The sequence below is a fragment of the Magnetospirillum sp. WYHS-4 genome, assembly GCA_039908345.1.
Lineage (GTDB): Bacteria > Pseudomonadota > Alphaproteobacteria > Rhodospirillales > GLO-3 > JAMOBD01.
The window spans coordinates 55,334-113,004 of record JAMOBD010000001.1 but is presented as its reverse complement, the minus strand read 5'-3'; the positions used below and the strand labels follow the sequence as shown (position 1 = coordinate 113,004).

At 64.1% G+C, this 57,671-nt stretch carries 49 protein-coding genes (2 of these 49 running past the window's edge); 1 reads left to right on the top strand and 48 read right to left on the bottom strand.

Going from position 1 to position 57,671, the window contains the following annotated elements:
* The 11 genes from H7841_00540 to H7841_00490 form a co-directional block, all read right to left on the bottom strand.
* On the bottom strand, positions 1-1,138 hold the 5' portion of the coding sequence (locus H7841_00540; GenBank protein MEO5335370.1) for a glycosyltransferase family 39 protein. The gene continues 761 nt to the left of window position 1, outside the view; only the first 1,138 of its 1,899 coding nucleotides appear in the window; the start codon lies at positions 1,136-1,138; its stop codon lies beyond the left edge, outside the window.
* Positions 1,135-2,064, bottom strand: coding sequence for a glycosyltransferase family 2 protein (locus H7841_00535; GenBank protein MEO5335369.1), 930 nt, complete (start codon positions 2,062-2,064; stop codon positions 1,135-1,137). Before H7841_00535 ends, H7841_00540 begins: the two co-directional genes overlap by 4 nt.
* On the bottom strand, positions 2,054-3,910 hold the full coding sequence (gene asnB, locus H7841_00530) for an asparagine synthase (glutamine-hydrolyzing) (GenBank protein ID MEO5335368.1): 1,857 nt from the start codon (positions 3,908-3,910) through the stop codon (positions 2,054-2,056). The genes H7841_00535 and asnB overlap by 11 nt, the downstream gene beginning before the upstream one ends.
* 2 nt (positions 3,911-3,912) lie before the next feature.
* Positions 3,913-5,529 carry a heparinase II/III-family protein gene (locus H7841_00525; GenBank protein ID MEO5335367.1) on the bottom strand — a complete coding sequence of 539 codons (1,617 nt, stop codon included), beginning with the start codon at positions 5,527-5,529 and terminating at the stop codon, positions 3,913-3,915.
* Entirely contained in the window at positions 5,526-7,097 is a 1,572-nt protein-coding gene (locus tag H7841_00520; protein ID MEO5335366.1) for a hypothetical protein, read from the bottom strand. The genes H7841_00525 and H7841_00520 overlap by 4 nt, the downstream gene beginning before the upstream one ends.
* A 19-nt stretch (positions 7,098-7,116) precedes the next feature.
* Positions 7,117-8,571 carry a B12-binding domain-containing radical SAM protein gene (locus tag H7841_00515; GenBank protein MEO5335365.1) on the bottom strand — a complete coding sequence of 485 codons (1,455 nt, stop codon included), beginning with the start codon at positions 8,569-8,571 and terminating at the stop codon, positions 7,117-7,119.
* 82 nt (positions 8,572-8,653) lie between these two features.
* Complete coding sequence (locus tag H7841_00510; protein ID MEO5335364.1) at positions 8,654-10,897, bottom strand: hypothetical protein; 2,244 nt, start codon at positions 10,895-10,897, stop codon at positions 8,654-8,656.
* Positions 10,898-11,848, bottom strand: a complete 951-nt coding sequence (locus H7841_00505; GenBank protein MEO5335363.1) for a phosphoglycerate dehydrogenase — start codon at positions 11,846-11,848, stop codon at positions 10,898-10,900.
* Positions 11,845-12,915 (bottom strand): 3-dehydroquinate synthase, encoded by a 1,071-nt coding sequence (locus tag H7841_00500; protein ID MEO5335362.1) that lies wholly within the window; start codon positions 12,913-12,915, stop codon positions 11,845-11,847. The genes H7841_00505 and H7841_00500 overlap by 4 nt, the downstream gene beginning before the upstream one ends.
* Positions 12,908-13,612, bottom strand: a complete 705-nt coding sequence (locus H7841_00495) for an SDR family oxidoreductase (GenBank protein MEO5335361.1) — start codon at positions 13,610-13,612, stop codon at positions 12,908-12,910. Before H7841_00495 ends, H7841_00500 begins: the two co-directional genes overlap by 8 nt.
* 1 nt (position 13,613) lies before the next feature.
* Positions 13,614-14,378, bottom strand: coding sequence for a 3-deoxy-manno-octulosonate cytidylyltransferase (locus tag H7841_00490; GenBank protein MEO5335360.1), 765 nt, complete (start codon positions 14,376-14,378; stop codon positions 13,614-13,616).
* Positions 14,379-14,475: 97 nt separating this feature from the next.
* Here H7841_00490 and H7841_00485 point away from each other — a divergent pair, with 97 nt between their 5' ends.
* Entirely contained in the window at positions 14,476-15,405 is a 930-nt protein-coding gene (locus H7841_00485) for a class I SAM-dependent methyltransferase (GenBank protein MEO5335359.1), read from the top strand.
* On the opposite strand, the gene H7841_00480 is transcribed toward H7841_00485, so the two are convergent.
* The 37 genes from H7841_00480 to H7841_00300 form a co-directional block, all read right to left on the bottom strand.
* A complete protein-coding gene (locus H7841_00480; protein MEO5335358.1) occupies positions 15,383-16,612 on the bottom strand; it encodes a hypothetical protein in 1,230 nt (409 codons plus the stop codon). The two genes, H7841_00485 and H7841_00480, sit on opposite strands and share 23 nt — an antisense overlap.
* Entirely contained in the window at positions 16,609-17,775 is a 1,167-nt protein-coding gene (locus H7841_00475; GenBank protein ID MEO5335357.1) for a hypothetical protein, read from the bottom strand. Before H7841_00475 ends, H7841_00480 begins: the two co-directional genes overlap by 4 nt.
* A 103-nt stretch (positions 17,776-17,878) precedes the next feature.
* Positions 17,879-19,744: an HAD-IIIC family phosphatase gene (locus tag H7841_00470; GenBank protein MEO5335356.1), complete on the bottom strand. Its 1,866-nt coding sequence runs from the start codon at positions 19,742-19,744 to the stop codon at positions 17,879-17,881.
* Positions 19,741-20,397 (bottom strand): SDR family oxidoreductase, encoded by a 657-nt coding sequence (locus tag H7841_00465; GenBank protein ID MEO5335355.1) that lies wholly within the window; start codon positions 20,395-20,397, stop codon positions 19,741-19,743. Before H7841_00465 ends, H7841_00470 begins: the two co-directional genes overlap by 4 nt.
* Positions 20,390-20,821, bottom strand: a complete 432-nt coding sequence (locus H7841_00460; protein MEO5335354.1) for a hypothetical protein — start codon at positions 20,819-20,821, stop codon at positions 20,390-20,392. The genes H7841_00465 and H7841_00460 overlap by 8 nt, the downstream gene beginning before the upstream one ends.
* Entirely contained in the window at positions 20,818-21,057 is a 240-nt protein-coding gene (locus H7841_00455; protein MEO5335353.1) for an acyl carrier protein, read from the bottom strand. Before H7841_00455 ends, H7841_00460 begins: the two co-directional genes overlap by 4 nt.
* 19 nt (positions 21,058-21,076) lie before the next feature.
* Positions 21,077-22,261, bottom strand: a complete 1,185-nt coding sequence (locus H7841_00450) for a 4Fe-4S binding protein (GenBank protein MEO5335352.1) — start codon at positions 22,259-22,261, stop codon at positions 21,077-21,079.
* Between the two features lie 2 nt (positions 22,262-22,263).
* Positions 22,264-23,088, bottom strand: a complete 825-nt coding sequence (locus tag H7841_00445; GenBank protein ID MEO5335351.1) for a hypothetical protein — start codon at positions 23,086-23,088, stop codon at positions 22,264-22,266.
* Between the two features lie 295 nt (positions 23,089-23,383).
* The gene (locus H7841_00440) at positions 23,384-24,262 is read right to left on the bottom strand and encodes a class I SAM-dependent methyltransferase (protein ID MEO5335350.1); all 879 of its coding nucleotides are present in this window, start codon (positions 24,260-24,262) and stop codon (positions 23,384-23,386) included.
* Between the two features lie 18 nt (positions 24,263-24,280).
* Entirely contained in the window at positions 24,281-24,454 is a 174-nt protein-coding gene (locus tag H7841_00435; GenBank protein ID MEO5335349.1) for a DUF5989 family protein, read from the bottom strand.
* 11 nt (positions 24,455-24,465) lie between these two features.
* Positions 24,466-25,614, bottom strand: a complete 1,149-nt coding sequence (locus H7841_00430) for a hypothetical protein (protein ID MEO5335348.1) — start codon at positions 25,612-25,614, stop codon at positions 24,466-24,468.
* A gap of 124 nt (positions 25,615-25,738) precedes the next feature.
* Positions 25,739-26,782 carry a Gfo/Idh/MocA family oxidoreductase gene (locus H7841_00425; GenBank protein ID MEO5335347.1) on the bottom strand — a complete coding sequence of 348 codons (1,044 nt, stop codon included), beginning with the start codon at positions 26,780-26,782 and terminating at the stop codon, positions 25,739-25,741.
* Entirely contained in the window at positions 26,779-27,702 is a 924-nt protein-coding gene (locus tag H7841_00420; protein ID MEO5335346.1) for a class I SAM-dependent methyltransferase, read from the bottom strand. The genes H7841_00425 and H7841_00420 overlap by 4 nt, the downstream gene beginning before the upstream one ends.
* Positions 27,699-28,796: a Gfo/Idh/MocA family oxidoreductase gene (locus H7841_00415; GenBank protein ID MEO5335345.1), complete on the bottom strand. Its 1,098-nt coding sequence runs from the start codon at positions 28,794-28,796 to the stop codon at positions 27,699-27,701. Before H7841_00415 ends, H7841_00420 begins: the two co-directional genes overlap by 4 nt.
* Positions 28,793-29,884: a histidinol-phosphate aminotransferase family protein gene (locus H7841_00410; GenBank protein MEO5335344.1), complete on the bottom strand. Its 1,092-nt coding sequence runs from the start codon at positions 29,882-29,884 to the stop codon at positions 28,793-28,795. The genes H7841_00415 and H7841_00410 overlap by 4 nt, the downstream gene beginning before the upstream one ends.
* Positions 29,885-29,886: 2 nt before the next feature.
* On the bottom strand, positions 29,887-31,683 hold the full coding sequence (locus H7841_00405; protein ID MEO5335343.1) for a B12-binding domain-containing radical SAM protein: 1,797 nt from the start codon (positions 31,681-31,683) through the stop codon (positions 29,887-29,889).
* A 91-nt stretch (positions 31,684-31,774) separates the two neighbouring features.
* Entirely contained in the window at positions 31,775-33,586 is a 1,812-nt protein-coding gene (locus H7841_00400) for an ABC transporter ATP-binding protein/permease (protein MEO5335342.1), read from the bottom strand.
* Positions 33,583-34,494 (bottom strand): sulfotransferase, encoded by a 912-nt coding sequence (locus H7841_00395; GenBank protein MEO5335341.1) that lies wholly within the window; start codon positions 34,492-34,494, stop codon positions 33,583-33,585. Before H7841_00395 ends, H7841_00400 begins: the two co-directional genes overlap by 4 nt.
* Positions 34,491-35,807: an SGNH/GDSL hydrolase family protein gene (locus tag H7841_00390; protein MEO5335340.1), complete on the bottom strand. Its 1,317-nt coding sequence runs from the start codon at positions 35,805-35,807 to the stop codon at positions 34,491-34,493. Before H7841_00390 ends, H7841_00395 begins: the two co-directional genes overlap by 4 nt.
* Before the next feature lie 14 nt (positions 35,808-35,821).
* The gene (locus tag H7841_00385) at positions 35,822-36,880 is read right to left on the bottom strand and encodes a class I SAM-dependent methyltransferase (GenBank protein ID MEO5335339.1); all 1,059 of its coding nucleotides are present in this window, start codon (positions 36,878-36,880) and stop codon (positions 35,822-35,824) included.
* On the bottom strand, positions 36,880-39,021 hold the full coding sequence (locus tag H7841_00380) for a hypothetical protein (GenBank protein ID MEO5335338.1): 2,142 nt from the start codon (positions 39,019-39,021) through the stop codon (positions 36,880-36,882). The genes H7841_00385 and H7841_00380 overlap by 1 nt, the downstream gene beginning before the upstream one ends.
* Positions 38,994-40,133 (bottom strand): SPASM domain-containing protein, encoded by a 1,140-nt coding sequence (locus H7841_00375; GenBank protein MEO5335337.1) that lies wholly within the window; start codon positions 40,131-40,133, stop codon positions 38,994-38,996. Before H7841_00375 ends, H7841_00380 begins: the two co-directional genes overlap by 28 nt.
* A 15-nt stretch (positions 40,134-40,148) precedes the next feature.
* Positions 40,149-41,177: an N-acetylneuraminate synthase family protein gene (locus H7841_00370; GenBank protein ID MEO5335336.1), complete on the bottom strand. Its 1,029-nt coding sequence runs from the start codon at positions 41,175-41,177 to the stop codon at positions 40,149-40,151.
* A gap of 4 nt (positions 41,178-41,181) precedes the next feature.
* Positions 41,182-42,267, bottom strand: a complete 1,086-nt coding sequence (locus H7841_00365) for a radical SAM protein (protein ID MEO5335335.1) — start codon at positions 42,265-42,267, stop codon at positions 41,182-41,184.
* 126 nt (positions 42,268-42,393) lie between these two features.
* Positions 42,394-43,188, bottom strand: coding sequence for a hypothetical protein (locus H7841_00360; GenBank protein MEO5335334.1), 795 nt, complete (start codon positions 43,186-43,188; stop codon positions 42,394-42,396).
* A complete protein-coding gene (locus H7841_00355) occupies positions 43,185-44,081 on the bottom strand; it encodes an AAC(3) family N-acetyltransferase (GenBank protein MEO5335333.1) in 897 nt (298 codons plus the stop codon). The genes H7841_00360 and H7841_00355 overlap by 4 nt, the downstream gene beginning before the upstream one ends.
* Entirely contained in the window at positions 44,078-45,703 is a 1,626-nt protein-coding gene (locus H7841_00350) for an HAD-IIIC family phosphatase (protein MEO5335332.1), read from the bottom strand. Before H7841_00350 ends, H7841_00355 begins: the two co-directional genes overlap by 4 nt.
* Positions 45,700-46,785, bottom strand: coding sequence for a hypothetical protein (locus H7841_00345; GenBank protein ID MEO5335331.1), 1,086 nt, complete (start codon positions 46,783-46,785; stop codon positions 45,700-45,702). The genes H7841_00350 and H7841_00345 overlap by 4 nt, the downstream gene beginning before the upstream one ends.
* Positions 46,782-47,018: an acyl carrier protein gene (locus H7841_00340; protein MEO5335330.1), complete on the bottom strand. Its 237-nt coding sequence runs from the start codon at positions 47,016-47,018 to the stop codon at positions 46,782-46,784. Before H7841_00340 ends, H7841_00345 begins: the two co-directional genes overlap by 4 nt.
* Positions 47,019-47,043: 25 nt before the next feature.
* Positions 47,044-48,387: a DUF4910 domain-containing protein gene (locus H7841_00335; protein MEO5335329.1), complete on the bottom strand. Its 1,344-nt coding sequence runs from the start codon at positions 48,385-48,387 to the stop codon at positions 47,044-47,046.
* Positions 48,388-48,392: 5 nt separating this feature from the next.
* Positions 48,393-49,346 carry a class I SAM-dependent methyltransferase gene (locus tag H7841_00330; GenBank protein ID MEO5335328.1) on the bottom strand — a complete coding sequence of 318 codons (954 nt, stop codon included), beginning with the start codon at positions 49,344-49,346 and terminating at the stop codon, positions 48,393-48,395.
* Complete coding sequence (locus H7841_00325; protein MEO5335327.1) at positions 49,343-50,770, bottom strand: glycosyltransferase; 1,428 nt, start codon at positions 50,768-50,770, stop codon at positions 49,343-49,345. The genes H7841_00330 and H7841_00325 overlap by 4 nt, the downstream gene beginning before the upstream one ends.
* Positions 50,763-52,673, bottom strand: a complete 1,911-nt coding sequence (locus tag H7841_00320) for a hypothetical protein (protein ID MEO5335326.1) — start codon at positions 52,671-52,673, stop codon at positions 50,763-50,765. The genes H7841_00325 and H7841_00320 overlap by 8 nt, the downstream gene beginning before the upstream one ends.
* Entirely contained in the window at positions 52,673-54,739 is a 2,067-nt protein-coding gene (locus H7841_00315) for a radical SAM protein (protein ID MEO5335325.1), read from the bottom strand. Before H7841_00315 ends, H7841_00320 begins: the two co-directional genes overlap by 1 nt.
* A gap of 108 nt (positions 54,740-54,847) precedes the next feature.
* Positions 54,848-56,578 carry an LIC12162 family protein gene (locus H7841_00310; protein MEO5335324.1) on the bottom strand — a complete coding sequence of 577 codons (1,731 nt, stop codon included), beginning with the start codon at positions 56,576-56,578 and terminating at the stop codon, positions 54,848-54,850.
* Positions 56,575-57,291 (bottom strand): WbqC family protein, encoded by a 717-nt coding sequence (locus H7841_00305; GenBank protein ID MEO5335323.1) that lies wholly within the window; start codon positions 57,289-57,291, stop codon positions 56,575-56,577. The genes H7841_00310 and H7841_00305 overlap by 4 nt, the downstream gene beginning before the upstream one ends.
* Positions 57,288-57,671 carry the 3' portion of a GNAT family N-acetyltransferase gene (locus H7841_00300; protein MEO5335322.1) on the bottom strand. Its footprint extends 87 nt past the window's final position, so 384 of the gene's 471 nt are visible here — the last part of the coding sequence; its start codon lies off the right edge, out of view; the stop codon is at positions 57,288-57,290. The genes H7841_00305 and H7841_00300 overlap by 4 nt, the downstream gene beginning before the upstream one ends.

Here is a 57,671-nt window from a genome sequence, read left to right as displayed (position 1 = left end):
GCGGGCCCAGTCCCGTCCTTCCGGACTCGAAGACCGGCTTGCCGGCCAGGGTGGCGACGAAGGGATAGGCCAGCATCCAGGCCAAGTTGTTGGGAACCGCCCGTTCCTCCTCGCGGATGAAGCGCCATAGTTCCGCCTGGTGATCGGCGTCCCAGGACCCGGGAATCCTGTAGTCCACCAATCCGTAGAGAATCGGGAACAGCGGATCGCCCGAATGCCACCAGTTCCAGCCGTACCACTGTCCGCCGGCAAACAGGGCAGCCAGCCCGAAGACGATCCCGTGGCTGAGCCAGTGGCGCTGGAACAGGATCACGAGTCCGCAGGCCAGGCCGAACTGCAGGCCGGTCAGCTTGCTGCCCATGTAGAATCCCACCGCGATCCCCGCGAGGGCCGCCCACCGGGTATCTCCGGTTGCCCTGGCCTCCGCCACCGCCAGCGCGGCAACAAGGACGAACAGGGCGTTGCGCACCTCGACCTGGCCGGTTCCGGCTCCGTAAACCACGGCGGGAAGCGTCAGGAAGGCCAGCGTGGCCGCAAGGCTCCAGCGACGGTCCAGCCAGCGGCGGGCAACGGCGTACAACAGGGCTGACGCTCCCCAGCCGGAAGCCATGGTCCACAGCGTCAGGGCCTTCTCTCCGCCCAGTCCCAGGGCCGGAACGTAGGTCATGTGGACCAGCATGGGGATGGCGCCGTCCATGGCGCGGGGGACGAAGAACAGACGGCCGGCGGCCAGGAATCGCTTGGGCAGGTCGAAATGGTAGGCCATGGTATCGGCGTCGGCCGGCGGCGAAAGCCCCTCCAGGATGTCGAATCCCAATGCGACCGCGAGGCCGGCGGCCAACAGCCAACCCCAGGGCCCGAAAGCGGTCGGGTCGGATCGGACGGAGGGCAGGTCCCGCAGGAACCAAAGTCCCGCCGTGCCGGCCAGAAGAAGAAGGGCCAGGGGCACCGGCGAAAAAAAGCCGACGGCCCCCAGGAAGAACACCAGCCAGCCCAGGCTTCCCAGCCCCAGGGCAAAGGCCCAGCCCAGCCATTCGTCCCGCTCCAGCGCCGACGCGACACCGGACAGGCGCAGCAATGCCGCACCTAGACCAAGGCAGGCCAGAAGCTCCAGCGCGACGACCAGTCCCGCGATCATGCCACCCCCAGAAGGCGGGCTATGGGCCCCGCCAGGTCCCGGAACTGGTAGAGGTAGGCGCCGGCGACACCGAAGACCCAGGCCCAAAGGAGAGGCCCGGCGACCGGGACCAGCAACGCCCAAGGCAGGGTCAGGGCGATCCGCAGCGCGGAAAGGGGTGCCCCGCGCCGCCGGTAGGCGTCGAAAGCTTCCTTGTGCACCGCCAGGATGCGGAACCAATGGGACGCCAGGCGCCGCCGATGCCGTTCCGCCACTCGCAAGGTGCAGCCGAGGCGGCGTTCGATGTTGCTGGTGATGCTGCCCGGCATCACATGGTAGCGGGTCAAAGCCTCGGGGAGCACGACGAAGCGGGCCCCCGGCTGTGCCAGGACCTTGAGCCAGAGATCGAAATCCTGGGCCGTGGGCAGGGTCTCGTCGAACCCGCCCGCGGCGAGCAAGGCGTCGCGCCTCGCCACCACCGTCGAGGTGGCGAGGTATCCATGGCGATAAAGGGCATCCCAGGGATCGTCGGTCCGGAAGCGCCGCGTGCAGTCGACCGGGGTTTCCGAGCCGTCCTGCCGCAGGAAGCTGGTGGCGGCCAGGGTCAGGCCTTCGCCTTCGATAGCCGCCAGGGTTCGTTCCAGCTTCTCCGGCAGCCATTCGTCGTCGGCGTCCAGGAAGGCGATCCAGGGGGCCGAGGCCTCGGCCAAGCCGCGATTGCGGGCGGCCCCCGGCCCCTTCTTCTCCTGGCGCACGACCGTCAGCGCGATGTCGCCCAGGACGGGCCGTGCCGCCTCCGCCGCGGCGGCAGACGGGTCGGCGGTACCGTCCACCACCACGATCACTTCGCGGGGCCGCCGTGTCTGTGCGGCGATGCTGGCCAGGGCCCGCCCGAGTGTGGCCTCCGCCTTGAAGGCCGGCATGACCACGGTGACGTCAGAAAGCATCCAGTCCCTCCCCGGGGGCTTCCGGCAAGGTGGCCTCGGCATGCAGGCGGACCGTCAGTTCCAGCATGAGAAGACTATAGAGCCGAAAAGCGTGGCGATGCGAATCGGCCAGCAGGGCCTCGATGCCCTCGCGGGTCCACCAACCCCGTTCGAGGGTCGCGGGGCGGGTCAGGATGCGTCGGCAATGGCGATCCAGGCCCGAGTCCATCCAAGCCGGAACCGGGGACGCGAAGCCTCGCTTCGGAGCGGAAATCAGGGCCTCGGGCAGGAACCTGGCCGCGATGGCCCGTTCCAGGGCCTTCTGGCGATTGCCGGCGGTGCGGACTTCGGGCCGGACCGCCAGGGCCGCCTCCACGAAACGGTGGTCGAGGAAGGGCACCCGGCCTTCGACACCCGCCGCCATCGATGTGCGGTCCAGGAGTAGCAGCAGATCTTCAGGCAGGTAGCTGCCCAGATCGCCGATCAGGGCGCGGGTCTGGCGGGGGCCGGCGGCCTCGGCGACCAGACGGCGCTGAACAGGCTCCGGACCGATTTGGCGGTTGCCGATCAGGCGGCGGACCGGTTCCGGGAAGTAAGTCGTATGGTCGAACAGGTAACCGCCCGGATCGGCCTCGAACTTGGCGGCGCGGGCCAGTTTCCAGCCTGCGAAGGGGGAGACGGCCCCAACCGTGCGCTCCACCAGCCGCCTTGGGGACGCCGGCAGGGTCAGGTAGCGATCCTCGATCGGCCGGAGGAAATAGCGGCCGTAGCCGGCGAACAGCTCGTCGCCACCGGTTCCGTTGAGGGCCACCTTGTAATGTCGGCCCAGGGCCTCCGAAACGAGCTGGTTGGGCAGCAGGGCGGCATCGTTGAGCGGCTCGTCGCAATGCCAGGCCAGGCGCGGCAGGTGCCGCGCCACTTCCGCCGCCGGCAGGTCGACCACCGTGTGGCTGGTTCCGTAACGCTCCGCCACCAGGGCCGCCAAGGGACTCTCATCGACCGGACTGCCTTCGAAACGAACGGTGAAGGTATTGACCGGACGATCCGACAGTTCGGCCGCCAGGGCGACCACCAAGCCCGAGTCGAGGCCGCCCGACAACAAGGCCGCTACCGGAACATCGCTGCGCAATTGCAGCCGCACACTGTCGCGGAGGAGGTCGATCAGCGCGTCGGCGTTGGGCTCGACGGCGGCGGGAGCGGGGCGCCAATAGCGTTCCAGCCGGGTCCGGCCTTCGGCATCCACTTCCAGGAGACAGCCGGGCGGCAGCTTGTTGACGCCCCGGAACAAGGTTGCGGGGGCCGGCACGTAGCCCTGGCCCAGATAGGCGGACACCGCTGTCTCGTCGATGACGGGGGCGATCAGGCCGGACGCGAACAGCGCCTTGATCTCCGAAGCGAAAAGGATGCCTCCCCCCGCCTCGGCCCAATAGAGGGGCTTGATTCCCAGGCGGTCGCGCACCAAGGTCAGGCGATGGGGATCTCGCTCGTAGAGAGCCAAGCCGTACATGCCGTTCAGGCGCTGGACGAACCCGGTGCCGAAACGGGAAGCGAGCGGCAGGACGACCTCCATATCGCCGGAGGTGCGCCAGGGATAGCCGGGGCATTCGGTCCGCAGTTCCAGGTAATTGTAGATCTCGCCATTGCCCATCAGGACCCGGCGTCCGCCGTCTTCCACCAGAGGTTGGTCGCCGGTCGCCAAGTCGATGATCGCCAGACGGGCGAAACCGGCTTGGTAGCGCCGGTCATGGGAAACGAAACGACCCGTGCCGTCGGGGCCGCGATGGCGCATCGCCGCCAGCATGGCCTCCAGGTTCGCCTCCCGTACCGTCGCCTGGGCGGGCAGAAACAAGCCGGCGATGCCGCACATGGCTACAACACCTCCAGGATGATCTTGCCCGACCAGGGCAGAGGTGCCGTGGTCTCGGCGATCAACAGGGTGGCTGGTTCGCCCACGCCATAGGCGGTCCAGCGGGTGACCGGCTCGGTTTTCCAGGCGGCTTCGCCACAAGTCAGACGCAAGGTCATTTCCTTGCCCTTAAGAAGGAGGGTGGTACCCTGCCCCTCGACCGCCAACGGCGTGACCAGCCGGCGCGAGATTTCGCGCCGCCCCCGCCCCTCCAAGGTATCGCTCAAGAAAAAGGCCTTGTCGTGGAAAGCCCATCGGCGGGTCGACGCGCCCATGCCGTTAAAACGCTTGAATCCGGAATGCCGGAGGACGACCGTATCACCCTCCCGCCGCAGCTCGGGCGGTAGGCCGCCCACCCGGCGGCGGAAGGTCGCGTCGTAATAAGGGCGGTTGGGCGGGTAGGGGTCCCAGCCATCCACCAGCAAGGTGTTGTGGACGCTAGCAGAACGATAGCGCGCCGCCTCGCCGGTTTCGCCATAGGCGCCGCGGCCCGGATCGACGAAGACCGGTTCGGTCCCGAAATGGAGTTCGAAGCTTCCCAGGTCCTGGTGCCCGTGGCCGGGCATCGGGGACCACCCCTCGGCCGCCGCGTGCCAAAGGCCGGCCCAGGGCCCGAAGTCGGCCCGCAGCCAGCCATCGGCGGCCAAGGCGGTCGAATCGCCGGGTTCGGCCCGCTCGAGGTTCCGGAACAGGCGATCCGGTCGAATGTCGGGTGAAATGTCGCCGACCAAGGCAATGCCGCCGGGCAGCCGCAGGTGGGGGACGACCGACCAGGCCTTCCGCGCGGCCTCGCCCAGGAAAGCCGCCTCGGGCCTGCCTGTGGCGGCATCGGCCACTTCCTGGAGGCGTCGGGCAAGCAGGACGTGATAGTGGCTGGACCCCTCGCGCAGCACGCCGGAGGGGCGGAATATCCGTTTTGCTTCTTCAACGACTATCCGGGCTCCCACCTCGGTGCAGCGGGGCAGGCCCAGGCCCAGACCCAACAGGAACAGGCCGCGGCCGTTGTTGAACAGGTGGTTGGAGGTGTGATGTTCGCCGAAATATTCGAGACGGGCGGCAATGGCCGGCCCGTGGGCGGCCAGGACTTCCTCGCCGCCGGGCAAGCCGTGGCGGCGGGCGAAGGCCAGCAGCGCGACGGCCCGTTCCGCCGCCGTGTACGGATGCCAGGGCCAGCCGTCCGGCCGGGTTCCGAAGCGTTCCCGCCAGGCCCGCCAGACCGCGTGGACCCAAGCCGGATCGGTGGCGTCGTTCAGCCAGGCGAAGCGGTGGACCGCCAGTTCCGTTTCCAGATCGCCATAGGTCCGTTCGAACAGCCGTGCCGTCTGGCCCGGTTCCAGGCGTATGCGCTCGCCCGGCAGGTCAAGATCGAGGGTCCCGGACGGGTCGCCGGACTGGATTTGCGGAAACGAAACCGCGGGAGTTTCGAGTCCGAGGGGCAGCAGCCCCTCCAGGTAAGGCGGCCGGTGCGGAACGAAGGTTGGCTCGCCCGGCCAGCGGCCCAGGGCCCGGCCCAGCAGCCAAGTCGCGAGGACAGGATCGTCCCGCAACTGCCGAACCTTGCGGATCAGGGCATCGATCATCCGAAAAGGGCCTCGCGCCAGATCGCCGGATCGGGGGCTGCGAAGACCCGGCTGCGCTCGAGAACGGGGCCGGGGGCGGCCGCGGCCAGCACGGCCTCCAGGTCCGTGGCGGTGGCGGCGGGAACGGTGAGACCCGCTGGCATGACGTCGAGGACCGGCCGTTCGGCCGGCAGAAAACGAACGGTCGGCAGGCCCACCAAGACGGCCTCCAGGCCCACCGTGGTGGCGCAATAGACGACGGCCGCCACGCCCTCCAGGTCGGAAAGACGGACGGCGCTGCGTTCCAGCCCTGGTTCCGGCGCGAAGGCGTAGGGCGTCATCGGATGGTCCTTGACCAGGAAGCGCCATCCCTTGCGGGCCAGCGGCCGGAGAGCGTCCACGATCTCGGCCGCAAGAGCCGAGTCGAAGGGCAGGGCGACGAAGACCGGGGCCGCCGGATCGAAGCGTGGCATCCGGCCCGCCGCATAGCGTAGCGCGCCGGCGACGCCGACGACATCTTCCGGGACATGGTAACCCACCAACCGTTCGCGGTAGGCCTCGCCGACGCAGAGAATGCGGTCCGGAAGGCCGGCCGTGCCCGCCGGGTCCGAATCGGGACCCTGGTTCCATTCGCGCCAGCCGACAGTCGCGTGCTGGTATCCGAGGGTCGCCACGCCCTGGCGGCGGCAGGCCCGGACGAAGGCCCGTTCCCAGGAATGGTGTTCCCAGGGCCAGGCGACCCGGTACGGCTTGGCCGCGGCGAGGAACCGTTCCTGGCAATGGATCTGCCAGGCGATCATGGCCGGGCCGCCGGTGCCGCCTTCCAGCGCGGCGGCGCGTCGGATCAGCCAGGCCAGAGGGCCGCCGGGACGAGTCCGCCAACGCCTTCGCCACAGCGCGAGGGCCGTCCACGGCGAGCCGAATCCATGCAGGGAGACCGTACGGCCGCCTTCGCCCAGCCGGCGGGCCTGATCGGGGCCACAGTCCACGTGCAGTACCCGATGCAGTTCCGGCATCTCACGCATCAGGGACCCGAAATAGGCGTCGTCCCCCTCGGGGGTGCTGGCCGGATGGCCATAGACAAGCAGCCAAACCTTTCCCGGAGGCGGCATGGAACGGCGAAAGGCCAAGGCGGCTCGCGCCATCCGCAGGCCGACCCGCAGGCGGGCGAGCAGTCCGCGCGAGGCGAGCCAAGCCTCGGCTGCCGCCAAGGGCGGGGGTGGGCCCGCTTCCACGCCGGGCAAGGCCGCCAGATGGCGGAACAGCCAGGGATCGGGGCAGACCACCAGGACCCGCCGCCCGCCCATCGCCCAACCGGCGACCAACCGCGACCAGGCCAGCATCAGGCCCAGGTCCGAAACGTTGGCCGCCGCCGTCGGGGCATGGGCGAGGACGGCATCCCCGCCTTCCGCGAGAGAGCGGCCCAGGGCCAGCCAGTCGGGGGCGACGGCATCGAACGCCTCCTCGAGCAGCCGGGGCAAGCCTTCCAGCCGCCGGGCCGGATCGAGTTCCGGAACGAGGGTTCCGATCGCCGCCCAGGCATCCCATGTTTCCCCCGGTGCCGAGGAACGGCGGAGCATCACGGGCATGGCGAAAGGGATCTTCCGTTCAGGCGCCGCGCATGCCGTGCACGGCGGTGCGGCGGGGTTCGTCGGCGGTCCGGCGCCGGAACATGCCGACGAACATGCGAAACGCGTTGAAATAGTGTTCCAGATCTTCCAGGGACCGGATGCGCTTCAGGTGCGTCCACCACAGTCTCGGGCGCATGTAGAACCGCAGGTGCGCATAGCGCAGCATCTTCTCGACTTCCTCGGGGCTTTCGTAGCCGTGGGGAATGTAATGGGCCTTCATGTGGCCGCGGTATTCGACCACCTTGCCTTCCTTGAGCGCCATTTCGTAAAGCTCGGTGCCCTTTTCCGGGAAGGTGGGCAGGAACTGGGCCAGCGTGCAGTCCAGTTCGATGGCGAAGTCGACCGTCTTCCTCGCCAGTTCCGGCGTCTCGCCGGGCAGGGCCAGCATGAAGGAGCCGCGGGTCGCCATGCCGGCTTCGTGGGTCCATTTGGCGGCGCGCCGGCTGTCGTCCAGGGAAATGCGCTTGTTGAGACCGTCCAGCAGGGTCTGGTCGCCGGACTCGAAGCCGTAGAACACCGACCAGCATCCCGCCTTGGCGGCCATGTCCAGGATATCCTTGGTGGTCCGGCGCGGCCAGCCGTAGGCCGACCAGGTCAGGTCCATGCCCCGGACGCCTTCGCAGAACTCGCGCACCCAGCGATGGTTGATGAGAAAGATGTCGTCCCAGAAGGCGACTTCCCGGATGCCGTTGGGAATGATGGTTTCCTGGATCTCGCGGATCACGTATTCGGGCGAGTGGCGGCGGTACTTGAAGGCGGCGTTGCCGGCCTCGAAGCAGAACGAGCAGTTGCCGTAGGGGCAGCCGCGCGAGGTAATCATCGAGGTGACCGGCGAACGCTTGAAGGACAGCGGCAGCAGCCGGTAGGCGCCGTGGTCGAGCACATCACGGGCCGGAAAGGCGATGGTGTCGAGATCCTGGATCAGGGGCCTTCCTTCGTTGCGCACGATGCGGCGCTCGGCATCCCGGTAGGCCATGCCCTTGACCTCGTTCATCGGCATCTTGCCTTCGAAGGCCTTGACCATGTCGAGGATGGTGAATTCGCCTTCGCCGATGCAGATGGCGTCCAGTTCGGGCACGTCCTCCAGCACCTGCTCCTTGAAGGAATTGCAGTGCACGCCGCCCATGACGATGGGCAGCTCGAAGCGCTTGCGCAGGTAACGCACCAGGTCGTAGCTATGGGGCGCCGACGGGGTCATGGTGCTGATTCCGATGACATCCGGCCCGTATTGCCGGATGCGCTCCACCACCTCGTCGTAGCTCATGGAAAAGGTCGACAGGTCGATCAGATTTCCGTCGTGTCCCTCGCGGCGCAACTGGCCGATCATGTAGAGCACGCCGAGCGGCGGCAGGTTGCCGTATTTCACGCTCGACTTCGAACCGTAGCCTTCCCGCATCAGATCGTAGGGTGCGGTGAGGAATAGGACTTTCATCGGTGCTCTTTCCCCGGCTCCAAGCCGACTACCGCCGGGCCCCGGCGCTTCCGTATGCGGCTTCCACATACCCCTAGGCGGATCATCTTGACAAACCCTTTCCGTCGTCGACCCTGTCCGCCAGCCACCGCTTCCGCAAGACCTCGGCCAGTGTCGGCCTATGATAGCGCAACCGTATATGAGTGGCCCCGACCGGAACGGCAAGGGCGGTTTGAACCCCGTTGGCAGGTGCGATGGGCAGCGCGTGTCCATCGGCCACCGCCGAAAAGTAGGGCTGGAACAGGGCATTGACCACGACGATGCCTCCCGTCGGGGCGGCGACATCGAGATCGTAGCCGTTCGGCACCGCGCGGACGGAACGCACTTCCGGAGAACCAACTTCCGCCGACCCGAGGATTTCGGCGTCAGCCTTCCGGATCACCAATCGCCGGTCCAGGGCTTCATTTCCTACCGCCCGCAGAAAATCGCCTTCCGGAAGATCGTCTGCGACCACCGTCAGTCCGGAGACTGACCAAGCCCGGGGCAACGAGCGAGGCAGTTCGTAAACGTAGATCTTGCCATAGGCAGGAATGCGATGGCCCAAAGCCATGGCGCGCCGCCAGGCGATCTCGAGGCGCCGCAGGGCTCCCGGCCGGTTGCCGTAGGTATCGTCCGACTCCAGTCCAGCGCCGGAGGGAACGCCCGTTGGCCCGTCGACCAGCCTTAACCCTCCCCCTTCCAACGGAACCGGACTGAAAATGAATTGGACATTGGCGGCTCCGAGCAAATTCAGATCCAGTTGTTGGTCGATCCGATAGGTCTTGTGCGCGGAATCCCAATAGTCAGGCGACATGAACGCCGTGGGCGCAATGCCACGGGGGTTGACCCCCTCCAGCCAATAATCCCGGTAGGACCGGAAGGGAAAATTTGTGAAGCCGTCGAAAACCTCCTGTCCGTAAAAGGCGAAAGCCACATTGGGCTCGATGATGAGACTCTTGTTCCGCAAGACGATTGCCCGATGGAGTCCCGCCGGTTTCCAGGCCGCCTGACGCAGGTTCTCGACCGTCCAATAGGCACTCTGGCCTCCTACCGTCAGGAATTGCCAGGTCGCGAAAACCTTGTACCAGGCCAGAACCCCCAGCGGTATGGCGAAGCCTAGGGCGGCCAAGACGCGAATCGCTCTTCGCCGCTCCGGCACCGCCCAGCGGTCCGCCAAGCTATCTGCCGCCTTGGCGGCCACCACCATGCCCACCGGGACCATTGCCAGGATGAAATAGCTGTAGGTCACGCCTCGCACGCTTTCGAGGCCCAACCATTCCCAGGGAAGTTCCAGGAAGCCCACGACGAATAGAAAAGGCAGCGCGAAAGCTCCTAGGATCCGCCAGAGACCACGATCCCCCAAGGCCAGCATCGTGAGAACCGCAAAGGCCCAGGCCGCCGTGGCCGGTACCATCCCCAGCCCGGTGAATGCCGGAGAAAAGAAGGCGCCGAGATAGATCTCGACGGCATTCACCAGGACGGCGGCCGGGTCGGGATAGCCGGCGTCCCAGGGCGTGGCCTTGGAAACCACCAAGGCCATCCGCAACATGCCGAGCAGCGATTCGGCCCAATTTGCGGCGATGGCCGCCAGCACCACGAACGTCGCCCCCACCGCCTTCCAGGACCAGCGACCGGCGAGCAGGGAAATCATTGCCAAGCTGGCCACCAGGGGAAGCACGCCTTGGGTCGGGATGGTCACCAAGGCGGAAAACAGGGAAACCCCCACCACCCCCGGCCAATAATGAGGACGGTCTTGGCGGAACAGCACTGCGTGGACGACGAGAGGAATCACCGCCCAGCCGAAGGATGAGCCGAAGGTGCAGATGACAAGGCGGGAGTGGGCAACGGTGAACAAGGCGCCGGCGGCCAACGCGACCGGAATGCGGACTCCTATGCCGTGACGGCACAGAAGGTAGGTTCCCGTCATTCCCGTCGCGGCAACGATGACCTTGTGCCCGGCGATGGCCAGCCACAGCGGGAGAACCGAAAATAACAAACGGTCCAGGGAAACCCGTTCGCCCCCGATCAGGAATCCGGCCTGGGCGTCGGCTCCCCCGCCCAGCCCATGGATGTATTGGCTGCCATCCCAGGATTCCGTCAGGAAATGCAGATAGGTGACGATCAGATCGCCTTCGTCGTCCATATAAATGAACGACCGCGGTCCGAGAATCACGTATTCCAGAACGAAAAGGCCGCACCAGAGCGGTATGGCCCACTGCGGGCGGGCCAACCTTTCCAGCCGGTCGAGACGGCGCCAAACAGCCGCGAAGGCAAGCGCGACAAGCAGGATCGCCAGGGCGATCGACATTCAGGACAGCCCCGGTTCCGGGATACGGTTGTCGTCCAGGCCGGCGATGGCGGCGCGCCCCATGGCGAGCACGGCTTCCTCCGCGCTGCCGCCGATATGGGGCAGGGCCAGCATGGTGGGCAGGCGCAGGAGTTCGTGGTCCTCGGGCGGCTCGACCGCGAAGACGTCGAAGGCGGCGCCGGCCAGCCGGCCTTCCTTCAGCATCGCCTTCAACGCGACTTCGTCGACCAAGCCGCCGCGCGCCATGTTGATCAGCAGCGCGTCCTTCTTCATCAGGGCCAGCCGTCCTGCGGTCAGGATGTCGCGGGTGGAATCGTCCAAGGGCAGGTGCAAGGTCACCACGTCCGATTCCTTCAACAGCTCCTCCAGCGAGACCGGAAGGACGCCATGGTCCCGGTAGAAGTCCGGGAAGTCCAGGATGTCGTGGGCCAGCACCCGGCAGCCGAAGGCCTTCAGCAGCATCGCCAGATCCTTGCCGACGAAGCCGCAGCCGACGATGCCCACGGTCTTTTCCGACAACTGGCGGCCCATCAACTGGCGCCAGGTGCCTTCGCGCACTTCGCGGTTGCCCTGGGGCACGTGGCGCAGAAGGGCAATGGCGGCGGAGATCACCAGCTCGGAGACGGAACGCCGGTTCACCCCCTTGGTCCAGCCCAGCCGGATGCCGCGTTTCCGCATGGCCTCCAGGTCGATCATGTCGATGCCGACCCCGTACTTGGACAGCACCTCCAAGCCGGGCAAGCCGGCGAAGACCGCATCGTCCATCTTCTCCAGCGCCGTGACGACCTTGGGATGGCCCTTCAAGAAGGCGACCAGCGCCTCGCCCTTCAAGGACAGGCCATCGTCGTTGAAGGTCACGTTGGCATAGCGCTCCAGCAGTTCCGCCCGCAGCACGGGGTGGCGGGAAAAGGAGCGGGAGGCGACGGCGACCTTGGTCGTGGTGTCCTTCATGAGCGGCGTACCTTGGTCAGGAATTCCTCGCAGAACGCGGCGAAAGCGGCGTCCGTGGGATAGGCGCCCTTGAAGATGCGGCCATCCCGGCCGGGAAGGATCAGGGTGGCGGAGCCGGAACCGACGTTCTTCTTGTCCTTGGCCAGGGCCTTGAGGAAGGGTTCCAGCGGCACCGGATGGGACTCGTAGCCCCGGTAGTTGGCCTTCAGCGGCGGGCGCATGCGGACCCATTGCTCTTCCGTGCCCACGCCCAGGCGGGGGGCGATCCAGTTGGCGAGGTCCATGCCGATGGTCACCGCGATGCCGTGCGGGATGGCGAAGCCGGTCGCCGCCTCGATGGCATGGCCGAAGGAATGGCCGTAGTTGAAGACCTGGCGCGGGCCCTGGTCGAATTCGTCCTCCTCGATGTAGCTCCGCTTGATCTCCAGGGCGCGGCGGATGGTCCGCACCATGGTTTCCTTGTCCGTGAACAGGCGGGCGTAGTCGGCGGCGATGCCGTCGAAATCGGCAGGGCCGGCGATGGCGTGCACCTTCAGCATCTCGCCGACGCCGGAGCGGACGTCGCGTTCGTCCAGGGTATCCAGGAAGGCGGTGGCCAGATGGATGCGCCGGGGTGGGGTGAAGGTGCCGAGGATGTTCTTGGCGTCGCCGCAGTTGATCGAACTCTTCGAGCCGATGCAGGAATCGGCCTGGGCCAGCAGGGTGGTGGGATAGAAGACCCAGTCGACGCCGCGCAGCATGGTGGCGGCCAGGAAGCAGACGATGTCCTGGACGATGCCGCCGCCGATGGCGACCAGCTCGTGGTCGCGGCGCAACCCTCCGCCCACCAGGTGCTGGACATAGGCGGGGAATTTCTCCAGCGACTTGTTTTCCTCCAGGGCGTCCACCAGCAGGACCGACGTCGATCCCAGCACGGCCCGCATGCGGGATTCGTAGAGGCCGGCCACCTTGCGGTCGATGACGAAATGGGCATTGGCGGGAACGGCCGCGGTCAGGCGCTCCAAGGCGTCTTCCTGGAAATGGACGGTGTAGGGCCCCTTGTGCGACGAAACGGTCAGGTCAGACACGGCTGAAGCCTCCGTCGATGGCGATGTTCTGGCCGCTGACATAGGTGTTTTCCGGCCCCGCCAGCCAGGCCACCAGGGCCGCCACCTCCTCGGGCCGGCCCAGCCGGCGGGCCGGCACGCGGGCCGCCAATTCGATCATGCCCTTCTCGCCCAGAGTGTTGCGGGTCAATTCGGTGTCGATGAAGCCCGGGGCCACGCAGTTGGCCAGCACGCCCCATTCGGCGGCCTCGGCGGCGAGCGCCGCGGTCATGCCGTCCAGGGCGAACTTGCTGGCGGCGTAGGGTCCGCGCTGTTCCTTGGCGATCTTGCCCCAGATGGACGAGACATTGACGATCCGCCCCCAGCCTTCGGCGCGCATGTGGGGCAGCACCGCCCGGCACAGCAGGAAGGGCGCGGTGACGTTGACCTGTTGGATGCGGGCGAAGTCGGCGGGGTCGATCTCGGCGAAGGGGGATATCTTGTTGATGCCGGCGTTGTTGACCAGCACGTCGATTCCCATCCCGGCCACCCGGTCGGCGAAGGCCTGGGCGGCGGCGGGGTCCGAAAGGTCCACGGCTTCGTAGGTACAGCCGGCCGGCACCGAACCGCCCGGCCGGGTGCCGGTGCCGATGACCTTGAGGCCGTCCTTTGCCAGCCGCTGGGCGATGGCCCGCCCGATGCCGCGCGTCGCGCCGGTGACCAGGGCGAGGCGCGTCATCTCAATACTTCCCCCAGAGCGGATCGTCCTGCATGGCCGCCTCGACGATGCCGATGTCTTGCGGGCTGTCGACCGAGTAGCTCGGCCGGAAGGGGTAGGGGGCGATGTGCTGGTGGTGGCCGTTGTCGTAGAGCCGGTTGCTGTCGCAGGCCTCCTTCTTCTCCAGCGGGCTTTCCGGCAACCGCGTGAACAGCTTCAGGAAGGACCAGCGGAAGGCGAAGATGCCGTAGATGCGCTTGGCGCCCAGGTCCGGCGAGAAGCTCTTGCAGTAGGGGATGGGGCTGCGCGAGGTGTAGAGCACCTTGCCCTCCAGGTCGTGGATGATCTTCAGCGCGTCGGGGTTGCGGTACTGGGCCTCGTCCACGATGTCCATGGCCAGCATGGTGCCCTTGACCTCGGGCCGCTCCAGGAAGGGCTTGACGGTCGCCTCGATCATGTCCGGGTGCATCATCGGCTCGTCGCCCTGGACGTTGAGCACGATGTCGTCGTCGGCCACCGGGATGCCGCATTTTTCCGCCGCCTCGGCGACCCGGTCGAGCGCCCGGGTATGCTTGTCGGACGTCATGATGACCGGGAAGCCCTTGGATTCGGCAAAGGCCCGGATTTCCTCGTCGCAGGTGCAGATGGCCAGGTGGTCGAACTTCGAATACATCCGGGCGCGGAGGAAGCAATGTTCCAGCATCGGCCGGCCCAGGATGGGATGCAGCGGCTTGCCGGGGAAGCGGCTGGCGGCCATGCGGGCGGGAACGAAACCGAGAATATTCACGGACGGTACCCTTCCTTCTTCATGTTGCGGCAACGGACATTCCTCCTATACTCCTGCCGACCCGGTTCCACGAAGCACGAAAGGCTCGCCTCTCACCATGAATCCGATCGACGGCCACCGGTATCCGGCGCTGGATCGCCTTGTGGGGGCGGTTCTCGCCGTCTGGCCCGAGCACGCGGGGTTCCTTGGCAATAGCTTCGGGGAAGAGGACGCCTCCGGCTTGGCCTGGGCGGAGACGGTCGCCGGGCTCATCGGGCGGCTGGCCGGCGACGATTTGCCGCGGGCTTGCGGAGATTACCGCTGGACCTGCCAGCGGCTTCTGGAAGAGGAACTTCACTTCCGCCGCAACGGCACCTACCGGCTGACGACCTTCGCCGAGGCCGAGTACGCGGTTTACGCCGATGCCGACTTCATGGGACGCTACGTCAACGGACTGCTGCTGTCGCATCTGTTCTGGGCCAACCACAGGAGGGTCCTGAGGTTTTACGACGAACGATTCCTACCGGGCAAGGGCGACGGCTTCCGTCACCTTGAAGTCGGCCCCGGTCACGGTTTGCTGCTTTATCTGGCAGCGCGTCGACAGGCTTGCTCCCGTGCGGCGGGTTGGGATGTCAGCGCCACCAGCGCCCGCCATGCCCGCGCCTGCCTGGACCGCCTGGGAGTTTCCGCGGACGTCGCCGTCGAGCGGCGCGACCTGTTCTCCGTCCATGCCGATGGCGGAACCTTCGACAGCATCGTCGCCAGCGAGGTCCTGGAGCATCTCGAGCGCCCTGCCGAGGCCTTGGCGGCCTTGCGGGCACTGCTGGCACCGGGCGGGCGGCTGTTCGTCAACATGCCGGTGAACAGCCCCGCACCCGATCATATCCACCTTCTGCGCCGGCCCGAGGAAGTCTTCGACCTGGTCGGCATGAACGGGTTCCGGGTCCTGGAAACGGCAGTGTTCCCGGCCACCGGCTACGACGAGGCAAGGGCCCGGCGTCAGGAAGTCACCATGTCCTGCGTCGTCATAGCCACCCCCGGCCCTTGAGGAAGATCTCCAGGACCTCTCCCAGGTCCCCGAGCGAATTGGGGAACAGCAGGATCGTCGCGCAGACGAAATGGAAACAGAGCACCGTCGCCAAGGCGCGAGTCGCCGGATGGGCCTCGAAGGCTTTCCGACCCGCCCGTCCCAGGCGGGCCTTGAGAAGGCGGCCATAGAGCTCGGTGCCGATGATCGCCATCCCGTGCAACAACCCGAAGACCACGAAGTTGATGGTCGTTCCGTGCCAGACGCCGACCACCACGAAAGTGGCGATGACGGCGGCGGCCAGAGCCGGGCCGTCCTTGCCCGGCGGACTGGCGGCGACCAGGCGCTTCGACAAGGGATTGAAAATGTAGGCCTTGATCCAGGCGCCGAAGGACATGTGCCAGCGGCCCCAGAAATCCTTGATATTGCGCGCCAGATAGGGGCGATCGAAGTTCTCCGGCAGGGTGGCGGCGCCGCACAGCCGGCCGATGGAGATCATCAAGTCGGTGTAGCCCGAAAAGCTCAGATAGAGATAGACCGGATAGGCATAGAACACCGTCGCCGCATCCAGCCAAGTAGCCTCCGGGGCCTTCAGCAACGCGATGTCGGAAGCCTTCAAGAACACGGGAGCCAGCAGAAAGGCCTTGATCAGGCCGTTGACCGCCCGATGGGCCGCTGCCAAAGCCTCGGCGGCGGCCGGACGGCCGACGGCGGCCATGCCGACGACGAAGGCGTCGTAGCGCTGGATGGGCCCGGAAAGCAGGGTCCAGAACGCCAGAACGTAGGACAGGTAGGAAGCGAGCCCGAACGGCAGGTGCCCCAGGTAGGGCGCCTCGATGACCAGATGCAGGACCCGGAACAGCATGTAGGAAAGGCCGACGACGGCCACCGGATGGTCCATGAACGGCAGGCCGCCCAGGATCTCGTAGCGGCGCAAGACCACGAAGGCGGCGACCTGGACCGCGATCACAACACTTGCCATGGGCAGGCCGGCCCGGTCCTTCCGCCCCCACAGGTGGCGCGCTGCCAGATAAGGCGGAACCAGGAATCCAGCCAGGGAGATCACGTCCCAGGGCTTCAGCCAAGTGGCGAGAATCGCCAGGCTGGCGGCCAGAAAAACGGAGGAAAACAGGTGCCGCCAGCGGGACCAGGCCAGCAACACCATGCCCAGCGCCATGAAAGCGAAAGGGGCACTATCCGCGCCGATGGGATCAAGGCAGGGAATCATGGCTGCGGCACCACCTTCATCTCGTCGCGCAACCAGTTCGCCACGGCCTGGGCCACCACTGCGTGGGCCTGGGGATTCAGATGGCCATCGTCGGGAAAGGTCAGGGGCTCGACGCGCGAAGCCCTGAGGGCAGGCAGCAGGTCGAGCACCGGCACGTTGCGCTCGCGCAAAGCGGCCACCAGGGCATGGAGCGGGCGCTGGGGATCGAGATCCTGGCCAGATAGCCCCGCCTTTTCCAGGAAATACGGAAAATGTTCGGGGTAAAGCTGGTGATAACCTGGGAAGATAACGATGCCGAAGGGAACCTTCAGGTTGCCGTCGACCCAGTCGCGCAATGCAGCGGCGAAATCCGCCGTCGACACCGCCCAGGCCGCCGCGGGGTTATTGTGGGAATAAGGCCGCAGCAGGTCGATGTCGTGGTTGAAGACGGTCTTCAGATCGGCTCGCAACCCCGCTCGCAGCGTCCAGTCCCGCAATCCCGACACGCTCATGATCCCGGCCTTGAACCAACCGTAGGCTGCGGAATTCCTTATCAGAAGGGCCCGGACCCACTTGATACCGCGAGGTACCTCGTGCCACATGACCTGGAAGCCGCCGATCAATTTGTCCGAGGCCGTCACGGACGATGGCTTCGTCCTGCTGGGCAGGGGGGCATCCAGAAGGGGCCGGTGGGGCTCGAAATCGGTCATCCCGTTGTACATGGAAAGGCCGATTAGAACCGCCCGGGGGCGGTATCCCTCCGCCGCTAGCCAGCGCACGACAACAGCCTGGTGGGAGGTGTTGTGGCCTTCCGATGCCAGGTTGGCGGAGAGATAGCCGTGCTTCCGAAGGCGATGGACGTAGACATCCTCGTCCGCCACGTAGCCCCCGAAGGTATTAGAATCGCCCCCTATCCAAAGACCCGCCAATTCGGCCGTGCGGTCCTTTTCCTTGCCGCGCATGCCTAAGAGGTTGGTGTAGTTGACGACATCCCAATTGAAGGGGTTGTAGCGCCTTATCGCCAGGTTCGGTTTGTTGTAGTGACGGAAGAGGGGATGGTTGACATACATGTCCTGCTGCAACGCCTTGTAATCCGGAAAGATCACCTGACGGAACAGCAACTCGACGCCCAGCAGGACGAACGCGATCGCCATCAGGCCCTTTAATAAGGAAAGGGTCCGCATCAGAATCTCTGGTAGGCGACCACGATCACCTCGACGGATTGCAGGGACAGGGCCAGGAAGACCAGGACCTTAACGACCAGCCAAGCCAGGGAGGCGACGTCCTTCATCCGCGGGCCGTCCGCATGGGCGGGGCAAAGGGGGCATAATCGGCCACGGCCAAGCGCCAGACGGTCGCCCCCCGCTCCCCGGCGCCTGCCGCCGCGAAGCCCAGCTTGGCGTAATGGTCCCTGACCAGGTCATTGCGCCCGCTGGGGATGTAGCGTCCCACCAGCGCCGCCACGCCCCGTTCCGCCGCCGCCCGCACGATTTCGTCCAGGACCGCGTTCTCCACTTGGCGCCCCAGCACCCGGCAACTCATCAGCCAAGTGTCGATTTCCCAGTCGGCCCCGGCGGGGCGGCAGACGACCACCCCGATCATGCCGTTGTCGCCGAAGATGTCGGCCAGGCGCACTTGCAGGGTGAAGCAGGACGGATCGGCTTCCAGGCGTGCCACCTCGGCTTCGGTATAGCGCCTGGTGGTCAGGTTGAACTGGTTGGACTTGTTGATGAGTTGGGCGATGCGCGCCCGTCCCAGGGCGTCGAAGGGTGCGAAGTGGATGGTCATGTCCAGCGAACGCAGGTAGCCGGTCAGATCGGTGCTGCTCGCTTCCAATTGTGCCCGCCGGGCGTTGTCCCGATACTGGGCGGTGCGCTTGCGGTCGTCGTCGGAAAGGGCCACTGCCTCGAAATATCCGGCGGCCATCAAGGTGCGGGCATAGAGCGCCGGGTCGGGCGGCAGTTCGGGCACAGCCACTTCCAGCAGTTCCCGGCGCACGACGGCCCGTTCGGCAGGGTTGTCGTCAACAAAGACCAGGGCGTCGAGGCCGATGTTCAAGGCCGCCGCGATGGCCTTCAGGTTGGTGGGCTTGTCGGTCCAGTTGGCCTGGAAGACCGCGATGTGGTCGGCTTTCAGGAGCATGTCGGGATGCTCCAGGAAGGGCCGGCGGGCCACTTCATCATCGTTCTTCGAGCAGACGGCTAGCACAACGCCGCGCGCGTGCAGATCCAGGGCGACATCCTGCAGGGCCAGGTGAGCCTCGCCGACGGCGCTGCCCTGGCCGATCTCGATGCCTTCCAGGCCATCGTCGCCGATCACTCCGCCCCAGAGCGTATTGTCCAGGTCGAGCACCAGGCACTTGCGGGCAAGGCCGCGCACGGCCGCCAACAGGCGCCCCACGTGGTCGGCGTAAAGCGGCACGAAGCGCGGCGCGAAGGGCAGCTTGGCCATGTGCCACTGCAAAGGGTCGTGCCAGGCCTCGGTGCCGACGGCGCGGGCGATGGCGGCGACGTCCAACAGCAGGTCCCCGCTGTCGGCGACCGCCTGATTGAAAGCTTCGGCCAAGCGCGCCAAGCTGCCACCCAACCGGTGGTCGTAGCTGCCGAACAGGCTTTCCGGCGGCGGCGGCAGGGTCTGGACGATCAGGGGAGCGCCGCTGCCGGCCTGCAAGCCGCCGCGGATGGTAGCGACCTTGGCCAGGGCGGCGGCGAGGGCCTCCTCGGCTCCTGCCAGTTGCGGCCGCAGGCCGTAGGCACGATGGTCGAAAGCCAGTAGCACGGCGTCGGGCCGGGCCGCGTGTAAGGGCGACGACGAATCCAGGGCCCATTGCATGGCTTGGTCGAAAGGTGCGGCGACTACTTGCAGCGCCACCCCGTGGCGCAGGGCCGAAGCCACCAGGGCGGGGACAACCAGGTCCATGGTTCCGTTGGACAACAGCCCCAGGCGGAAGGGCCGCAAGGGCGCCAGGGCGTCGATATCCGTTCCAGCGGCCTTGGCCAGGCGGGTGAGCTGGTTGAGGTCGAGGGCCGCGGTGGCCAGGCGGCGCAAGGTCGTGCCCTTGTCGGCGGATGTCTTCTGGGTGGCACGGCAAAGCTCGCGGTAATCCGCAGGCGGGCGAGGCAGCCAAGGCAGGTCGGCGCTGGACCAAGTCATGGGATATCCGCCATGAAGGGCGCGCAAATATCTTCCGCCACCGTCTCGGGGGCTGCGAAAGACTTTTTAGCACGTAGCAGGTCCAGGAAGCGGGGATCGAAGGCGTCCAACATGGCGGTTTCGGTGAAGCCGGGCCTCACCAAGTGGGTCTCCAGCCAGGGATATTCGGCTGCTGCTGCCGCCATGACGCCCTGCAGCCCGTATTTGGCGATCACGTAGGCCCCCAGGTTCGGCATGGCCGCCATCTTGCCGTCGCCCATGGCAGCGGTCAGGACGGCTACGGCGATCCCCTTCTTGCGGGGACGGAAGCAGCGTTTTACGATGCCGGCCAGCAGGCGCTGCGCACCCACTACGTTGATCCGCCACTGGTGCTCCATGTCGTCGGCCGCGATCTGGCCGAAGGGAGCCAGGACCGGCGGGGGCGAGGCGGCCAGCACCAAGCCCAGCAAAGGTTCCTTGGCGGCTTCCTCGACGGCGGCATCGATAGCGGCGGGGTCCGACATGTCGAGGGGTATCGCCCAGCCCAGCGCTTCCGCCGCCGCCCGGTTCCGTCCGTAGCCCACAAGGGGCTTGAGGCCTGCGGCGGCTAGGCGGCGGGCCACCGCACTGCCAATGCCACCGCTGCCGCCGGCGATCAGGACCGCCTCAACCATGGAGGCCCATCACCGATTCGGCGCTGCCGCTGGCGACCAGGCGGTCACCGGCTTTCACGGCCAGCCTTATCTTTACCAGGCGACCTGCCTCCGAGACGTGGGCGACGGCGGCTTCTAGCAAGGCATCCTCGTCCAGGTAGAGGGGAGCGCGGAAATCCATGCGCACCGAAACCCAGACACCGTCGCGGCCGGGCAGGCGCATGCCTAGCAGGCGCGAGACCTGGGCCAGGATCAGGCCGCCGTAGACTACCCGTCCGGCGAAGCCCCGCCCACGGGCGAAGTCCTCGTCCAGATGCAGGGGATTGCGGTCGCCGGACAGGACGGCGAAGGCCTCCATCTCGGCGGCGCCGACGCGGAAGGCGAGACGCTCGGTCCGGCCTTCGGCAAGATCGGACCCGTCCAGGACGGCCGCCGCTTCGATCACAGCTTGCCTCGGATCAGGTCGACCATCTGGCCGACATTCTTCAGGCTCGAAAGTTCGCCGATGGTGAAGCGAATATTCAGGGCCTGCTCGATGGCGACCACCAGGCGGATGTGGCTGAGGCTGTCCCATTCCTCGACGTCGGCGGCGCTGAGCGCGGCGTGGGGAACCAGGTCGTCGCGGTCGAAGACGTCCTGGAAGATGGGTGTCAGACGTTCGTAGATTTCGGCGGATTCCAAGGATGGTCTCCCTTGCGCGTCACTTCGAGGATGGAACCAAGGGCCGGCTCTTGACCCAATGAATACCATAACGGAGAAGCAGACGAATCAACATGAAGCCGACGATGAAACCGACGAAGAACCAGAACCCGCCGAACCGGGACGCCAGAACGCCGCTGAACAGCGCCAAAAGCATCGATATGAAATCGAGCACGGGGTCGATAGGTTCGATGGACTGCACATGATGGAACTCATTGTGCCACGGCTTCCTTTCGTATTCCCTCCGAGGCGCGATTTGCGGCGCGGCGGGCTTCCACGTGTCCTTCAGGATCTTGGCGTCGCAGACATCGACGCAGGTGAAGCATTTCACGCATTCCCGATTCCGGACCTTGCCATTGTAGTGGTGGATTTCCCTGCTGACATCGATTCCTTGGGGACAATTCGTGGCGCACTTTCGGCATCCGGTACAGTCTCCGGTCCGCGTGATCTTGCGCTGGAACGGATTCAAATTCATGAACAACGCCAGAAGAAAGGCATAGGGGCAGAGGATTCGACAAAACGCCGCCTGTCCGTAGAAATAGGTGAAGACGAAGGTGGCCGTTGCGATGATCACCAGGGACAGTGCGATCAGGAAAGCGATTTCGCCCAGGGTATAGGTCAGCGCCATGTTGATGGGGGCATGTGAAGCAAACAATTGCCCACGGTCGCCCGGCATGTCGGTCCACGGCGGAGGTGACCCCAGGTCCACGGCAATCGAAAACGGGTTGTTGGTTAGATAGACCAGGACCGGCATCAGCAGGATCGTGAAAGCACCGCCGCGGATGAGCCAGGCGTAACGGGTGTTGATCAGGATGTTCCGCCGCCGCAGCTTCATGTAGCCCTGCATTTGAAGCTTGCGCATGGTCCAGTCTGCAAACTCGATGATACCCCGCAGGTGGCATCCCCATCCGCAGAACGCCCGTCCGAAAAAAAACACGGACACCAGGATCAGGAACACCATAACGGCCGCGATATTGATATTGCCCCGAACCAACGCGGGAACGCCGGTCATGGCCGTCTTGCCCCAGGGCTGGATGTCGAAGCCGTACCAAAGTATGATATGGGCCACGATATAGACATTTAGGCTGAATAATAAAGCCAAACGTACGGTCCGGCGCAGGTTCGTCGGGAGCGGCGCCGCATCTTCCATGGGCTTAACATTCTTTTCGACATCGCTGTTTTCCATGATCACTGTATCCCGCTGATCGTTTGAAGGTACAGCTTGCCGGATCGATTCCAGGGGGCATCGGCTGCCGATGCGAGAAAACCAGCCAACGAGGCCTTGATAAGGGCGGATGGTATTTGTGAATCCGGCATGCTTGAGAAAGCATACAAGATAGATCCGAATAATTCCAATGTGGCGCTATCCGTTCTTATCCCTATGTCGCTCCAATCCGAATTCGCCAAGTGGTGATCCAGGATCACGCATTTCGGTGGCCGGTCTCCGGCTCTCGCCAAGGCCTCCTGCGAGGAGATATCGTTAAAGCGGCGCAAGACATTGTTTCCATGAGCAATTAGGGAAACCATGCCGGACTCCCGATCCACCAGGACGCCACAATCTCCGTCGCTCCGCCAGCGCCAAAACAGGTAGGGTCCGGGTTCGGAAAGCAGTCCAGCTCCAAATGCAGCGGCCCTGGAACTCGGAGTATAGAGGATCTCTGGATGGTGATGAAGAGCTTGGCCCAGTTTACTGAAAAACCGGAGCCCATGGCCGAAGTAGTGGGGCATTGCCTTGGCGAAGCCAACCATGCCCCCAGGGGTCGGGGGCAGGAGGGATGATTCGATGAAGGCCATAAAGGCATGAAGAGGTTTGCCGGTGATCACCACGGTCCTGATATCCCGCCCCGCGACGTCGTGGTCGGCGAGGAGCTGGACTAACTCATTCAAGGGAAACTCATGCCGTCCGTCCCCCGGGAAATCGTCGTTGCCCCGCACCAGGATCATATCTTTGCCCGGTTCCCGGACCAGCAGGGCCCGAAAAGGCCGGTCGTATGCATTCAGGGCCAGGATCATGATCCGTACATCCGAGACAGCTCGTCCCGCGTCGGCGGCGTTTCGGGCTCGATTGAGAACGTCGTAACCGAGGCGGGCGGTCGCGACAACGAATAGATCAACAGGCACAAGGGTGCCGTTATCAGATATACAAGCGAGAAGTTGATCAAGGACATAACGTGCCCAAAGCCCAGCAAGCCCTTGCTGATTATTCTCCAAAGGAATTCAATGGCCACGAGGCAAGCGAGGGCGACCTTGGCGGCGAAGGCGCCCAGGGTCGGGGTCGGGGTTCGAAAAAACGGAGAGAGCATGGCCCTCAGCCTCCTTTCCTGCCGGCCAGCACGAAATAGCCGTCCGTACCTTCCATCAGCCAGCGCATCTGCCCTCCCAGGGTCGGAAACGGCTTCGCCATCGCTTCCTTGACCTCAAGGGCCTCCGGATAGATGCCTCCCAGGGCTTGGCAGGACGGAAAACAGTCGGTCACGGAAAGACCTGCTTCCGCCATCATGCTCCATGCCCTTCGAGGAGAGTGGAAGTTCAGAAATTCCTCGGTCAGCTGGTTGATCTGCCATCGCACCAGATTCTCGTCCTTCACGTGGGCCATCATGGCCTTCCGGACGATGGCCTCCTGGTCGGCAAAGCACCTTGCCGAAGCCTGTAGCAGCCAACGCTTCAGGCGCAGATAGGCACGGCCGACCGGATCGAAAAAGCCGAATATCGCGATGCCGCCCGGCTTCAGGGTGTCGACCAGGTTCCGCAGCCCTTCCTGTTCACGGGGAATCGATGGGAACAATCCCATCGCCAAAACGACGTCGAAGTTCCCCCGGTATTCGTTCGACAGGGCAAAGACATCGGCTTCCCGGAAATCGACCCGCCCCAATCCAGGCACCTTGGTGGCGAGGTTGCGCGCCCAGGCAATGGTTGCCTGGCTGTAGTCGATTCCGATGACCTCGGCGTCGGTGCCCATGGATAGATAGGCCGTGAATTCCCCTGTGCCGCATCCGGCATCCAAAAGACGACACCCCGGAAAGAGTAGTCCCCGGATGCACCGATAGAGGTGGTTCTTCTCAAGAATGTTGATGAACTGCGCGCGTGTCACATCCTCAGGAAGGTGCAATCCGGGAAAGGGATGTTTGTCGAAGAACTCCCTTTGGCTGAGATGGACGTCACTATCTTGATGCGGGAACGGGGACATTTCCATCAAACCCGGCGATTAGAAAATCGTGTAGATCAACGGCGCCAGTGCGGATCCCTCAAGAACCAAGAACAGCGATCCAATCATGATCAGGACGAAAATGAGCGGAGCGAGCCAAAACTTCTTCCTGGCTTTGATGAAGCCCATAATCTCACGAACCAGTTGCGCGTGTTCGGACGGTTTCTTGGTCATCTCGTCGTTTCCTAATGGGCCTTAGCGGGCAGGAGAGGAAGCAGTTGCCTAACCATCTCGTCAGCCCAAACTTTCTGGCCATTGCGGGTGGATGGGTGTCCTTCATCGGCCCAGATCGTCCGATCCGTACCGTTTCGCATATCGTTCAGGTAAATAAACGGAATGTCGTGCTTTTTCAGGAAGTGAATGATCGTAGCCAGTTCGCTCTCATAGAACTCCGGAAAAATGAGAACAATCATCGGGCGTTCCGGGACGCGACGAACGAGTTGGTTTACCGCGAGGACTTGATCGAGGACCTCGGGAAAAGTTTCCAGGCGTTCGACGGCTTCCTGGTTGGCGCGTGCAACCTGATCCGGCGACATATCCAGCAGCCGGCCGACATCGAATGATGGTCTGTCCTGGGCCTTGAGCTCGGCATAACGAGCCTCCCAGACCAAACCCTTCGCGCTGGAGTAGCCGGGAAGTCCCACGAATTCCCGCAAGCCCAACCGCGCCCCTAACGCTTTCGGTACCGCCACGGCGAGCCAGCGAATAAGCCGGAAAGAATAGAGATCTTCGATTGGCGCCAGGATCGGGAAATTCAAACGCTGATATCCCTCCGTCATCCAGTCCTTGATGAAGGGATTGAAGCTGGCAAGACAAAGCTCCAGAATAACGGCATCGTGCTGGACGTTTTGCTGAACGATGCGGTTTCCATAGCGAATACGGAACCACTCGATATAGCCACCGCCCGGCGGGGCCGATGCGTCGGCGAACTGGACATTTCTTCCAAGGACTTCGGTGAGCTGCTGTTCCGCCACACGGGAGTAGATATGATCGGCATCCTCCGGTGCAACGCAACAGCCCTGGGTGTACGAGCTGCCGAGCGTTAGCACGCGAAGCGCATCCCGGCTGTAATCGAACTCCGGGCCGTATCCCCCATAGTCGTTCACATAATTGGTGGTGCCGTTATCAATAAAGGCAACTCCCTTCTTGTAGGCGTTGTTCAGAACAATTCCCTCGAACTCCATATCGAATGTCTCTGGTTTGCTCAAAACGGCCCGGTGCATCCGACCAGGTAATAGGTCGTAAGCAACGAAGATCCGCATCACGATCTCGAGAAGCGTGATACTTAAGAGAACAATGATACCCAGATGTCTAATCTTCGTCGCGATACCCACTTTATGCGCCCCATTCCTGTACGGCTACGGGAATTCCGGAATATTACCACCAAGTCCGCCACAAATGCATAGATCTCACTCTTCCGAAAATAGCGAGCGTTCCATTTACCCCGATTTCTGGCCCCTAGCCAGACATTTCTAGATCCCATTTAGCCTTCCACTCCGGGTCGGCGCAGTAGATGCGATAGACCAGCTGCATGGTCCGCAAGGCGTCGTCGGACGTCCCGGAAGCGATGCTGCCGCCCCGCAGGATCGCGTCGGCGAATTCGGCGATCTCGTCGGCCCAGGAGGGATCGTGGTTGTAGCGGGTGGTCACCTCGCGGGGATCGCCCTGGTCGTCGTCGTCGGGGTCGATGACGGTCAGGGTCTCGGCTCCGTAGCTCTTCGATCCCGACAGGATGCCGGAAAGGATCAGGCCGCCCTTCTGCAGGGTGATCTCCAGGCTGAAGCGGTGGCGCCACTGGGTGGCGGTGGAATGCAGCATGGCCACCGCCCCGTCCGCCGTTCGCATCAGGGCGTAGGCGTTGTCTTCCACGTCGTGGCCCCAGAAGTCGTTGGCGACGAAGCTGTGGACTTCAACGAATTCCCCGGCGAACAGGCGCATCAGATCGACCATATGGATGCCCTGGTCCAGCAGGATGCCGCCGCCGGCCACGGCACGTTGCACCCGCCAGTCGGAATGGGCGCCGAAGCTGATGAACTTGGACTTGCCGTAGACGCCCCGCATGTTCACCACCCGGCCCATGCGGCCCGAACGGACGATCTCCAGCGCGTCCTTCACCGAATCGTGGTAGCGGTGGTTGAAGCCGTATTTCAGTTTCAGATGCGGATGGCGGGCCTCGGCGGCGATGACTTCTTCGATGTCGGTCACGTTGCGGCCGGGTGGCTTCTCGCAGAAGACATGCAGCCCCTTTTCCAGCCCGGCGACGGTGGCTTCGGGGGCCACGTCGTTGGTCAGACAGACGAACAAGGCGTCCAACGCCTCGCCGGCCAGCAGGTCCCGGTAGTTGGTGTAATAGGGAACGCCGTCCGCCAGTTCGCCCTTTCCCTCGAAGTTGCGGTCGCAGACGGCGACGGTCGCCATGTCGTCGCGCAAGTCGATGAACTTGCGCCGACGCTTGCCGACCACGCCGTAGCCGGCGATGCCGATCCTCAACTTGGTCGTCATCCCCCCTCCTTGGGCTTGTGCGCGGAAATATACCATACCCAGCCGATCCGGGGACCTAGCCAGGCTTCCAGCGGCGACCAGACCGGCCAAGGCTCCCCATAGACCAGGATGCCGCCCGGATGGGTGCCGTAGCGCTTGATCTGCCAGGCGCGGTAGAGTCGGCCCAGCTTGGGGATCAGATAGAAATAGAACTCGTGCTTGCGGGCGGTCAGGCCAACGAACCGGGCAAACAGGGATTCGATGCCGCTCCGGGTATAGCAACGAGTGTAGGGATTGGCGACCATCTGACGATCCTTGCCGCCCCATTCGGTGGCATGGCCCAGCCAGTTGCGGTGGCGGAAGGCCTGGCCCTTCAGCAGCCCGACGCAGAAGAACATGTTGAACCAGTAGTGCCAGGAGCTCTTGCAATAAAGCATGATGACCGCCTGGCCGCCCGGCTTCAGCACCCTCCGCACCTCGTCCACCGCCCGTCCGGTGTCGGCCGTGTGGTGCAGGACGCCGTTGGAGTAGACGATGTCGAAGGTTCCATCGGCGAAGGGAAGCGATTCCGCATCGCCTTGCAGGGCCGCGCAGCCTTCGGCCACATCGTCCAGCAAGCGGAACTTGCGATCCACCGAGCGAGCGCGGTCGAAAGTCAAATCCAGGCTGGCCATCAGGGCGCCATGCTTGGCGAACAGGGCCGAATGGCCGCCGGCGCCGGGGCCGATTTCCAACACCCGCTTCCCCTTCAGGCCGGCCAGGGGCATTTCCTCCACCGCCATGTGGCGGCGGAAGCGGAACAGGTCTTCCAACGCGTCCAGGCCCTTGAGCAGGGCCTCGCGGGTCAGGCCCGCCTCCATGCCGTCGTAGAGGGAATGATAGAGCGATTTCCAGAAGGCCTGGATATCGCCCTTGCCGCCGAAATCCTGGGCCACGGTCACGCGTCCGGCGTCCGGTAGAGGTTGGAAACGGCATCGTTCGGCCGGCCCAGGCGCACCGATTGTTCCTCGCCGTCCACGGCGACCCAGCCGCCCGCCTCGTCGGAGCGGTAGAAAGCATGCAGCAGGCGCAGGGACTTCAGCGCGTCCTCGCGGGCCACCGGATAGGGCGTGCCGTCGCGCAAGGTGGCGGCGATGTCCTGGTACATCTTGGCGTGACCGTTGCCGTAGACGCAGGTCGAGAAATCCTCCGACCATTCCGGGCAGGCGGCCGGATCGGGGGTGAAGACCTGCAACTCGTTCACCGCGATGCCGCCGATCTGCGCCAAGCCCTTGGACCCGACGATGGAGAGTGAGGCCTCGTAGTCGTTGGGGCGTGCCGAGGTGGTAACCTCCAGGTTGCCCACGGCGCCGGTGCCGTAGGCCAGGATGGCGACCACCGTGTCCTCGACCTCGATCTCGGCGCCCAGGGTGCGCATGGTGGCGTTCACCTTTTCCACTTCGCCGCCCAGGTGGCGCAGCAGGTCCACGTGGTGGATGCCCTGGTTGGTCAGCGCGCCGCCGTCGTGGCTGAAGGTGCCGCGCCAAGGGGCAAGGTCGTAGTAGCGCTGCGGCCGGCACCAGCGGGTGCGCACCGCCACGATGCGGATGTCGCCCAGTTCGCCGGCGGCGATGGCCCGGCGGACCCGCACCACCGCCTTGTTGTAGCGGTTCTGGAAGACCGGGAATAACCGAAGCCCCAGCCGGTCGGCGGTGGCATAGGCTTCGATCAGTTGCTCCGGCCGCATGAAGGTAGGCTTTTCCATGATGACGTGCTTGCCCCAGCGGGTCAGCATTTCCATGGCGTGTTCATGGTGCATGCCGGACGGGGTGACCACGGCCACCACCTGGATTTCCGGATGCTCGCGCAGCATCTGCCGATAGTCCGTGTAGGACGGGATGCCGAATTCCTTCGCATAGGCCGCGCCCTTTTCCGGCACCAGGTCGCAGACGGCGGCCATGCGCATGCCGTCGGCCTCGCGGATGGAGCGGCAATGATGGCCCGAAATGCGGCCGCAGCCGATGACGGCGACGTTGATGGCGTTGGTCAGGCTCACGTCACGACCTCTGCAATGCGCCGGATGACCGGCTGGAACAGTTCCGGAGTGGTTGCCGAGAAGCGGCTGTAGCCCTTCAGGCAGGGTTCGGCGAAATCGGCCCGGTAGTACACCAGATCGCCTAGCGCCGCATGCACCTTTTCCGCATGGGGGCCGAAGGCCACGTGCAGGAAGTTGCCGCGCCCGTCCAGGGTCTTCAGTCCGAGTCCCCGCATGGCCGTCAGGAATTCCGCCTTGCCGGCCTCCAGCCGGCGGACGGAGGCCTCGATGGCGTCCCAGCGGTCGATCATGCGCTCGAAGACCGCCAGCCCGAAGGTGTTGACCTCGTACATGGCCTTGACCTTGTGCAGGATGGCAGCCAGTTCCGGTGCCGCCGCGCCGTAGCCGACACGGAACCCCGCCAGGCCCCAGGCCTTGCCGGTGGAGCGGGTAACCAGCAGATGCGGATAGTCGTTCACCCAGGGCAGGCAGGTATCGGGGTGGAAGGGCCAATAGGCCTCGTCCACCAGCATCACGGCCCCCGCCTCGCCCGCCGCTTCGACGATGGCCCGCATCGTATCCGGGGGATACCAGGTGCCGGTGGGGCTGTCCGGGTTGGGCAGGAAGACCGCGCGCGGCCTTTCGGCGCGGATGGCGGCGATCAGGCGTTCGGCCGGCAGGACCGGACCCTTGTCGGAAGGCTCGTAGGCCAGGGTGACCTCGCGGGCGCCGTAGATCTTCGCATAGACGAAGTACATGGCGAAGGTGGGCGCCGTGTGCAAGACGGTGTCCCCCGGCGCGACGAAGGCCTCGAAAACGGCGCGGATAAGACCGTCGGAGCCGGCGGCGAACAAAAGGTTCTCCGGCTTCAGCCCCAGGAAGGCGGCCAGCTTGCGATAGACGGGCGGGGTTTCTGGGTAGGTGAACTGGAACGACGGATCGACGCCGGCCACCACCTCGCGCACCACCCGGGCCAGGTCGGGATCGGAATTCTCGTTCTTGTCCAGCCACAGGCGGGCGGGGTCGCGCCGGTCGCCCCTGGTCCAGTCGGGACGCCGGAGGGCAGGGTCGGCGACGGCGGGACGGGGCGGAGGAAATATCGGTGCCATGGTCAGCGTCCCTTGCGCAGGGGAGCCATTGCCGGAGCATCGCCCGGCAACGCGCCCATGTCTTCTTCCACCATCTTGCGGAGGGAACGGGCGGGCGGGGTTGCCGGCCGTCGCCGAAAGGCAAAATGGAAGGCCAGGTATTCCTGCAAGAGGCCCAGACTGTAGGACCAGCCGAACTTGCGAATGTTCTTCAGAAACACCAGTCCCAGCAGGAACCGCCGCAGCCGGTAGGCCAGCACGGGATGACAGACCAGCGCCAAACCCCAGCGGCCCGAGCGCACGAGCCGCCACAGCGATGGCGGACGCGGGGCCGGCAGATCGTCGCCTTCCTTGGCCACGGGCGCCGAGGAACGGGCCTGTTCGATCAGGCGTTTGGGATTGGCATAGTAGCCGCTGTCGGAGCCGGCGGTTCCCTCCAGATCGAGATCGGCCAGAACGACGCGTAGGTACTGGTCGATCCCGAACGTTCGGACGAAATGTTGGTTGACCTCGACGGTAATGAGCGGCCGCCAAGTCTGGGTTTCGAGAGTCGGATAATCCGTGAAGTTTAGGGTGGCGAATTCGTCGTGGGCGTCGCGATCCGAAATGGCAAGCAGGTATCCTTCCTCGCCGTCCAAATCCTGGCCGATCAGACCCTTGCGCCGGCCATACTCATAGAGCGGCGTGCCGGGCAGTGCCTGAGCGTAGTTGATGCTCAGGTTGTTGGGGTTGATGCGCTTGTCGAGGGTCTTGGCGAATTTGCAGAGCTCGATGGTCTCGCGGATGGTTTCGCGATCTTCCCCCGGCATGCCGATGACCAGCGCGATGGGCGCCACGGCGCCGAATTCATAAGACAGACGGATCGCTTCCCGGTTCTGTGCCACGGAGGTCTTCTTTTCCATCACCTGGAGGATGCGCTCCGAGCCTGATTCGGTGCCGTAATTCAGGTTGGCGCAGCCGGCATCGACGATGGTGCGCATCAGGTCGGCGGTGATCCCGGTGACGCGTGTACTGGCTGTCCACATGATGTCGTAGGGCTTGATGCGCTCGCAGAATTCCAGCAGCTTCTTCTTGTCGGCACCGAACATCTCGTCAGCGATGTTGAGGAAGCCCAGGTTGTAGCGGCGGATCATTTCCTCCAGCCGGGCCATGACGATGTCCAGCGGGATGCGCCTGAGCCCCTTGTCCCAGCGGTGGCAGAAGGTGCAGCGCGAGACGCAGCCCTTGGCGGTGTAGAGAAATCCGTAGGTTTTCTCCAGCCTGTGCGCCTCGAACAGCCGGCCGTCGTAATGGAAGGTCTCGCTCAGCAGGGTGACGTTGTCGGCGACCTTGGGGAAGAAGTGCTCGATGCGCGACCCCATTTCCAGGTCCGACCAGTCGATGTCGTATAACTCTTCCGGCCTGAGCGCCGGCTCGTACCCGGTATTGACGAGGTCGCCGTCTCCGTTCAGCAGGACCAAGCCACCCACATCCCGGAAATCGCGGAGATCGCGGGTGGCTCGCGCCCGCGCCAGTAGGTTCGCGAAGACGGCCTCACCCTCGCCGGTGACGCAGAGATCGATACCCGTGCGACGCAGAAGAATTTCGGCGCTGGCCGCCATGTTGCCACCTACCACGATCAGGGTGTCGGGTAGGGCCTCCTTGACCGCCCGGGACAGCTTGCGGGTATAGGCGTAGGCGGTGGACACCACGGCGCTGATGCCCAGAACGTCGGGCTTGCGCCGCAGAATCTCGGCGACGGCGTCCTCGAAGGAGGGCCGCAAGCAGTCGATATCGTACAGCGAAATGTCGTGAAAGCCTTGCTTGCGGGCGAAGTTCATCACCGATAGAGACCCAAACGGAGGGAAGCTCGTAGGACTGGGACGGATCGGCGTGGTGACGAGGAGGATCTTCATCGTTCCGGAACCTTGCCTATTCCGAGGAATTCATGGCCGACGACAAGTCGGCTAGGTCGATCTGCCGTTGGAAATCGGGGTTTCGCTGCGCCAAGTCGCCGAACCGCCCGACATCGGTTACCCGGCCGGCACACATAAGGATCAAATGGTCGCAATGGCGCACGGTATTCAGACGATGGGCGATGATAACGATCGTCTTTTCCCCATGCAAAGTGGAAAGCATGCGGGTGATGGCGTGCTCCGTTTCGTTGTCCAGGGCGCTGGTGGCCTCGTCCATTACCAGGACTTCAGGATCGCGGTAGAGCGCGCGGGCGATGCCGATGCGCTGGCGCTGGCCGCCGGAAAGGCGTTGGCCGTGGTCTCCCAGGACGGTATCCAGTCCCTCCGGCAGTTGGCGTACCGCTTCGTCCACCTGGGCCAGGGCGAGCGCCCGCCAGACCTGTGCGTCGTCGATTTCGCCATTGGGAACGCCCAGGGCGACATTGCGGCGCAGGCTGTCGTTGAGCAGATGGATGCGCTGCGGGACGTAGCCGATTTCCTTCTGCCAGTTCCCGAGCACGTGCCGCAGATCCCGGCCGTCCACCTCGACGGTCCCGGTTGCCGGAGGGCACAGCCCCAACAAAATGTCGACCAAGGTGCTCTTGCCCGATCCCGAGGGTCCGACCAGTCCGATCTCCTGCCCACGGCGGATGTCGATGTTGATCCCTTCCAGGGCGGGACGGTCCGCTCCCGGATAGGTAAAGCCGACATTGCGCAAAACGATCTCTTGCCGGAAGGGCAGCCGTTCCTCTTCCACCGGCGGCAGCAGGGGCGGGGCGGTTTCCAGGTCCTGACAGACGTTTTCGAAGGCCGCTCCGCTTTCCTTGAGCGTTACCGCATTGGAAACGATTCGGTTGATCGAAGGCAGCAGGCGGAAGGCGGCGATGGAAAACATCCCCAACAGCGGCACCACTTCGGCGACTGGCCGGTCGCTGGCGATCAGCAGCGCCGCAAGCAGGAGCAGAACGCCGACTCCGACCGCTTCCATCACCATGCGCGGAGCCTGGTTGGCGGTAATCATCCGCAGTCGGACTTGGCTACGTTCGCTCGCCAGGCGGGCGATGCCGGAGACGAATTGCTCCTGGCAACCCAGAACCAGGATTTCCTTGATCGCGCCCTGGCAGCCCTGCACCTGCTGGACCAGTTCGGCGTTGATCCCCTCCAGCCGCCCACCCCATCGGTGCACCCGCTTCCTGAGGGCCCCATAGAAGGCCAGAGCCGTACTCCCGAGGACCGTGAGCACGGCCAAGGTGCCCAGGGGCTCCAGGACCAGGAGGGTTCCCAGGATCGCGACGGCCATCAGGCTCTCCAGGACGATGGTCAGAATGGGCAGTAGGGTCCCGGTGAAGGTCAGCATCACCGATAAGGAGACGTTCCGCAGGATTTCCGCTTGGTTGCGGGATAAATGGTAAAGATACGGCCGCCCCAGGTAGCCCGCCATCAGCCGCCGGGCGAAATTGGCCTCCAGGTTCAGGACGAACCGGTTCTGGACCCAGACGATGGCGAGCAACACGGCGTTCTTGCCCAGGTAGAAAAGCGCCAAGCCAAGGATGGAGATCAGCAGAAATCGGGTCGGATTCGCCGGTGCCAGGGCGGCGTAAAGGTGGCGAACCACCGGCAGGGTCTCGAGGCGGGACGGATCTCCCAGCACTTGGATGAATGGCAGGAACAGGCCCACGCCCGCCATCTCCAGCAGGGCGGCCAGCGCCATCAGAAGCGCCATCCCAGCCAGACGCCATCGGGTCTGGCTGTCGAAAAGCGCCAGGACTCGGCCGAAGCGGGCGATCACGCGAGGTGACCGTAAAGATGTTGCAGGTTCAGGGGGGCCACGATGCGCCGGATCGCAGCCTGGTCCGCCTCGTTCAGGACCTCGCGCCAGAAAAAGTCCAGGTTGCGGACTTCGATGCGCCGATCGAATTCATAGAAACCGTGCAGCGTCTTATGGGTGGTCATTGAAGGGGTGAAGATATGGGCGGGGTGGATATGCGGCGATCCGTGCCCCAAGTGGGCGAACATCCGTCGCGTGGTTTCGAAAGGGCTCAGATAGAAGTCCTCGTAATGGAAGACCGGCAGCCCAAGCCGTTCCATATCGTCGAGGGCGACCGCGTGGGTAATCGCCCACATCAAGGCGATGCGCTCGACGTCGCTGTCGATCCGCTTGGCCTGTTCGCGCAAGGCCGGAATGGCCGGAATGGAGTCGTAGGCCTGGTTGGCCAGGTTGCGGTCGACAAGAAGTTCGTAGGTTCCAGGCCAGCCGAATTCCCAGAAATTGAGCCGCCGCCGGATGGAGGCGACGACGGCGAAGGGATCGCGGACGATGAAAACGATGCGCCGCGACAGGGTTTGGGCGAGCCAGGGAATCACGAAATTGGCCCGGATTTCCTTGAACCCCGCTATTTCGCACTGGTCCCAAAGCAAATCGACGAACGACGGATCGATATCCTTCAGCGGGACAGGTACATGGTTGCGCATCAGCCAGGGCCGGCGGTGCTCCTTCGCCAGGACCCGGCGCAGGTAAGGCGCCATTCCTTGCCCATCGACGCACGAGGCATAGGAATAATGGCGGGATTCCTCGTTCACGCTGGGATGGAGCGGCTCGAAGAGCACAAGCTTGCCCAGTACCTTGGACACGATATCCGAAATCCAGGTTGTGCCGGAGCGGCCGAAGCCGAGGATGATGATCGGGGCGTCGGTCATCGGGCCTGCTTCGCGCGCATCGCCTGCAACCGTTCCAGAAGACCGGCGGCAATGATTTCGTTGCCGCGCGGCGTGTAATGGACGTTATCCGTGAAGATATGGTCGGGCACCGTTTCGAACAGTCCCGACAAGTCGGCGAATTCCACTTGGCCGTCATTGGCCGACGCCAATTCGGCCCATCGTTCGCGGGCCAAAGGGTAGTAACCGTCGATGTAGGGCGTAGCAAAGCGGCCGGAAGCGAAAAGCTCCTGTTCGGCCGGCGCCAATTCGACTTTGCGCCGGTAAAGCAATACGGGCTGAAGTGCCATCAGGGCGGTGACTCCCTGCGCCCGCGCGGCTCCCGCCGCAGAGATATCGTTGCTGACGAACGTGGATACCGAATTGGCCGTCCAGACGGAAAAACTGCGGATCGCTTCGGCCGGAATGCCCCCATTTTCCCAGCGGGCGGTACCGGCCGCTTCCGTCGTGCCGCCACCTCGCCCCTTGAGCCCGAATAGACGCACATGCTTGGCCAGAGTCACGGTGTAGTGGAAAAGCGGAAAATAGTCGTCCGCCAGGGCCACGAAGTGCGACAGCGTCCCCGTCAGGCTGCGCATGCGCTCCATGGCCTGAATGAGCTGGTAGTCGTAGCTGTGGTAGTTGGCGCGAATCAGCGGGCCGTAAAGATCGCGGCTCAGGTAGCTATGTTCCCAGGCCCGGTAATCGTTGGAGCCATGGAAAAAGATGACCGCGTCGGGCTGATAGAGAAGCCCTTCGAACAGGAAGCGGGCCAGTTCCTGTGCGCTGTAGAAGCCGCCGACGCCCGCATTCACGACCCGGACCCTTCGTTCGCCGTACAGGCGGGCTTGGTTGGCCATGCGCTCCAGATAGCCGGCGATGGTGTGGGCGCCGTCGCCCGCCCCCTGGCCGGCTACCGAGGAGCCGCCAAAAATCATGATCCGCGCTTCGTTCGCCGGCTTGTCCATCGGCAACGGGTCGCATTTCCCGTTGCAGATGAATCCTTCGGGGCCGATCAGGATGGCGTTCTCGTAGACGCTGTTGGGCTTGTTGGAGTAGCCCGTGCGGGAATCGTAACGGAAGGGATTGGCGTCGTCGGAGCGCCGGTGGGGAGCCAAGTGCGTGAGTACCGGTTCCGGTTCGTGGAAGAGGGGATGGAAGCGTTCGATGGCCCGAGCCAGATGTTCGTTGCCGGGCTCGCGCGCCAGCCACCAGACCGCAGCCGCCGAAGTCGTCTCCAGCAGAACCAGCGTGATGGCGGCGACCAGCGACCAGCTGGCCAGTCCCTTCAGCAGCCCCATTGATCTGCCTACCATGTTTAGTCTCCGGATCAGCCGGCCTTGGCCGGCCATAGGCGGTTGAGCCCACGGGCGAAATAGCCCGGCAGTGCGCCGCCGGGCGCCAGTCCGTGCAGCAGCAGTTGAATCGCCCGCGCCCAGCCGGGAACCGGACCGCGGTTGCGCAGCAGTCCATAGTCCGAACAGATCAGGTCGCCCAGAATCCGCTGCCGATCGGCCTTGGCGGGTGTGTTCAATACCTTGTCGGAAGGCCGGGCGATAATGCCGTAGGAGCCGTTCTGGAACCATTCGTCCGTCTTGGCGACGATCTCCCAGCCGGCATGAGCGAAGACGGAATCTACCGCTTCGTAGGGTACCAGGCAGCGCACGAAGTTCTGGAAGAAGGCATCCCCAGTGCCCGTTACGCCGGGCAATTGCATGTAGACCACGCCACCCGGCCGCAGGTGGCCCTTGGCGATATCCAGGAACGCCCGCAGGCTCGGCCGGAAATAATAGGCCACGCCCTCGGCGGCGACGGTATCGAAGCTTTCCGGCGGAAAGGCGTCGGCAGTGTAGAGGCCGATCTCGATCGGTATCCCCAGCCGCTGGCAGCCGATGTTGGCGGCATCCGCCCCCGGATCGATGCCTATGGCGTCGAAGCCCCGGTCCCGTAAGGCGGCGCCCAGGTAGCCGTATTCGCAGCCCACGTCCAGGAAGCGTCCCTTGGCGGCATGGGCAGCCACCCAATCGTAGCGCTGGGGATAAGGTGGCAGCTCGCGCTGCTCGCCCCGGCGGCGAAAGCCGGCTTCCAGTTCCGGGGTGGAAATCGTGCCGGCGGGCGCCACGGGGCAGATGGCGGCGTCCGCTTTCTCGGCGGCGCTTCCTTCCGGTTCCGCTGCCGACACGACGGCGACCGTTTCCAGGCCTTCCGGACGGTAGACGTAGCCGCAGTTGTCGCAATGGAAATAGGCTTCGGCGTTCCTCTGGTCGCCGGGAACATGGGCGACGCGGCGCGCCCATTGCGGTTGGCGGGGCGTGTAGAGCGGCCGAAACAGAAAAGTGGTTGCGGAACTGCAGATCGGGCAGGCTATGGTGGAAGTTTCGATGGACATTACTGCATCTCCCTAACGCTTTCGACCGCAAGGGGCCTGCGATAGAACTTCTGGATGGGGAACTTGGCGACGATCCGGGCATATCCAAGCGGGCCGCGGCCGAAGGTATCCAGATACGAATTCATCGACCACTGCTGTTCCGACGTCATGGCGAAGCGCAGGCGGACGGGGAACGGAAGTCTGTAGGCTTCCAAGGTTCCAGGCGCCGGATCGGCGGCAAATCCGCTGACGTCGAACGTGAATTCGCCCTCGTAGACCGCATCCAGTTCGGTGAAGATTCCCCGGATCTGCATGTAATGAAAACGCACGATGTCGTCGACCGCGGCTTCCACCTCGGGCGTGGCCTTGCCGGCACGCCGGATGCATTCCAGGACGGTTGTTCGGGAGAACGGCGCCAGGGCGTCCAGATACTGGGACATGGCCAGACCCTTGTGGGTGAACTGCACGTTAATTCCCAGCTCTCCTCCGATGAAACGCTCCACCACGCCCGGCTCGCGCACGAAACGGCGCAAGCTTTCGGGATCGTCCCACAATTCCTCGCGGATGGCGCGCTCGAAGGAATCGAACAGACCCTGGAGGTCGGCGGGAATCTCGGCGGCGTAGGCGATCTCCATCCACGAGAAGACGGGAATTTCGAGGATCTGAAGAAGCTTTACCAGTCCGGAAAAGATCGCATCCGAATAAAGGGAGTAAAGGATCAGGTGCATTCGCCGGCAGGCGACGTAGTCATCGAAGCTCATGGTGCTAGTCGTCACCACGACGCGCTCGATCTCGGCGGCGATCACGTCCTCGCCGAAGACCTTGAAGTGTCCGAAGCAACGCGGAAAAACCCGGTGTTTCACATTGAAGGCGAAGGTCTTCCGGGTTTCCGGCTCGTCCATGTTGCTGCCCGGCAGCAGCATCAGCGTGTAGCAGTTGATTTTCGGGAAGCCCGCTTCGATCAATTGCGAAATCGACCGGAAATGGGATTCGCGGGTCTCACCCGGCAGGGCCAAGATCAACTCGGTATAGGCGGCGGCGCCGGTTTCCTGGGATTTCAGCGCCAGTTCGATCATCTGGTCGAAAGAGATGTTGTTCCGCTTGATGTTCTTCAGAACCGTCTCGTCCATGCTCTGGACCGAACCGGCCAAGCGCAAGGCTCCCTCCAGGAGCCGGGCCGCTTCGAGCACCCGCTCCTTCTGGTTCTTGCCGGTGGCAACGCTGATGTACTGGGGCCAGTTCCGCGTCTGGCGCGATTCGGCGATGACCCGGCAGGTTTCCAGGTCCTCCTTGAACATCCCGAAGTTGGAATCGGCGATGAACAGATCCTGACGGGCTCCCTTTTCCCGCAGGGGCACCATCCGCTCGGCTATATAGGCGACTTCGGCCGCCGTCTTGGCTGCCGCGTTGCGGTAGATCTTGTTGTAGTACTGGGTTCCCTCGACGCAGAAGGTGCAGGTGAAGGGGCAACCCCGGTTGGTCTGGATGATGGGCATCAGCCGTCCGTCGAAGAATTCGTCCAGCCGGCCCGTGAGATAAGGCGACGGGATGACGGTCAGGTCCTTGATGCGTTCGGCGGGACCGGGCAGGCGGACGGTGCCGTCGGCAGCGATGGAATGAACGGAAGGCAGGTCCAGCGCCTTCACCGCCGCAACGTCGAAGCCGTGGCGACCGAGCGCCGCGATCAGTGCGGCGAAAGCCGCCTCGCCTTCCTTGACGATGTAGAAGTCGATGGCCGGGTGGGAGGCCAGGAACTCCTTCTGCTCCGTCGGCGAGACCGGATAGTTCGGCCCGCCGAAGACGACCACCGTTCCCGGCGCATGGCGCTTGATGGCCTGAGCGAACCGGTAGCCCAGTTCGAAGTTCCAGATGTAGCTGGAAAAGCCGATCGCTTGCGGTGGCGGCCCTTCATCCAGCAGAGCGGAGAGCTTTTCCGGATACTTGATGATCCGGATCGGTTCCGGCAACTCCACCAGGGTTTCGGTGAAGGTGGCGATACCGCCGATGGCATTGGGCATCGGGTCCGACGAAATGGCCTGCTGGGTGTAGGTCAGGTCGCAAAGCCAGACCCGCGCATCCACCTTCGCCCGTCCGGCGCCATCGGCCATGCCCCTTGCCTCCCCTTCCAGCCCGGTCAGGCGGTCTTCGGCTTCTTCTTCCACCGGTTTTCCTTGGCATTCATATCATCGGGATCGAGTTTCTTGCCGGCATTGATCCGGACCGGCAGTTCCCGTCCCTGGACCGTGATGAACTCACCGCTGCTCATCTTGGCGCCCAGGTCGCAGGTTCGGCAGGTCACATGGTTTTCCAGCCGTGTTTTTTCCCGCATGGACTGGCGCAGACGCTTCATGCCCTCGCTGTGCCAGACCGTGTAGACCGATTGGTTGTTGATGTCGCCATAGTTGGTCTTTTCGCCGTAGTCGGAAAAGCACTGGGTCACCTTTCCGTCCCAGCAGATGGCCATGCGGATGAACGGGACGCCACAGATGTAATCCGGGTCCAGATCGTAGGCGTCTTCATTGTGATCGGCGCGGTATTGGTCGGCGATGAAGTTCACCCGGTCGGCGATGGGCTCCCAGAGCTTCAGGTAGTCCTCGGCCGAATCGCGAATGGCCGAAAAGATGGTCTGCACCCGGATCAACGGCCGAATCAGGCCCAGTTCGTCGCGCCGCCTGCGGAAGTATTTCATCTTCGCCACGGTTTCGTCGAACTTGGCCGGATACCGGATGCGTTCGTATACGTCGCCCAGGCCATCGGCGGAAACGCTCACATAGTCGACACCGGTGGTCAATAAGTCGTCGATACCCGCCTCGTCGTACCGCTCGAAGTTGGTCAGGAACGCCACGCTCTTCATCTTCTTTTCGAGCTTGGCGTAGCGGATCATGTCGTGCAGTTGCGGATTGAGCGAAGGCTCGCCGCGCCAGGACAGTTTGATGGAGAAAACCTTGTCGTGGACCTCGTCGACGATCTTCTTGAACAGGTCCATGGACATGTTGCCCATCTTCAGGCCCTGTTCGTACATCTTGCCCTGGCCGCACATGGGGCACTTCATCTGGCAGGCCGCCGAAGCTTCGACCTCGATATGGCAAGGATAATTCGGGGCGATCAGGAATGCCGGGCCGCCATACCATTTGATCCGGTCCCAGACGTGGGGAACCAAGTGACCCTGCCCGAGAAACCATTTGATCTCGCGCCAGCGGTTGGTCATCGAGACATAGTTGTTGACCCGCTTGCGGGTGATGTGGCGGTAAAGATCGAGGGGCGTCAGGGCCATGGGGATCACCTAGGGTCAGTCTTGGACGAGGTCGGAAAACAGGATGGCTTCGTTGGCGGCAATGGGACGGCAGGTCAGGCGGCCGAGCAGGGATTCGGCGGCTGAAGGCGGGACGGCTTCCGGCCGCCACGGCCGAAGGGCGACGATCCGATCGGCGGTGATCGCCGTTCCCATCGGAATATCGACTCGAGCGTACAGGGAACGCCTAAGGGCGGTACGGAAGTACTCCTCACCCGATGCCAACCGGCGTCCTTCGCTGCCGCGCATGCTCTCGACCCGGCGGATATCGTCCACCATCCGGCGGAAATCGGCAATCCCGATGGACAGGGCCTTGTCGGCTACCGCCATGTCGTCTCGCGGCAGGAAATGCTTTTCGACGATGCGGGCCCCCAGAGCCACTGCAGCAACGCAAGCCACCCCCCCCCCCGAATGATCGGAAAAGCCGACCGGGCGCCCGAATCTCTTGCCCAGCCAGGGGATGGTCGCCAGATTTACCTGGTCGTCGGGGGTCGGATAGACGGCGACGCAATGCATCGGAAAGAACAGATCCGCAGGAATCCTGGCTGCCGCGGCATCGATCTCGTCTTCGTCGGAAAGGCCGGTTGAAATCATCACGGGCATGCCTTTGGCCACAACCGCATCGATCAGCGGGTGATTGGTCAGGTCGCCGGACGCGATCTTGAAACAAGGCTGCAGGGGCGCCAGGATGTCCACCGCCTCCAGATCGAAGGGGGTGGCCATGAAGACGATTCCCTGGCGGCTCGCCTCCTCGGCCAAGTCGCGCACCAGCCTTTCCGGCAAGGCGGTGATCCCGAACCTTTCCCGTTGGGTGCGCTGAGGTCCCTGGATGTATTTCAGGACGGGGAACTTGTCGTCGACCAGGGTTTCCGGCTTGAACAGCTGGAACTTCACCACGTCGGCCCCGGCTTCCTTGGCGGCGGCGACGGATTCCAGTGCCAGCTTGTGGTCGCCGCCGTGGTTGCTGCCCACTTCGGCGATGACCAGGGTCCGGCCCGATGCCAGGAAGCTGTTCAGATCGAACAAGGCGTCAAGTCCTTTCGCCGGCATAGGTAAGATTGCCCGTTCCGCCTTGGGCCCGGTCGAAGTCACGGGATGTCGGGTGGTAGGCAAGGTTCAGGATGTAGCCGCAGGAACAGCCCCGGCACCGTTTGGCATACATATCGCGGCAGCGCTGACGATAGACCTTGCCGCCGACGATGTCGGCTAGCCGGGTTTTGCGGATATTGCCCATCTTCGGCAAACCCCAGCAGTTCGAATAGATGTCGCCGTTGGCGTCGACCTCCAGCCCGACATAGCCCAAGTAGCAGGGGATGTCCGCCTGCTTCGGGTCGCGGAAATAGCGGCGGGCGTATTCCAGGGAGGAAAAGGAATTGCCGATCAAGCCTGGCTCGGCGCGCTTGGCGGCGACCAGGCGGTCGACCAGGCGGTCGTATGCTTCCAGGTCGGCGATGGCGAACAGGCTTTCCGAAATCCCTTGGAAGAAATAGGTGCCGTTGTCGATCAGGTTGAAGAAGACCGAGACTTTGTGCCGGCGGCAAAGGTCCAACACTCCCAGGACTTCATCCAGGGTCCGGCTCATCAGGGTGGTGGCAAGCTTGATCGACAGGTTGGGGTAGGTCCCACCGTCCCGCCTGGCGACCAAGGCCTCCAACACCCGGTGGACCTTGGCGGCGTTGCCGGGGACGCCGCGGATGGCGTCATGGGTCGACTCGCCCTCGAAGGACAGGACCAGTTCGCCCAGGCCGGCCTCCAGCAGCTGGTCCAGCTTGCCTTCGCCGAGGGCCAGGCAATTGGTCGTCATGCTGATACCGGAAAACCCGAGGCGCTTCGCCTCAGCGATCATCTCCGGCAGGTCCTTGCGCAAGGTGGGTTCGCCGCCCGAGAACATCACGTCGGTCACCCCGACGCCCCGCAACTGTGCCAGGGCGTCGCAGACTTCGGTCAGCGACAGTTCGCCTTCATGCCGCGTCTCCCAGTAGGAGCAAGTGATGCAGCGGCTGTTGCAGTCGTCGGTCGGCTTCACCTTGGCGAAACGGAATTGCGGAGCCACATCGGCCAACCGGGCCGGCTCGCGCGCCGCCAAGGCGAAAGCTTGCAAGATATCCTGGGTCATCCGGTTTTTCTCGGCCCTCGCAGGAGGGGCGCCACCATGGCCGCCCGATCGCTACGGCCTCATGTTCATGGCGTGAACTACACCGATCCGGCCCCTGCTGTCAATCTGCAGGGTGGGCCGATTCCTTCAGGTCGTCACCTTCATTTGCGAGATGACGTTATGCTGGACGTGAGCGTTGATAGCTTGCAGGTCGGGCCTTGCGGCCAGCAGGGCGATCGCCGCTCCGGTGGAAAAACCGGCCGGATCCCCGGGGGCCAGCTCGGCCAACAGGCGTCGTGCCAGTTCCAGGTCGTCGGCCGTGTCCACGGTCATGCGCAATTCCGGATGGCGCCAGGCGGCATAGGCGCCTTCCGCCAGGAAGGCTCCCAGCCGGAACCGCTCCGGACGGTCGTAGATGAAGAAGGTGGGCGACTGGCGCTCCAGCGGCAGGGCGATTTCCGGCTCGACCCGCTTCAGAAGCTCGACCCGCAGGACTTCCATGGAAACGCCGCGGGGAAAGGTGCGTTCGGCGATCCAGTTGGCCGAATGGCCCATCAGGGTGGTGCAGGCGTAGTCGTAGGCGCCGGCTTCCCAGAAGGCGATTAGGTCGTCGATCGCCGCGCCGTCGACGAAGGGATTGTCGCCGGTCAGGCGCGACAGCACGTCGATCCCATGGGCGTCGCAGGCCGCCAGGGTGCGGGCCAGAACGTCGTCCTCGCTACCCCGGAACACCGGATAGCCGCGGTTGCGGCAGTGGGCGACAATGGGGTTGTCGGTGCCCTCTACCGTGGTCGCGACCACGACCTTTTCCAGTCGCCGGGATTTGCGGGCCCGCAGCACCACCGCGTCCAGCAGGGTGAAGCCCGGCATCACTTCCTGCAGCATCTTGCCGGGCAGGCGGCTGGATCGCATCCGGCATTCGACGACGCCGCCGACGGTCATGGTCTTTCTTCTGGGTCGGGGTGGAAACGCACGGCCGTCTGCAGGGCTGGATGCGGTGCCTTGCCGGGGCTTTCCATATGGATTTCCACCGGCTCGCGGGTGAAGGACCAGGGAGCCTCGGCCAACATCTCGTAGCCGATCCGTTCGGCGTCCTCGATGGTCACCATCTGCATGGGATGGGGCCAGTCCGGCCATTCCACCAGGACGCCGCGTTCCCGCAGCCGCCGTTCCAGCGGAAAGACGTCGGCCCGCACCGGCGTGCCCAGGTAGCGCATGAAGCAGAGCCAGGGCCCGGGAATTTCGTGTCCGCCCATGGAAACCGGGGTGTTGAAGACCATGTGGTACCGGTGATTGCAGCCGTACATATGCTCCAGATGGTGGGCGTGGGTCAGGGATTCGCCGACGCTGGCGCCCAGGAACAGGAACTTGATCGGATAGCGGGTGAGGCGGCCGAACACGCTCATGGCGCCAAAGGCGGACTTGCCGACGATGCCGTCCGCGATCTCGGAGGCCAGGGGGCCGATGGCCGCCACGGAATAGATGGGATGCAGCGACCGCCGGGCCTCCGGCAGGGTGCGGAAGTATTCGGTGAAGGGCCCGGTCTCCGAGGGGCTTTCCTCGTGAATGTAGGGGCCGTTGCTGCGGGCATAGGAATAGAAGAAGGTCGGAGCGATCAGGGTTCCTTCCGGACCAATGGTTTCCTGCAGGCGCTCCAGCACGAAGGCGCACCAGCGCTGCTCCCGCGCCCGGATCGCCTCGCGGTTGAGCTTTGCCGGGTAGGCCGGCAAGGGCAGCCGGGCCATGTCGACGGCCAGGTAGACGATGTCCCCCCGTCCGATGCCAAGGTGCCGCAGGGCGGCGGTGTAGAGGTCGATGGCTTCCTGTTCGTTCATGGCAGGTGGACCCTAATCAGTTCGAGATCGTCGCCGAACCTGGCAAGATAGGCGACCGGGTCGAAATCCAGGACCCCGTCCCGGTCGACCGACAGGCCGATTTCCTCAAGGAAGTTCCGTAAGGGCTCGTTGCGGTCGGTGCGGCGGTAGTCCAGGCGTCGTGGCGCTTCGCCACGCTGCGCCAGATGGGCCAGGAAGACCCGTTCCACCCGCCTTTGCAGGACCCGGCAGGACATGACCAGGGCACGCAGCAGCCCGGTGCCGTCGGTCAGACAGGCCAGGATCTCCCCATGGTCGCCATGGTGATCGCGCAACGTCGCGGTGTAGAGTCGGCCACCTGCCGCCAGGATGGCCGCAACCTCCGTATCGTCGAGCCGGATGCCATTCAGGTTGAACTGGTTGGTCTTGTTAATCAGCTGCACGGCACGCTCCCGGCCGCCTGCGCCGTCGGCATGGATCGTCATTTCCATGCCCAGATCCTTGAGGAAGGCGGTCAGATCGGCGCCCTTGGATGTCGAAGGAACCAAGCCCGCCATACGGCTGCGATACATTTCAGTGCGCCTGCGGTCCTCTGCCGTGACCATCCGGGTCCCGAACTGGCCCGACAGGCGCTCGAGGAACAGCGGATGTTCCTCCACCCGTTCCGGAAACGCCATGCAGGCGACCGCGGGCAGGGCTTGGTGCACTTCCGCCAGTTCGACCGGATTGTCATCCACGAAGACGAAGGAGTCCAAGCCGAGGGAGAGCATCCGAGCCAGTTCGGTAACCTGCGCCGACTTCGAATTGTAGCTGGCCACAACGGCGATGAAATCGTCTTCCGCCAGGACCATGCCGCCTTTCCGGAAGGGGGCCAGGGCATCGGCGGGATCGTTGCGGCTGACCGCCGCCAGGACGACACCCTGATCTTTCAGACGCTTGAGAAGAGTCTGGTAGATGAAGTGAGGATAACCCCTGCCCTCGGGCGCATAGGCAATGCCGTCGACGCCCACTTCGCCGATCACGCCCTGCCAGAGCACATTATCCAGGTCGGTGACCAGGACCTTTCTTGGCGGCCGTTCGACTCCGAGGCGGGCCTCGACGATGGCCTGGGCGGTGGAAGCCATCGCGTCGCCGCCCAGAGGACAGCCGGAGGCCAGATAGGCCCCCAGGGCAAAGGCGCGAGTTGGCAACAGGTGGGCTCCGGCCGCCAACGCCAAGGACATCAGGCCGCCAGCCAGCCGGCGGTCATCCGCGAGATCGGCGAACAGGGGCGGCAAGGCCGCAGGGAGGTAAAGCGCCCTGCGGTTCGTCAACAACGCAGCCCGCTGTTCCGCCCGCCCGAGGACTGCATTCAGGTCGGCGGGCGTGGCCGGAACGCCCGACCGCCAATCGGTTTCCCCGGCGAGATCCCAGGGCAGAACGAACGCCACTTCGGCGGTCTCCGGCGAGGCGGTGCCGAGCAAATGCTGCTGAAGCGTGTTGAACGGCAGGGTACGCAGCGCCAGGGCATAGCCGGCGCGGGCGGCCGCGGCCTTGAGGAACAGGGCGATCGGATCGAAGGTTCCCGATCCGGCCAGCAGCAGATCGAGGGTGGGCCCCCCCTTGAACTCCCTCAGGATTCGCTGGGTCTCCAGGAAGGTCATGGCAGCGCGGCACCCGAAAGAGTGATGGAGGCCCCGGAAACCAGGGGACTCGGATTATCGAGGATCCAGGCCAGTTGGGCCGCGGCTTCCTCGGGTGTCGGCACCGTGCCGCTGGGCGCGCGATCCGCCGCCGCCAGCAGGGCCGCCTTGCCCAGGCCCTTGTTGATCCCACCCGCTACCAGATCGAAGGTGGCGGTGACGCAACGGTGTCCCGTCGGCGCCATTTCCAGGGTCAGGATCTGGGACAGGGTCGGCAGCAGGCTCTTTCCCAGGCTGAACAGCGGCTTGCGCCAGCCGTGGCGGCCGGCGGCCGTTGCCGTCGATCCCACCAGCAGCAGCATGGCTCCCGGCAACCCGCGGCGGGTCAGCAACTTGGCCAGGCCCAGGCATTCGGCCAGGGGTTCGCCAAGATAGTGCCCGATGGCGGCCTTGGGATCGTCCAGGGCCAATAGGCCGACATTGTCGTAGGCCGGCCAGCCGCAATGAACGATGCCGGCGATCGGCAGGTCCAGATTGATGGCCGCGATATCGGGAACGCAGAGGGTTCCCCTCTCGGAGGCGGAACGGGAAACAGGCAAGGCCCTGGACCCGAGTTGTTTTACCAGGGCCCCGCCGATGGCCCCTGTCGCGCCGGTCACCAGAACCACCGCCTCGCCGACCAGGCGGTCTTCCGTCCTTTCGGGGCCGCCGACCGGATCGCGCAGGCGGTGGGTAGTGAAATCGTAGGTCGCCTGGACGTACCGCCGGCCCGATTCGGCATCCGAAATGGCGACTTCGACCCGTCCGGCCTCTTCGTTACCAGAAACCTGGCTGCCGGAAACCACTAGGCGGGTGGGCAGAAAGATGGGAGCGATGAAGGTCAGGCCCATCTTGGTGACCAGGCTGTCCCGTCCCGGCAGGATCATGCCCGCCATGCGCGACAGCAGCCCGGCGTTGAAGGCGCCGTGCAGAATACGGCGCCCGAACTGGGTGGTCACCGCGTAGGAATCGTCGGTATGCAGGGGGTTGAAATCGCCGGACAGGGCGGCGAAGGCATCCGCCTCCGCTTCGCCGACCTCGACTTCGAATCGGGCGTCGGTCATCCGCCGGACCTCTCTTCCAGCAGCAGCCGAACCGCCTGGTAGGAGGTCATCCGTTCCGCGTCGGCGGGGTCGAGCCGGATACCGTATTCGCTTTCGATCGCGGCGGCCATCGACACATTGGCCAGGGAATCCCAACGCTTGGTCGTGACCTGCCGGATCGATTCAACATCGGCCTCCGGCGGCAGGTCTAGGACCACCTTGAAGATTTCCTGAAGGATGGTGTCGTCGAACATCAATACCTCACCGGAAGCGCCGCTCTCAGGCGGAAGGCCAGGGAACGTGGGCCAGATCGACCAAGCCGGCGTTCCGCATGGCTTCCAGGACGGCGACCACGTCAGCATAATCGAGATCGACCTGCAAGGCGATGTCCAGGGCGGAAATATCGCCTTCGAGCCGCAGGATCAGGTGCTGCATGCCGCGCTTGGTGCGGCGGTCCCGCTGCCAGTCGAAATCCAGCTTCAAGCCCGACAGGAACAGCGGCCCGCGAAAGCGCCGGCGCGGATAGACGTTGGTCTGGAGGATCTCGGTCACCTGTTCGTAGAGAACGCTGGCTTCCGCGATCTTGTCTGGGTTCATCGCCGCAGGCCGGTCGTCGGTGGTATGGTAGAAGGGCCACCCACCGTCCGGCCAGCGGTTCAGCGCCACGGTCGGGATGTTTACGCCGGCGGCGTTGGTCACCTTCTCGTCGTTGGTGATGATGGTGTGGCAGAAGGGGCCGTCGATGAAATCGCCGCCGGTCATCTGTTTCAGCACGTAGGCGGTGGCCCTGTCGACCATGGTGTCTCCTTGCAGGGAGCGCTGCAGGCGGAAACGGTCATCGTTGCCCAGGAACTCGCTGAAAAAGGCATAGCGGCACTTGTCGATCAGGGGCTCGTTGTTAGCGAGGAAGGCCAGGGAGCCGATGGTTTCCGGGAGGAACAGCACCTTGATGCCATAATAGCCGCGGTGGCCGCCGGCCTTGAGCCGGTCCGCCTCGCGCCGGACGAAATCGACGGTCGCGACCACGCCGCTGATCGAATCGTTGACCTGCCAAGGATGGCAGGTGGCACAGACGAACAGCAACCATTCGTCGGAAGTGCCGGGAATCGAGAATTCGCCAACCGACAGGAAGCCGGGATCGAAACGGGTGCGGATGGAAACGCGATAACGCCCGTCGCGCGGCAGCCGTTCCCACTGTTCATGGGGCAGGGAGAACCCCCAGTCGCGGTCGTAGTACTTGAAAGCCCATGGAATCGCCTTGGGGCGGTGGGGATTGGTGAACAAATGGGGCGCCAGTTCGTCCCATCCCAATTCGCCTTCGAACGGCAGGCTGTACGAAAGAATGTGGAGAACGTGGTCCCGGAAGTCGACCATCTTTTCCGGCCCGTTCGGGGTCAGGAGTTCCAGCCGGGCCTTCTCCACGACGAATTTTTCGGGCACCTTCCAGGTCCAGATCTTCTGGCCGGAGGGGTAGCGGTGAACCTTCCATTCGTGGCCGGCGGGCAGGTATTCGGCGACGATGTCGAGGGTGGTGTCCATATCCTCGTGGACCAGAGTGCGATGCAGGGGCCAGACCCGCTCCATCAGCTCCATCATCATCCCGGTATCGGGCTTGCCGCTCATGGTGTTCAATCCTTATGGACCAGTGCCGCCAGCACATCGCTGTACCCGTGGCGTATCAGGATGGCGCGATATTCGGCATCCATCCGTCCGAAGAAGGCCGATAGTTCCCCTTTGACCGGCTCGGGCCCGGAAAGATCGGCGGGAAAGGCGAAGCGGTAGCCGATATCCACGCTGGGCTGCCCCGTGCCCGTATCGGCCCAATGGAAGTGGTTGCTCAAAGAATAGGCCTGAATGCGCTCGATCCGGTAACGGCGGTAGCCGAGGCGATCAAACAGCAGAGCCAGGCTCCTTTCCCCATAGTTCATCAAATGGGTCTTGCGGTAGTAGGTGTCGACATAGGCCGGCACCCGGTAGAGGTCGAGCACCGGGTCCCGGTTGTTGGGGACCTCGACGCACATTACTCCGCCCGGCCGCACCCGGGCCATGGCTGCCGTGAGAAAGGCATAAGGGTCGGGCACATGCTCCAGAACGCTGAAATGAAAAACCACGTCGAAGGTCCGATCGGGCGGCAGGTCCTCGACCGGGCAGGACAGGACCTCGGCACCGAAGGTCTTGCGGCAGTATTCGGCCTGGCCGGCATTGAATTCGATCGCGGTGACCCTGCGCACCCGGTCCTTGACCAAGCCCAGGAAGTGGCCCTGGCCGGCCCCGATCTCCAGGAATTCGGTTTTCGCGGCGTCCAAATGGGGAGCCAGGAAATCCAGAACCTTCACGTAGGGATCGTATTCGGTTCCCTTGATGGCCGACAGGCTGGGGGTGAAGGCGTACCCGTCTGCGTACTGCTGACGCACGGTCTCCGGATCGAAATAGGGCGCGGGCAGGAAGGCCAGTCCGCAATTCCGGCATTGCCAGACCGGACAGTCGATGCCGCCCCGGATGCGGCGCGCGGCCAGATCCAGTTCCGTGCCGCCGCAGACGCGGCAGGCTTCGTGGCCGGGATCAGGGGGTGCGGTGGTCATGGGTTCACGGCGGCCCGGGTTGTGACGAATCTCTCGTATTCCTCGTTGCGGCGTTCCCAGAAGCCCACCTTGAGCATCTGTTCCGCTAGCCAGAAGTGGTAGTCGGAATCGATCCTCAGGCCTTCCGCCTCGTCGATCTCGACGAAGCTTACGCTCTTGCCCAGGAAATGTTCTCCGTGCAGGTTATCCAGCGTCAAGGCATAGAGTCCGCCGCGCTCCTCGTAGGTGACCCATTTCTGGTCGTTGACCAGCTTGCGCGGGTAGAGAACGGGTTCCAGGCCGTGAGGGCCAGGCTGCCAATGATAACGCAGGTTGACCCCCACGCCGATTACCGAATCGCAATGGAAGATCGCCAGCGAATGCAGGGCTTCCTCCATATGGGCGGCGGTGATGAAAGGACAGGAGAAGGTTCCGACGACCATCAAGTCGGGCCGGTAGCCTTCCTCCTGGTCCAGCGTCCGCACACAATGGCGCAGCACCTCGGTGGTCGAGACGGTCAAGCGCGCCAACTTGCGTGGCCGGATGAAGGGGACCTCTGCTCCGGCGGCACGCGCCGCTTCGGCGATCGCCTCATCTTCCGTGTCGACGATCACCCGGTCGAAAAGTTTGACCCGCTTGGCCTGTTCGATGGCGTAGGCCAGCATCGGGCGTCCGTGCAGTTCGGTCAGCGCCAGGCGCCGCCGGTAACGGTTCTCGGCCATGATGGGCAGGACGAAAAGGACCTTCCTGTCCTGGAGATCGCGCTCGCGTTCCACGAATTTGGCCTTGACATGCCGACGGGCGATGGCCCGGCGCTCCGCCGCCGTGGTCGACATGCTGTTGTTGTGCTTCCGGTAGTACATCAGCGGAAGCTGAACATTGTAGACGCGGAAACGGTCGACGAAGCGAATCCAGAAATCGTAGTCCTCGTTGAAGCGCAATTCCTCGCTATAGCCGCCGATCACCTCGTAGCAACTCCGGCGATAGAGCGCGCCGGCAGCCAGCGCGCTCCGGTCCAGCAGCTTCACTTCATCGTTGACCTTAGGTTGGCGGATCTGGTCGATCACCTCGCCGTACTGGGTGACTTGGTAGTAATCCGGGAAAACCATGCCGTATTCGGCATGGCGATCAAGGATGTTGGCCAGGACCAGCAGGATGTTCTCATCGAAATAATCGTCGGCATCAAGGCGGATGATGTACTCCCCGCTTGAGGCGCGGATGGCGGCATTGGCGGACCGGGCAAGGCCGATTCCATCCAGGCGCAAGGTGCGCACCATGGGGTGGTGGGCGAACACCTTGATTACGTCGGGGGTGTTGTCGGTGCTCCCGTCGTCCACGACGATGATCTCGAAGTCGCGGAAGGTCTGCTGGAGAACGCTTTCAATCGCCTGGGCCAGGTAGCGACCGTAGTTGTGGCAGGTGATGATGACACTGACTTTAGTCATGTCCGTCCTTCGTTCCCATCAAATCCTTCGGTGCTGTTCCCCGCGCGAGGGCGACCAAGGCGCCCCGGACCCGTCCGACGGCGCCGCCGTCGCCAACGATCCCCAACCGGTCGCGGGCCCGCAGGGTCTGCGGTGCGGGCTCGGAGAGGTCGAGCCGGGCGTAGATGCGTTTCAGCAGCTCGTCTTCGTCGGCGGTGACAAGATCCGGTTCCTCGCGGAAAATCCGGTATAGCCAAGCGCGTTCGTAGAAGTCAAAGCAAACGATATTGCGTTCACAGGCCAGTGCTTCCTCGATCATGGTGGACAGGGTGGCAACGATCAAATCGCAATAGGCAACCAGTTCGTAGGTGTCGAAGCGCTCGTTCTCCATGACCAGTTGGCCGGCGTCGACGGCGGGCTGGAGAATGGCCTCGCATTCCGGCGTGTACCAGAAGCTCGACCGCGGCCGGAAGACCAGCACCACGTCCGGCCGTTCCGCCGCCAGCCGGGCCAGCGTCCGGTAGAAGGCCAGGACAAGTTCGCGCTTGGTCACCTTGCCGGTGCCGGGCGGTGCGACGAGTACCGTGCGCCGCCCCTGGTAAGCCGCGTCGAAGGCGGCGCGGCGTTCTTTGTCCTGGAGCGACCGGTAGACCAGATCGGCTCGCAAGGGACCGGCCACCAGGGCCGGCACGGCATCCCAGTAGGGCGAAAAGTCCAGCGCCTGGTGGTGGGTGGCATGCAGGTGCAGGTCGTAGTGCGCGAAGGCGATTTCCGGGCCAAGGTAGGGGCCGCCGATCATGGCGTGGTGAGTTCCGGCATTGACCAAGCCGTGCCGACGCCCGACGATGGTGCGGGCGATATGGGACACCGTCAGATCGTCGTAGCCCAGGGTAACCGCCGGGCGATGGTGCAGGTGGAAGATTTCCCAGATGTTCAAATAGTGAAGGAAGCGGACAGCAGACATGGCCAGCCGCCAATGGAAAGGTCCGGCGGCGAGGGCGGCCAGCAGGGACGGCAGGATGGCCGGCCCGTACCGAAGAAGTTGACCCTTGAACACCCATTCCGGGGACGGCGGCAGCTCCAGCACCCGGGTGACCTCGCCGCCGCGCTCGCGGATGAAGGCGTCGAGCTTGGCTTCCGAATCCGGTTTAAAACGCCAGAACAGGTAGCAATAGAGGATGGATTCCGGACGGAACTCCTCGCCGTCCTCCAGGAAAAAGGAGTTCCAGCGATTATATTGCGACTTGATCCGCCCCTGGTGGGAATGGGACTGGTCCTCGACGGTTCCGGTATTGGCGTACTGCAGGAAAGTCGCATAGCGAACAGACCGGGGCGGCGGCAGGCGGCGCATGCGCCCGATGTTTAGCCCCAATACTCCGGCGAAGGCCGCTAACGTCTTGCCGGCGCGGAAGATTTCCCGAAGCAGGAGGAATCCCCGCAGCAAGCGAGGCGTTGCCACGCCGGGAATGTCCTTCAACAGGCCGAAAACGTCGGACTGCTCCGGCACGGCCAGGATCGGCGACTCTTCGTCTTCCGCCAGCCTGGTCAGGATGCGGCGGAAGTAGACGGCCCGGCACATCTCCTCAAGCATCAGCTTCTGAAAGCCGATCAGGATTCCTTCGTCGGGATAGAGTCTGCGGAAGGCTCCGGCCAACCAAGACCGACCGATCCGGTCTCCCAGGGAGCGGATCCTTTCCGGCCCTTCGTTCCGGGCCAGATAGAGCTCGTCCGGATAACGCCAATGGTCGATCACGCCGATCCGGATGCCGGGGACCCAGCGACGGCAGCGGATAACCAGGGCCTCGACGTCAGGGGGATCTTCGGCTAGGCCGAAGCCGTCGATCACGCTGAAGCCACCGTCCCGCCGGACCTGCGGCAGGACGAGCAGGAACCTGAGGAAGGAGAAGTCTTGAAAGACGATCATCAGGGATTCTGTCTACCCGAGGGCAGCGTTCCAGCTTCTTCTCGGTCGCGGCAGGTCCGCCAAAGGCTGCGGATCGACCCAGACGATTCGAGATGGCGCGGAAACCAAAGCGCGATATCGCCACCGAAGAGTCCCTGTCCGGCTTTGACCCAATCGCGCAGACGTTGACCATTGATGTTCAAGACGTAGCTGGTTGGGCGTTCGAAGCTATCCAGATTTTGTCCTTCCGTTCCGGCCCGGTACCAACCTTCCAGGTCGTACCCCAGGTCCAGGGAACGGGGAGCGAAGGCCTCTTCCTCCAGCTTGACGATACGGCTGAAGTCACGCACGCAGCAGGCCCAGACGCGGGCATCTTCGACCTGGGCGCGAGTTCGATCATCCAGACCGCCGGGCCGCCGTTCCAGCAAGGCCACCAATGCGCGGTACCCCAGATCGATGGCCTCGAACCCCTTTTCGATCAGGGCCAGGGTGCGGTATTTGCGCATTAGGTTATCGCCGATCTCACCCCGCAAGAGCTTCTCGTAATTCTCGTCCCGGCTGAAGAAGGCCCTGAGTTCCTCCGGGCTATCGAACAGTTCTCCGACGCTTTCGGTCAAATAGGTGCGGTAGAGGTCGGCCAAGGGCGTCAGCGCCTCGTTGGTCTGCTGCCAGATCCAATGGATGAAGTCGAAGCGCTCCACTCCCCATTCAGTCAGATGCCGGTCGAAAACGTCGAACTGGGTATGGGCATACAGGCTGAAGATGAAGCTGAAGCCCCGGCAGTCGCGATAATCCTCGAAAGGCATGGAATTGGTGCCGACACAGACCTCCTCGATCTCGAAACATCGCCGTTCCCTGTAGGTGCCGAATTGACGGGGCAGAAGCCGGAATTTAGTGATCATTCCGTATTTTTCGCGAGTCGCGGCGGCGGCCAGTTCGGTTCCCTTGAGCAGCATCGTGGTGAAAGGCTGGGACCGCTGGACATTGGAACGGCAGAGCTTGCGGATGCCCTCGAAGAAGGTCTCCTTCGTCTCCTCCGGCAAGGGCACGATCATGTCGGCATAGGTCTTAATGCCCCGCTTGCGCAGTTCCACATAAATTTTGTCCATACCCTCGCGGTCGCCCAGGTTGACCCGCTGGATGGCGCGCGTGGTGTCCGGGTTCAATGACTGCGGGGAAATCGAGATGTCGATCCGCTTCTGCAGGATTTCCGCCACCCGTAACAGCCGTTCGAATTGGGACTTGCCGGTGGATACCGAAAAGGCCTGCGGCCAGCCGAAACGGTCCTGAAGATCGCGGATGTGAATGGCGATTTCCTCGTCGCGCTTCAACATGCCGAAATTGGAATCGGCGATGGCCAAGGGAATATCCTTGGCTCCTTTCATTCGGGCGGCGATGTAATCCAATTCCCGCTTGATCCGCTCGATGCTGAATTCGGCGACCTTGCTGTACCACTTTTCCCCGGCCGTGCAGTAGGTGCAGGCATAAGGGCAGCCACGGGCGGATTCGATGAACGGTTTATGGGTGCCGTCGAAGAACTTGTCCATCATCCCGGAAAGGTAGGGCGACGGGATGACATCCAGGTTCTGTAGGCGGGGCGGAGCGGGCGCGATCCGCAGGGAGCCCGATCCGGGATCAATCGCCGCGACGCCCGGCGGGGGATTGCGCTGTAATTCCCGCCTATCGGTACCCTCGTGCAGCGCCTTCAGCAGCGACGCGAAAGCCACCTCGCCCTCGTTGAAAACGTAGAAGTCCACCTCCGGGCGGCTCAGCAGATAGGCATGTTGCTCTCCCGCTTCGGTCGGGAATTCCGGCCCGCCGGTAATGGCGATCATCCGTGGATTACGCTCCCGCGCCAGCGTGAAGACGGTGCGGGACAGTTCGGCATTCCAGCAATAGTTGGTCAGCGCCAGGACTTCCGGCGTCTCCGTATCCAGCAGGGCGAGAACGTCCAGCGGGTCGTTATGCAGCGAGAACGTCACATTGTCGGCGCCGATCCGGTCCTGCGCATAGCTGGCAAGGAGGCCGAGAGCCAGGGGCATGTAGCCCGAATGCCGGCCCACGGTGGCGTGGGCCAGGTCACCCATGACGATTTTCCAGGGATGATTTTCCATGGCGGATTTGTCCTGCTCTCGGTTCGGGGTGGCTTTGCCCGGGCGGAATATGGACCTGTCGCAGCTTGCCTTGCAAGGTGGCTACAGGCGGGCGATCTCCTTGGCCCAGTGCCACCACCAGAAGCGATCGCCCCAGGCATAACGGCGGCACCAGTCTTGCCGGGCCTTCTGGACGGAAGGGCTCCGCCACCAGCCCGGAATATCGTTCCAGACGGCGGCGGCGTGGACGGCCGCGGCGGTTCCGGATGGGTGCAGGATGCCGGTCTGTCGCAGGGCCTCGACCAAAGGTCTGGCTTGGCGGCTGAAAGCCCAGCAGTCGGGATCGAAGAAACAAAGAGTCGGCACGTCGGCCGCCAAGGCGACCGCCAGGGTCGTCCCCGGATGGTCGATGGCGGCGAGGCGGCAACCCAGGAGGGTGCGGGTCAGATCGCCATCGACCACCGCCAGGCCCGGTACCTGCGCTTGCATATAGGGGAGATCGAGCATTTCAGCCCGGGCCCGCAGGTAGGGCCGGTAACGGGTCCGACCACGCAAGGCCGCCGGCAGCCCTTCGAGGAAGGCGACCTTTTCCCGCCGGTGGGCCGGCCAATAGCCGTTGCGCGGAACCGGATCGACCTGATTGGGGCGCAAGCGAGACCGGGTACCGACAAGAACCAGATCGCCCGTGGTCTCGCGATGGCGGTTCGCCAGCTTGGACAGGAAGGGCGAAGGCAAGGGCAGGAAGCGCCCCGGCAGGTCATCCTGTTCCGTCCAGCCCCAGGTGACGAAGGCGTCGTGGTAGTATTCCAGAAGTTCCACCTGGGCGGTGAATTCCTCGCAGCCGTAGACCGCCCCGTGCTGGGTGCGCACCACCCGCTCTCCTGCCTCCATGGCAAAGCCGATCTCCCGGTTGGCGGCATCGTTGTAGATGGTGGCGGTGGTGACCAGCAGGCGCCCGGGCCGGTAGGCCTTCGCCGCCGCTTCGGCTTCCAGGCGGGCGAAGTCATCTAGGAAGGCCATCGGCATGGTGGCCGGCACCAGGATATCCTCCAACAGCGCCAGGAAGGGGCCGGGAAGACCAGCGGGCCGAGCGGATATCGGTTCGGGCAGCAGCGGTGGCAGGGCAGGTTTGGCGGGCTTCAAGGCGGCCAGGGCGGAAAAGGGTAGAACGGCCAAGGACATGCCGTGGACGCTATTGAACGGCAGCCGCCCGAACAGCCGGCGGGCAAATTGCCGCAAGGCGCTGGTATGGGTCGGGGGTTGGGAGGCCCGGTCCCGTTCTTCGGGAAGCGATACCCGTCCCGGCCGGGGAAGAATCCGCCAGCTTGGCGGCGTCTGCCGTTCGACGATCAGGGAGAGCAGCCAGAAGTCGAAATCCGGGTCCAGCAGGCCGTCATCAATGAAGCTGCCAGAATCGGCAAAACGCCAATTCACGGCTTCCGCCCCGGCAAAGGTCTCCACCGCGAAGGCCTGGCCTGGGCCACGGTTGGCAAAGGCGGCCACCCAATTCCACCGGATCCAGGCCGCTTCGGCCAGGAACTTCAGCCAGGGAACCAACTGGACCCACCAAAAGGCGGAACCGTGCCTGGTTCCGTGCCGGGCATTGAGAGCCTCGCCGACGCGCGGCAACAGCCAAGCCGTCAGTCCGTGACAACGGGTGACTTCCCGGCGCAGGTCATCGAAGTCTGGAAAGGGATCGCTGAAGCCCTGGAATTCCCATTCCGGCCAGACGGATTCGCTGCTTCCGAAGCACCAAGGGCCTAAGGCCGCGTCACGGGTGGGGTCGAAATCGTCCGGGATGGTCGACAGGAAGAGACGGGCTTTTGCGGTCATGGACGCAGGCCCCGGCTCCAGGTCTGGCCGTCGCGCAAGATGGCCGATGCTTCGGGCCCATGGTTGAGCAGCAGGTCGAGCGCCGCCATGTAGGGCTCGAACGCCCCCGCGTGGCACTGCCGGTATACGGGATGGCGGTAATCCTGGTAGACCACGCGAATGCCAGCTTCGGCGAACAATGACTCACGCAGGTACTCGCGTCCCAGGGCGCCCGAAACGTAAGTAGTGGCGCCGACCTTGCGGCAGATTTCCAGCACCAGTTCGTCCTTGGCTAGACGGCAATCCAGGCCGGAACTGGCGACGATCCGGCTTCCAATGCCGAAGGCGGCCAGCAGGTAGGCATCCAGCTCCGCAACCAAGCCGGCCAGCAACGGCCAAGGGCGGGCGTAGAGAGTTTCCAGGAAGGGCGCGTGCTCGGCGAAGAAGGGGGCCTTGCGGTAAGCCTGGGATAAGGTCGCCCAGTGCTTGCGTCCCCAATCTTGCCGGCAATCGACTTCCAGCCGGTCGATGGTCAGATCGCCGAAGCGCCCCTTGGTCAGCACCGGCACCGTCAGCCAAGTCCAGCCCTGGGCCGTTCGCACCCTATTGCGGTTGGTGTAGCTGTTTTTTTCGAACTGCACATGGTCCAGGACCACATGCAGGTCCGCCTCCGCGATACGCTGGTAATATCCTAGCCAAGCCAGATAGGCCGGCTGATTGACGGAGACGATCACGGCCGAGATTCCCGGCGGAAGGTAGAATGGCCGGCAGGACAGCCGGCATCCTGGGCAATGGGCCGAAAGCCCGCCTTGGCGAAGGCCCGGCGGCCCGGTTCGTTGTCGTCCCGGACATGAGCGATGACGGCAGTCGGGCCCCATGCCTCCTGCAGGTACAGGCAGCCCTGGCGAATGGCATCGACTCCGGCGCCGCGTCCGGTGAGCGGTCCCAGCAGGTAGACGGAAATCACCGCTTCTCCCGGAGCCCGGCGGTCGAAGCGCACCGCGCCGCCTTCCCGGCCGTCGACCGCAATCACCAGCAGACAGCGGTCGGAATCCGCCAGGGTACGGATCAGCCAAGCCGCATGTTCCTCCCAGGAGACGCCTCGTCCGGTGGA

Coding starts and splice junctions, on each gene's coding strand:
- H7841_00485 (MEO5335359.1), top strand. CDS start 14,476: ATGAATCCGATCGACGGCCACCGGTATCCGGCGCTGGATCGCCTTGTG.
- H7841_00325 (MEO5335327.1), bottom strand. CDS start 50,770: ATGACTAAAGTCAGTGTCATCATCACCTGCCACAACTACGGTCGCTAC.
- H7841_00310 (MEO5335324.1), bottom strand. CDS start 56,578: ATGACCGCAAAAGCCCGTCTCTTCCTGTCGACCATCCCGGACGATTTC.
- H7841_00470 (MEO5335356.1), bottom strand. CDS start 19,744: ATGACTTGGTCCAGCGCCGACCTGCCTTGGCTGCCTCGCCCGCCTGCG.
- H7841_00355 (MEO5335333.1), bottom strand. CDS start 44,081: ATGAACGAACAGGAAGCCATCGACCTCTACACCGCCGCCCTGCGGCAC.
- H7841_00340 (MEO5335330.1), bottom strand. CDS start 47,018: ATGTTCGACGACACCATCCTTCAGGAAATCTTCAAGGTGGTCCTAGAC.
- H7841_00410 (MEO5335344.1), bottom strand. CDS start 29,884: ATGGCACCGATATTTCCTCCGCCCCGTCCCGCCGTCGCCGACCCTGCC.
- H7841_00360 (MEO5335334.1), bottom strand. CDS start 43,188: ATGACCGTCGGCGGCGTCGTCGAATGCCGGATGCGATCCAGCCGCCTG.
- H7841_00375 (MEO5335337.1), bottom strand. CDS start 40,133: ATGGCCCTGACGCCCCTCGATCTTTACCGCCACATCACCCGCAAGCGG.
- H7841_00425 (MEO5335347.1), bottom strand. CDS start 26,782: ATGACGACCAAGTTGAGGATCGGCATCGCCGGCTACGGCGTGGTCGGC.
- H7841_00520 (MEO5335366.1), bottom strand. CDS start 7,097: ATGCCCGTGATGCTCCGCCGTTCCTCGGCACCGGGGGAAACATGGGAT.
- H7841_00350 (MEO5335332.1), bottom strand. CDS start 45,703: ATGACCTTCCTGGAGACCCAGCGAATCCTGAGGGAGTTCAAGGGGGGG.
- H7841_00385 (MEO5335339.1), bottom strand. CDS start 36,880: ATGTCCATCGAAACTTCCACCATAGCCTGCCCGATCTGCAGTTCCGCA.
- H7841_00510 (MEO5335364.1), bottom strand. CDS start 10,897: ATGTCGATCGCCCTGGCGATCCTGCTTGTCGCGCTTGCCTTCGCGGCT.
- H7841_00335 (MEO5335329.1), bottom strand. CDS start 48,387: ATGAGCGGCAAGCCCGATACCGGGATGATGATGGAGCTGATGGAGCGG.
- H7841_00390 (MEO5335340.1), bottom strand. CDS start 35,807: ATGGTAGGCAGATCAATGGGGCTGCTGAAGGGACTGGCCAGCTGGTCG.
- H7841_00480 (MEO5335358.1), bottom strand. CDS start 16,612: ATGATTCCCTGCCTTGATCCCATCGGCGCGGATAGTGCCCCTTTCGCT.
- H7841_00330 (MEO5335328.1), bottom strand. CDS start 49,346: ATGACCACCGCACCCCCTGATCCCGGCCACGAAGCCTGCCGCGTCTGC.
- H7841_00495 (MEO5335361.1), bottom strand. CDS start 13,612: ATGACGCGCCTCGCCCTGGTCACCGGCGCGACGCGCGGCATCGGGCGG.
- H7841_00440 (MEO5335350.1), bottom strand. CDS start 24,262: ATGTCCCCGTTCCCGCATCAAGATAGTGACGTCCATCTCAGCCAAAGG.
- H7841_00395 (MEO5335341.1), bottom strand. CDS start 34,494: ATGACCGACGCCCCGATCATCATCCTCGGCTTCGGCCGCTCCGGCACA.
- H7841_00405 (MEO5335343.1), bottom strand. CDS start 31,683: ATGAACTTCGCCCGCAAGCAAGGCTTTCACGACATTTCGCTGTACGAT.
- H7841_00535 (MEO5335369.1), bottom strand. CDS start 2,064: ATGCTTTCTGACGTCACCGTGGTCATGCCGGCCTTCAAGGCGGAGGCC.
- asnB (MEO5335368.1), bottom strand. CDS start 3,910: ATGTGCGGCATCGCCGGCTTGTTTCTGCCCGCCCAGGCGACGGTACGG.
- H7841_00365 (MEO5335335.1), bottom strand. CDS start 42,267: ATGACCCAGGATATCTTGCAAGCTTTCGCCTTGGCGGCGCGCGAGCCG.
- H7841_00315 (MEO5335325.1), bottom strand. CDS start 54,739: ATGGGTGACCTGGCCCACGCCACCGTGGGCCGGCATTCGGGCTACATG.
- H7841_00525 (MEO5335367.1), bottom strand. CDS start 5,529: ATGATCGATGCCCTGATCCGCAAGGTTCGGCAGTTGCGGGACGATCCT.
- H7841_00445 (MEO5335351.1), bottom strand. CDS start 23,088: ATGATCCTGGCCCTGAATGCATACGACCGGCCTTTTCGGGCCCTGCTG.
- H7841_00505 (MEO5335363.1), bottom strand. CDS start 11,848: ATGAAGGACACCACGACCAAGGTCGCCGTCGCCTCCCGCTCCTTTTCC.
- H7841_00515 (MEO5335365.1), bottom strand. CDS start 8,571: ATGAAAGTCCTATTCCTCACCGCACCCTACGATCTGATGCGGGAAGGC.
- H7841_00345 (MEO5335331.1), bottom strand. CDS start 46,785: ATGACCGACGCCCGATTCGAAGTCGAGGTCGGCGAAGCGGAGGCGGAT.
- H7841_00435 (MEO5335349.1), bottom strand. CDS start 24,454: ATGACCAAGAAACCGTCCGAACACGCGCAACTGGTTCGTGAGATTATG.
- H7841_00465 (MEO5335355.1), bottom strand. CDS start 20,397: ATGGTTGAGGCGGTCCTGATCGCCGGCGGCAGCGGTGGCATTGGCAGT.
- H7841_00475 (MEO5335357.1), bottom strand. CDS start 17,775: ATGCGGACCCTTTCCTTATTAAAGGGCCTGATGGCGATCGCGTTCGTC.
- H7841_00320 (MEO5335326.1), bottom strand. CDS start 52,673: ATGATCGTCTTTCAAGACTTCTCCTTCCTCAGGTTCCTGCTCGTCCTG.
- H7841_00450 (MEO5335352.1), bottom strand. CDS start 22,261: ATGGAAAACAGCGATGTCGAAAAGAATGTTAAGCCCATGGAAGATGCG.